46 protein-coding genes and 2 pseudogenes (1 of these 48 running past the window's edge) are annotated in these 57,671 nt (G+C 72.2%); 31 read left to right on the plus strand and 17 right to left on the minus strand.

Features of this window, described 5'->3' with window-relative positions; translation table 11 throughout:
• The 9 genes and pseudogenes from ACZ52C_RS39780 to ACZ52C_RS39820 all read left to right on the plus strand — a co-directional run.
• A pseudogene (locus ACZ52C_RS39780) lies at positions 1-255 on the plus strand (serine hydroxymethyltransferase); the annotation flags it as partial.
• A 110-nt stretch (positions 256-365) separates the two neighbouring features.
• Complete coding sequence (locus ACZ52C_RS39785) at positions 366-1,733, plus strand: L-serine ammonia-lyase (protein ID WP_469079416.1); 1,368 nt, start codon at positions 366-368, stop codon at positions 1,731-1,733.
• Between the two features lie 261 nt (positions 1,734-1,994).
• Positions 1,995-2,174, plus strand: a complete 180-nt coding sequence (locus tag ACZ52C_RS39790) for a type IV toxin-antitoxin system AbiEi family antitoxin domain-containing protein (RefSeq protein ID WP_469079417.1) — start codon at positions 1,995-1,997, stop codon at positions 2,172-2,174.
• Positions 2,175-2,828: 654 nt separating this feature from the next.
• Positions 2,829-3,308, plus strand: a pseudogene (locus ACZ52C_RS39795) (transposase); the annotation flags it as partial.
• 186 nt (positions 3,309-3,494) lie between these two features.
• Complete coding sequence (locus ACZ52C_RS39800) at positions 3,495-4,949, plus strand: polysaccharide deacetylase family protein (protein WP_469079418.1); 1,455 nt, start codon at positions 3,495-3,497, stop codon at positions 4,947-4,949.
• Positions 4,950-5,237: 288 nt separating this feature from the next.
• Positions 5,238-5,393 (plus strand): hypothetical protein, encoded by a 156-nt coding sequence (locus tag ACZ52C_RS39805; RefSeq protein WP_469079419.1) that lies wholly within the window; start codon positions 5,238-5,240, stop codon positions 5,391-5,393.
• Between the two features lie 27 nt (positions 5,394-5,420).
• A complete protein-coding gene (locus ACZ52C_RS39810; RefSeq protein ID WP_469079420.1) occupies positions 5,421-5,903 on the plus strand; it encodes an oxygenase MpaB family protein in 483 nt (160 codons plus the stop codon).
• Between the two features lie 127 nt (positions 5,904-6,030).
• Complete coding sequence (locus ACZ52C_RS39815) at positions 6,031-7,686, plus strand: IclR family transcriptional regulator domain-containing protein (protein WP_469079421.1); 1,656 nt, start codon at positions 6,031-6,033, stop codon at positions 7,684-7,686.
• Positions 7,687-8,387: 701 nt separating this feature from the next.
• On the plus strand, positions 8,388-9,386 hold the full coding sequence (locus ACZ52C_RS39820) for an alpha/beta hydrolase fold domain-containing protein (RefSeq protein WP_469079422.1): 999 nt from the start codon (positions 8,388-8,390) through the stop codon (positions 9,384-9,386).
• Between the two features lie 64 nt (positions 9,387-9,450).
• Here the strand turns inward: ACZ52C_RS39820 and ACZ52C_RS39825 are convergent, their stop codons facing one another.
• Together ACZ52C_RS39825 and ACZ52C_RS39830 are read right to left on the minus strand one after the other, a co-directional pair.
• Complete coding sequence (locus tag ACZ52C_RS39825) at positions 9,451-10,842, minus strand: IclR family transcriptional regulator domain-containing protein (RefSeq protein WP_469079423.1); 1,392 nt, start codon at positions 10,840-10,842, stop codon at positions 9,451-9,453.
• Between the two features lie 73 nt (positions 10,843-10,915).
• Positions 10,916-14,119 carry a helix-turn-helix transcriptional regulator gene (locus ACZ52C_RS39830; protein ID WP_469079424.1) on the minus strand — a complete coding sequence of 1,068 codons (3,204 nt, stop codon included), beginning with the start codon at positions 14,117-14,119 and terminating at the stop codon, positions 10,916-10,918.
• Between the two features lie 322 nt (positions 14,120-14,441).
• On the opposite strand from ACZ52C_RS39830, the gene ACZ52C_RS39835 reads away from it, so the two are divergent.
• From ACZ52C_RS39835 to ACZ52C_RS39845, 3 genes are all read left to right on the plus strand, one after another.
• Entirely contained in the window at positions 14,442-15,104 is a 663-nt protein-coding gene (locus ACZ52C_RS39835) for a helix-turn-helix transcriptional regulator (RefSeq protein ID WP_469079469.1), read from the plus strand.
• A 180-nt stretch (positions 15,105-15,284) separates the two neighbouring features.
• On the plus strand, positions 15,285-15,941 hold the full coding sequence (locus ACZ52C_RS39840) for a Pvc16 family protein (protein ID WP_469079425.1): 657 nt from the start codon (positions 15,285-15,287) through the stop codon (positions 15,939-15,941).
• Complete coding sequence (locus ACZ52C_RS39845) at positions 15,938-18,004, plus strand: ATP-binding protein (RefSeq protein ID WP_469079426.1); 2,067 nt, start codon at positions 15,938-15,940, stop codon at positions 18,002-18,004. The genes ACZ52C_RS39840 and ACZ52C_RS39845 overlap by 4 nt, the downstream gene beginning before the upstream one ends.
• Before the next feature lie 4 nt (positions 18,005-18,008).
• On the opposite strand, the gene ACZ52C_RS39850 is transcribed toward ACZ52C_RS39845, so the two are convergent.
• From ACZ52C_RS39850 to ACZ52C_RS39860, 3 genes are all read right to left on the minus strand, one after another.
• Positions 18,009-19,421 carry a ricin-type beta-trefoil lectin domain protein gene (locus tag ACZ52C_RS39850; RefSeq protein WP_469079427.1) on the minus strand — a complete coding sequence of 471 codons (1,413 nt, stop codon included), beginning with the start codon at positions 19,419-19,421 and terminating at the stop codon, positions 18,009-18,011.
• 96 nt (positions 19,422-19,517) lie between these two features.
• Positions 19,518-20,966, minus strand: a complete 1,449-nt coding sequence (locus ACZ52C_RS39855; protein ID WP_469079428.1) for a hydrolase — start codon at positions 20,964-20,966, stop codon at positions 19,518-19,520.
• 85 nt (positions 20,967-21,051) lie between these two features.
• A complete protein-coding gene (locus tag ACZ52C_RS39860) occupies positions 21,052-22,575 on the minus strand; it encodes an eCIS core domain-containing protein (RefSeq protein ID WP_469079429.1) in 1,524 nt (507 codons plus the stop codon).
• Between the two features lie 233 nt (positions 22,576-22,808).
• On the opposite strand from ACZ52C_RS39860, the gene ACZ52C_RS39865 reads away from it, so the two are divergent.
• The 4 genes from ACZ52C_RS39865 to ACZ52C_RS39880 all read left to right on the plus strand — a co-directional run bounded on the left by ACZ52C_RS39865 (position 22,809) and on the right by ACZ52C_RS39880 (position 25,627).
• Complete coding sequence (locus ACZ52C_RS39865; protein WP_469079430.1) at positions 22,809-24,386, plus strand: phage tail sheath family protein; 1,578 nt, start codon at positions 22,809-22,811, stop codon at positions 24,384-24,386.
• A gap of 76 nt (positions 24,387-24,462) precedes the next feature.
• Positions 24,463-24,906, plus strand: coding sequence for a phage tail protein (locus tag ACZ52C_RS39870; RefSeq protein WP_033526822.1), 444 nt, complete (start codon positions 24,463-24,465; stop codon positions 24,904-24,906).
• Entirely contained in the window at positions 24,906-25,472 is a 567-nt protein-coding gene (locus ACZ52C_RS39875; RefSeq protein ID WP_469079431.1) for a hypothetical protein, read from the plus strand. The genes ACZ52C_RS39870 and ACZ52C_RS39875 overlap by 1 nt, the downstream gene beginning before the upstream one ends.
• Positions 25,469-25,627 (plus strand): DUF6760 family protein, encoded by a 159-nt coding sequence (locus ACZ52C_RS39880; protein WP_086786782.1) that lies wholly within the window; start codon positions 25,469-25,471, stop codon positions 25,625-25,627. Before ACZ52C_RS39875 ends, ACZ52C_RS39880 begins: the two co-directional genes overlap by 4 nt.
• An 876-nt stretch (positions 25,628-26,503) precedes the next feature.
• On the opposite strand, the gene ACZ52C_RS39885 is transcribed toward ACZ52C_RS39880, so the two are convergent.
• The 3 genes from ACZ52C_RS39885 to ACZ52C_RS39895 form a co-directional block, all read right to left on the minus strand.
• Positions 26,504-26,719 carry a hypothetical protein gene (locus ACZ52C_RS39885; RefSeq protein ID WP_469079432.1) on the minus strand — a complete coding sequence of 72 codons (216 nt, stop codon included), beginning with the start codon at positions 26,717-26,719 and terminating at the stop codon, positions 26,504-26,506.
• Between the two features lie 12 nt (positions 26,720-26,731).
• Positions 26,732-27,241, minus strand: a complete 510-nt coding sequence (locus tag ACZ52C_RS39890) for a hypothetical protein (protein WP_469079433.1) — start codon at positions 27,239-27,241, stop codon at positions 26,732-26,734.
• 705 nt (positions 27,242-27,946) lie between these two features.
• Positions 27,947-28,420: a hypothetical protein gene (locus ACZ52C_RS39895; protein WP_469079434.1), complete on the minus strand. Its 474-nt coding sequence runs from the start codon at positions 28,418-28,420 to the stop codon at positions 27,947-27,949.
• 304 nt (positions 28,421-28,724) lie between these two features.
• Here ACZ52C_RS39895 and ACZ52C_RS39900 point away from each other — a divergent pair, with 304 nt between their 5' ends.
• From ACZ52C_RS39900 to ACZ52C_RS39955, 12 genes are all read left to right on the plus strand, one after another.
• Positions 28,725-29,453, plus strand: coding sequence for an extensin (locus ACZ52C_RS39900; RefSeq protein WP_469079435.1), 729 nt, complete (start codon positions 28,725-28,727; stop codon positions 29,451-29,453).
• A 120-nt stretch (positions 29,454-29,573) separates the two neighbouring features.
• The gene (locus ACZ52C_RS39905; protein WP_045563263.1) at positions 29,574-29,999 is read left to right on the plus strand and encodes a phage tail protein; all 426 of its coding nucleotides are present in this window, start codon (positions 29,574-29,576) and stop codon (positions 29,997-29,999) included.
• A gap of 16 nt (positions 30,000-30,015) precedes the next feature.
• Positions 30,016-30,741: a CIS tube protein gene (locus ACZ52C_RS39910; RefSeq protein ID WP_086804080.1), complete on the plus strand. Its 726-nt coding sequence runs from the start codon at positions 30,016-30,018 to the stop codon at positions 30,739-30,741.
• Positions 30,741-32,642, plus strand: coding sequence for a VgrG-related protein (locus tag ACZ52C_RS39915; RefSeq protein WP_469079436.1), 1,902 nt, complete (start codon positions 30,741-30,743; stop codon positions 32,640-32,642). The genes ACZ52C_RS39910 and ACZ52C_RS39915 overlap by 1 nt, the downstream gene beginning before the upstream one ends.
• Positions 32,643-32,727: 85 nt before the next feature.
• A complete protein-coding gene (locus tag ACZ52C_RS39920) occupies positions 32,728-33,198 on the plus strand; it encodes a GPW/gp25 family protein (RefSeq protein WP_469079437.1) in 471 nt (156 codons plus the stop codon).
• Positions 33,198-35,156 carry a putative baseplate assembly protein gene (locus ACZ52C_RS39925; protein WP_469079438.1) on the plus strand — a complete coding sequence of 653 codons (1,959 nt, stop codon included), beginning with the start codon at positions 33,198-33,200 and terminating at the stop codon, positions 35,154-35,156. The genes ACZ52C_RS39920 and ACZ52C_RS39925 overlap by 1 nt, the downstream gene beginning before the upstream one ends.
• Before the next feature lie 163 nt (positions 35,157-35,319).
• Positions 35,320-35,877: a phage tail protein gene (locus ACZ52C_RS39930; protein ID WP_469079439.1), complete on the plus strand. Its 558-nt coding sequence runs from the start codon at positions 35,320-35,322 to the stop codon at positions 35,875-35,877.
• Entirely contained in the window at positions 35,874-37,490 is a 1,617-nt protein-coding gene (locus tag ACZ52C_RS39935; protein ID WP_469079440.1) for an NADase-type glycan-binding domain-containing protein, read from the plus strand. The genes ACZ52C_RS39930 and ACZ52C_RS39935 overlap by 4 nt, the downstream gene beginning before the upstream one ends.
• A 100-nt stretch (positions 37,491-37,590) precedes the next feature.
• Positions 37,591-39,789, plus strand: coding sequence for an McrB family protein (locus ACZ52C_RS39940; protein ID WP_469079441.1), 2,199 nt, complete (start codon positions 37,591-37,593; stop codon positions 39,787-39,789).
• A 143-nt stretch (positions 39,790-39,932) separates the two neighbouring features.
• The gene (locus tag ACZ52C_RS39945) at positions 39,933-41,204 is read left to right on the plus strand and encodes an McrC family protein (protein WP_469079442.1); all 1,272 of its coding nucleotides are present in this window, start codon (positions 39,933-39,935) and stop codon (positions 41,202-41,204) included.
• A gap of 26 nt (positions 41,205-41,230) precedes the next feature.
• Positions 41,231-41,788 carry a glycoside hydrolase family 25 protein gene (locus tag ACZ52C_RS39950; protein ID WP_469079443.1) on the plus strand — a complete coding sequence of 186 codons (558 nt, stop codon included), beginning with the start codon at positions 41,231-41,233 and terminating at the stop codon, positions 41,786-41,788.
• Between the two features lie 1,294 nt (positions 41,789-43,082).
• Positions 43,083-43,817 carry a hypothetical protein gene (locus tag ACZ52C_RS39955; RefSeq protein WP_469079444.1) on the plus strand — a complete coding sequence of 245 codons (735 nt, stop codon included), beginning with the start codon at positions 43,083-43,085 and terminating at the stop codon, positions 43,815-43,817.
• Positions 43,818-43,872: 55 nt separating this feature from the next.
• On the opposite strand, the gene ACZ52C_RS39960 is transcribed toward ACZ52C_RS39955, so the two are convergent.
• From ACZ52C_RS39960 to ACZ52C_RS39970, 3 genes are all read right to left on the minus strand, one after another.
• Complete coding sequence (locus tag ACZ52C_RS39960) at positions 43,873-44,571, minus strand: NADPH-dependent F420 reductase (protein ID WP_469079470.1); 699 nt, start codon at positions 44,569-44,571, stop codon at positions 43,873-43,875.
• 110 nt (positions 44,572-44,681) lie between these two features.
• Entirely contained in the window at positions 44,682-44,894 is a 213-nt protein-coding gene (locus ACZ52C_RS39965) for an EF-hand domain-containing protein (protein WP_469079445.1), read from the minus strand.
• A 71-nt stretch (positions 44,895-44,965) separates the two neighbouring features.
• Positions 44,966-45,880 carry a helix-turn-helix domain-containing protein gene (locus ACZ52C_RS39970; protein ID WP_469079446.1) on the minus strand — a complete coding sequence of 305 codons (915 nt, stop codon included), beginning with the start codon at positions 45,878-45,880 and terminating at the stop codon, positions 44,966-44,968.
• A 52-nt stretch (positions 45,881-45,932) separates the two neighbouring features.
• Here ACZ52C_RS39970 and ACZ52C_RS39975 point away from each other — a divergent pair, with 52 nt between their 5' ends.
• On the plus strand, positions 45,933-46,583 hold the full coding sequence (locus ACZ52C_RS39975) for a GNAT family N-acetyltransferase (protein WP_469079447.1): 651 nt from the start codon (positions 45,933-45,935) through the stop codon (positions 46,581-46,583).
• A gap of 85 nt (positions 46,584-46,668) precedes the next feature.
• On the opposite strand, the gene ACZ52C_RS39980 is transcribed toward ACZ52C_RS39975, so the two are convergent.
• The 6 genes from ACZ52C_RS39980 to ACZ52C_RS40005 all read right to left on the minus strand — a co-directional run bounded on the left by ACZ52C_RS39980 (position 46,669) and on the right by ACZ52C_RS40005 (position 53,080).
• Complete coding sequence (locus ACZ52C_RS39980; RefSeq protein ID WP_469079448.1) at positions 46,669-47,301, minus strand: ADP-ribosyltransferase; 633 nt, start codon at positions 47,299-47,301, stop codon at positions 46,669-46,671.
• An 84-nt stretch (positions 47,302-47,385) separates the two neighbouring features.
• Complete coding sequence (locus ACZ52C_RS39985) at positions 47,386-48,609, minus strand: YncE family protein (protein WP_469079449.1); 1,224 nt, start codon at positions 48,607-48,609, stop codon at positions 47,386-47,388.
• Between the two features lie 107 nt (positions 48,610-48,716).
• Positions 48,717-49,220 (minus strand): ATP-binding protein, encoded by a 504-nt coding sequence (locus ACZ52C_RS39990; protein WP_469079450.1) that lies wholly within the window; start codon positions 49,218-49,220, stop codon positions 48,717-48,719.
• Positions 49,221-49,538: 318 nt separating this feature from the next.
• The gene (locus ACZ52C_RS39995) at positions 49,539-50,306 is read right to left on the minus strand and encodes an enoyl-CoA hydratase/isomerase family protein (protein WP_469079451.1); all 768 of its coding nucleotides are present in this window, start codon (positions 50,304-50,306) and stop codon (positions 49,539-49,541) included.
• Positions 50,307-50,403: 97 nt separating this feature from the next.
• The gene (locus ACZ52C_RS40000; protein WP_469079452.1) at positions 50,404-51,660 is read right to left on the minus strand and encodes a L,D-transpeptidase; all 1,257 of its coding nucleotides are present in this window, start codon (positions 51,658-51,660) and stop codon (positions 50,404-50,406) included.
• Positions 51,661-51,853: 193 nt separating this feature from the next.
• Complete coding sequence (locus ACZ52C_RS40005; protein WP_469079453.1) at positions 51,854-53,080, minus strand: L,D-transpeptidase; 1,227 nt, start codon at positions 53,078-53,080, stop codon at positions 51,854-51,856.
• A 150-nt stretch (positions 53,081-53,230) separates the two neighbouring features.
• On the opposite strand from ACZ52C_RS40005, the gene glgX reads away from it, so the two are divergent.
• Together glgX and ACZ52C_RS40015 are read left to right on the plus strand one after the other, a co-directional pair.
• Positions 53,231-55,486: a glycogen debranching protein GlgX gene (glgX, locus tag ACZ52C_RS40010; protein WP_469079454.1), complete on the plus strand. Its 2,256-nt coding sequence runs from the start codon at positions 53,231-53,233 to the stop codon at positions 55,484-55,486.
• A 191-nt stretch (positions 55,487-55,677) separates the two neighbouring features.
• Positions 55,678-57,671, plus strand: the 5' portion of a protein-coding gene (locus tag ACZ52C_RS40015) for an ABC transporter ATP-binding protein (RefSeq protein WP_469079455.1). The gene runs 94 nt beyond the window's last position; 1,994 of the gene's 2,088 nt are visible here — the first part of the coding sequence; the start codon lies at positions 55,678-55,680; its stop codon lies beyond the right edge, outside the window.

Genomic DNA, 57,671 nt, shown 5'->3' on the forward strand with positions numbered 1-57,671 from the left:
GACCGCCTCCACGAGGTCGGCATCACCGTCAACCGCAACGCCGTCCCCAACGACCCGCGCCCGCCGATGGTCACCTCCGGCCTGCGCATCGGCACACCCGCCCTGGCCACCCGCGGCTTCACCGCCGAGGACTTCACCGAGGTCGCCGACGTCATCGCCGAGACCCTCAAACCGTCCTACGACGCGGAGGCGCTCAAGGCCCGGGTCAAGGTCCTCGCCGACAAGCACCCGCTCTACCCGGGGCTGGGGAAGTAACCCGGGCTTCACCGGCCCGTAGTCCCGCTCTTCCGGGGTACCGCGCACACTGGGGAGTGAGCGCGGTGCCCCACCCCCTGCACAACCCTCCCCCGTTCTGAGGAGTCACCGTGGCCATCTCGGTCTTCGACCTGTTCTCGATCGGCATCGGCCCGTCCAGCTCCCACACGGTCGGCCCGATGCGGGCCGCCCGGTTGTTCGCCCGCCGGCTGCGCAACGAGGAACTGCTCGCGGGCGTCGGCTCGGTGCGCGTCGAGCTGTACGGCTCGCTGGGCGCCACCGGCCACGGCCATGGCACACCCAAGGCCGTGCTGCTGGGTCTGGAGGGCGCCTCGCCGCGCACGGTGGACGTCGAGTCGGCCGACGACCGGGTGGCGGCGATCAGGGAATCGGGGCGCATCCGCCTCCTCGACGACCACGAGATCCCCTTCGCCTTCGACGAGGACCTGGTCCTGCACCGGCGCAAGACGCTGCCGTACCACGCCAACGGCATGACGATCTGGGCCTACGACGCGGACGGCACCGAACTCCTGTCCAAGACCTACTACTCGGTGGGCGGCGGCTTCGTCGTCGACGAGGAGGCGGTCGGCGCGGACCGCATCAAACTCGACGACACGGTCCTGAAGTACCCCTTCCGCACCGGGGACGAGCTGCTGCGGCTCACCCGGGAGACCGGCCTGTCCATCTCCGCGCTGATGCTGGAGAACGAGCGGGCCTGGCGCACGGAGGAGGAGATCCGCTCCGGGCTCCTGGACATCTGGGGGGTGATGCAGGCCTGCGTCTCCCGGGGCATGACCCGGGAGGGGATCCTCCCCGGCGGTCTGAAGGTCCGCCGCCGGGCTGCCGTCTCCGCCCGTCAACTGCGCGCCGAGGGCGACCCGTCGGCCCGCGCCATGGAGTGGATCACGCTCTACGCGATGGCCGTGAACGAGGAGAACGCCGCCGGCGGCCGCGTCGTCACCGCGCCGACCAACGGCGCGGCCGGCATCATCCCCGCCGTCCTGCACTACTACATCAACTTCGTGCCCGGCGCGGACGAGGACGGCGTCGTGCGCTTCCTGCTCGCGGCCGGCGCCATCGGCATGCTCTTCAAGGAGAACGCCTCCATCTCCGGCGCCGAGGTCGGCTGTCAGGGCGAGGTCGGCTCGGCCTGCTCCATGGCGGCGGGCGCGCTGGCGGAGGTGTTGGGCGGCTCCCCCGAACAGGTCGAGAACGCCGCCGAGATCGGCATGGAGCACAACCTCGGCCTCACCTGTGACCCGGTCGGCGGCCTCGTCCAGATCCCCTGCATCGAACGCAACGGCATGGCCGCGGTGAAGGCCGTCACGGCGGCCAGGATGGCGATGCGCGGCGACGGCACCCACAAGGTGTCCCTCGACAAGGTCATCAAGACCATGAAGGAGACCGGCGCCGACATGTCCGTCAAGTACAAGGAGACGGCGCGGGGCGGGCTCGCGGTGAACATCATCGAGTGCTGAGGTAACAGGCCCTGACCAGCGCGTTCCTGTCTTTCAGCGCTGTCGGGGCCTTCCCTGCTTACGCGGCGGAAAGTCCCCGGAATGTCCCTGGGACGGGCGTGAGAGTCCCCGAAAAGTCCCCAGGAAATCCTACGGAACGGGCGCCTGGCCTGGGGGGTCGTGCCATCCGCGATCACTGTTCCGATCCGCTCTGACCGCCGACCGTCGGCAGCATGTATCAAATCGATCCCTCGTTCATGCTGGAGGGGCACTATTCGATACATGAGTGCTGCGGAGAACTTGCGCCTGGAGCAGCGGCTGGCCAGCCTCCCCCCCACGTTCACGACAGCGCAGGCACGTCAGGCCCAGCTCTCCCCCCGCGATCTGGCGACCCTGATCGCGGAAGGAGAGATAGACGAACTGTCCCGTGGGGTCTACCGACGCGTCGTCGACTGCCGTTGAAGCGGTGCTCGCCGACCTCGGCGAGCGTCGCCAGACCTCGTACACTGCCTGGCGCCGTCGGCAAGGCCCCGCTGCAACCGGCTACCCTGAACGCTTCGTTGACGTCGTCCGGCAGGTCACCGAGTTCGCAGACAGTCTCCTCAACGACGATGCCACCACCCGCACATGGAGCGCAGCGACCCTCACATGGTCATGAACCACTCCTGACTCGCTGAGTAGCCGTCAGAGTTCGAACCCGAGACCTACGCATGACGAGGTCATGAGTGATCGTGTTGCCTCGTGCCTCGTCGTGCTGTCCGGTGACGTTTTTGCTGATCAGAGCATGTGTGACAGGTCGACCCGTGCCACCCCGTGATGCACCGTCCAAAAGGCGTCTGTCCACCGGCCGTCCACCGGTGGAGTCCTCGCGGCCCGCCGGTGAGACTGCCGCCCGGCGATCAGCGCTGCTGTCGAGCGGTCGGAGGGCCGAGCGGAAATCACTGTGTGACCCCCACAAGCGCCCTCTCTGGTGGGTTCGGGCAGCGCGGATGACGTGCACGTACGGTTCCGAGGGGGCCGGGGCCCAGCAATGGACTCCGGCTACCGGACAGGAGCAGCAGGTCCTGTCCTGCGTCCGTGTTGAGGGCAGAGGCCGCGAGTGGTCGACCAGGCCGGTCTGTCCTGCTGATCGAGACAGTCCGCAAGTCCGACTTGGACACCGCGGTATCAGCGTCGCCGGCACCGTGGCGCAAACCCCACTCGATCCGGGCAAGACCCTGCTGAATGTGGCCCTGGCCGTCGCGCTCGGCGGCGACTGTCCGGCCGACGTCGGCATGCTGCGGGCCGAGCCAGGCTGTTCGGCCCGGTGGCCTTCGATCCGACGGTGTCCCGGCTGATCGACATGCCGGCATCGGACGGGAATCGGGCGCTGACCGTACTGCGCAACGCAAGGCCTGTGCTCACGTGAGTGAACATGTCTGGGAGTTGGCCGGCGGGCGGCTCCGGACGCGGGCGGGCGGGTCCGTGGACCTGGGCGGGGTGCTGGTGATCGCGCACTCGGAGAAGCAGGATGCGGTCGCGACCTGGAAGAAGACCTTCGGGCACCATCCGCTGACGGGGTTCGTCGACCCCGCCCAGGACGGGTCCGGGGAGCCGGCGCGGCCCGTCGAAGAGAGAGTGGTCACATGTGGCCTGCGGGGATTGTGAGGCCAGTGGTCAGGACATAGTTTCGGCCGCTGAAGCGCTTTCCCCACTGGCGATACCCCAGCGGGACGCCATAGCGCAGCGGCAGCCGGCACGCCGCATACCGCACCCCCGGCACCTCACGCCCAAGGTTCCCGCATGCCCCGACGCATCCTCCCCCCTGCGCTCCTCCTGCTCGGCTGCCTCACGCTGACGACCGCCTGCGCCGGCGGCTCGTCTCCGGCCGACCCCGCGCCCTCGCACGACAGCTCGTCCAACAGCCCGTCGGGGTCCGGAGGGACCGAGACCACCACCCAGGCCGGTCTGTCCGGACTCAAGGGCGTCAACATCGTCAGTGCCAGCAGCACCGACCGGTCCTGCCCCTGGGCCACCGCCTACCCGGCCGTGCCCGGCGCCGACGCGATGGCGGCCGCGATGAAGAAGGACGTGGACGGACGCCTGGAGACCTTCCGCACGGGGTCGTGCCAGGAGGGCCAGGACCACGGCGAAGGGACCGAGCTGAACGTCAGCTTCTCGTTCCTCGTGGCCTCTGGCGATGTGCTGGGTGTCCGGCTGGTGACGGTCGACCGCACATCGATCGCGGACGGCCTTGCCACCAAGGCGTACTGGTACGACGGCGCCGCCAAGCAGTACCGGACTTCTCCCGGGCTCATCGCGGACGGCTCCCGGGCCGCGTTCATCACGGCCCTGGAGAACGTCCTGAAGAAGCGGGAGGGAGTCACCCCCGACACCCTCGCCTCGTCGCTCGGCGACCGGGAGTACCGCGACACCTACCTGGACGACATGAGCTTCACCTCCGACGGAGGCCTGAAGGTGAGCTTCGACCGGGGAACCGTGGCCGTTCCCCCGGCCGGCCGCGTCTCCGTCACGCTCCCCAAGGCGACCGTCACCCCGTTCCTGTCCGACTTCGGCAGCCGCGCCCAGCACCAGACCACCCACCCGGGCGGCAAGCTGGACCTCGGCGCCACCGAGACGCCCGCCGAGACCGTCACCGCACAGCCGGACCCGGGCAAGGACACCACGAACTGCTCCAAGGTCAAGTGCATCGCCCTGACCTTCGACGACGGTCCTGCCGTCCCCTACACGGGAACGCTGCTGAAACACCTCGCCCAGTACAAGGCTCGCGCCACCTTCTTCGTCGTCGGCCAGAACGTCGCCGCGCACCCGGAGGTCGTCCGCGCCGAGATGAAGTCCGGCCACGAGGTCGGCAACCATTCCTGGAACCACCCGGTTCTCACCAACCTGTCCTCCGCCCAGATCCGTTCCCAGCTGGAGCGCACCACAGCGGCCATCAAGGCCGCCACGGGCCAGGAGCCGACGCTGTTCCGCCCGCCGTACGGCGCGATCGACGGCAAGGTGCGGGCGGTCACCAGCCTCTCCCCCGTGCTGTGGACCGTGGACACCGAGGACTGGAAGGACTCGAACGCCGCGAAGGTCGCCCAGAGCGTCATCTCCCAGGCCAAGGCCGATGGCGTCGTCCTGATCCACGACATCCACCCCACCTCGGTCGCTGCCGTCCCCGAGATCCTGCGCACCCTCACCGCCCAGGGCTACCACTTCGTCACGGTCGGCCACCTGCGCGCGACCCTCTGACAGGGAACGGGCGCCCGGGGGGTGTGCCAAGTCAACGGCTGATCTTGGTCGTTGACTGGTCAGTTGTTGCTCGGGGTCAGGCGGCCCTCGAAGGCGATCTGGAACGCGAAATCCTCGGACGGATCGCGGCCCGCAACGCCCTCGGCCTCGAGTCGGGCGCTCTGGTCCTCCGCCCGGCCGGATCGTGGCCCGCGCGGCGGCGTGATCGCCGCAGGCTCGGCTGCCGAACTCCGGCGCCGGGCCTCCTGACGCTGCTGGACGGCCCCGGCAGGAGCGGATGCCTTCCCGGTGACGGAGCCCCGGCACCGCGCCCGTGCCCGGTCCTGGCCGTCGGCCCTGAACTACCGCGCCCACACCGGCGAGAAACGACTGGAAGCCTGGCTGCGCAACCGGCTGTGTCCGAGCCCCGGACGCAAGGACGCGACGTTCGCACCGTACAGCTGAGAGGGGTGGCGCAGCCGACGTCAACGGTTGCGCCACCCCTTCCATGATCGTCAGATTCGCCGTTTCCGCGTGCTTCACAAGAGGGTGGCCGGCGACGTCATCGACACCGCCCGGCCCGAGCTCGGCGGCTACGCCGCGAGCGAGCCACGGGACGCCATGTGGGCGGCGCTGACGGAGATGCACCCCATGCTGCGTGTGTACGAGGCGTTCGCCTTCCGCGACGGAAGGTTCCCGCACCGCCTCTCCCCCGAGCAGCGCGACCAGTTCGTCGCCGAGACCGGGGAGTACCCGAGGCTCGTCGGGGCGGCCGAGGAGGACATCCCCGCGAACGTGCCCGAGCTGGGGGCCATGTACGAGAAGTACGCCGACCTCTTCGAGCCCACCACGACGGTGAACAACCTGCCGGACACCGGCGAGGCCTGGACCGAGCTGGCCCAGGAGGCGGTGAAGAAGAACTCCACATCTCGCAGGTACGCGCCCTCGTCCCGTACCTGTTGCAGACCACGCTGATCGAGCTGCCCGTCATGGGCGCGCTCCCGGCCTAGGGGATGTCAGCCCTCCGACTGCTGACCTGGTCCTTGAGGGTGGCCGCGTCAACGCCGGTGTACCGTGGCCTGCACGGAAGCAAGGAGAGAGCATGGCGGCCGAGGGCGTGGCCCGCGGGGTGGACGAGCTCGTAACGGAGCATGCGCCTGCCGAGGTGGTCGGCCCGCTGATGCGTGGGATCGCCGTCCTCAGGGAGCTGACAGAAGCCGGCGGGCGAGAGGACTTGCAGCAACTCGCCCATCGCACGAGCCTGCCCCGGGCCACTCTCGACCGCATCGCGAGCACCTTGGACTGTCTGGGCTACCTCCGCATCGAGGGACGCGAGGTAATGCTGGCACCCCCGTTGATGGAAGTGGGCAATGCCTACCTGTCCGCCGTGAGAATTCCCGAGCTCCTTGGGCCCCACGCCGACGCTCTGGCCGAGGAACTGGACGAAGGCGTCACGTTGACCGTCCCGGACCAGCACGGCGCCCACTTCGTCCACTCGTCCAAGCGGGACCGCCGGATGAGCATCGTCTGCAGCATCGGCGACCGGCTGCCGCTCGACGCCTCGGCGCCCGGCGCTCTGCTGGCCGCTACCTGGAGCTCTGACGAGTGGGAACGGCATCAGGCAGAGCACCACTGCGTGCGAGGGCCGGGGCACGCTCAGGCCTGTACGAATGACCTTCGCGAACGTGCCGCCGCCGCCAGATCCGATGGCTGGTCCCTCGACGACCAGTGGTTGGAACCGGGCCTGATCGCCTTGGGCGTCCCCGTCCATGGTCCCGACGGAGACCTCCTCTGCGTGGTGAACGTCGTCAGCCTCATCGGGCGCTATCCGAGCGCCGAAGCCCTGGCGCGGGCCGCACTGCCGGCCGTCCGCCGTGCCGCAGCGGACATGGAGCGCGAACTGGGCTCACAGCAACCGGTGTCACGGTCCGGCCCCATGGGCAGGCGGGTGGAGGACACCAGGACTCTCACGACCGGCCGCGATTTCGTCGAATCCCTCGCCCGCGGCCTGAGCGTGCTGACAGCCTTCGGCGAGGGCCGCCACGCCCTCAAGAGCTCCGACGTCGCTCGTATCACCGGTCTGCCGCGTGCCACCGCGCGGCGTGCTCTCATCACCCTGGACCACCTCGGCTACATCACGAACCGGGGAGGGCTGTACCGTCCGGGCGCCGCGATCCTCTCCCTCGGCTACGCCCCGCTGTCGCGTCTGACATTGCCGCAGCTGGCCCAGCCCCATCTGACGGAACTGTCCCGTCGGCTCTCGGACTCTGTGTCGATGTCAGTGCTTTCCGGCTCGGAGATCGTCTACGTCGCCCGCGCCGCCAGCATCCGCCTGGTGACGGTCGACGCCTCCGTGGGCACCCGCCTCCCCGCTTACGCCACCTCCATGGGCCGGGTCCTGCTCGCCGACGTTCCCAGAGACGAATGTGCCGCACTGCTCGCCGCCTCGCCCCTCGCACGGCTCACCCCGAACACGGTGACGGAAGCCGACGAACTTCTCAGGCTTCTTGAGAGGACGGCCGACTGCGGCTACGCCCTGGTCGACGAGGAACTCGAAGTCGGCCTGCGCTCGATGGCCGTACCCGTGCGCGGCAAGGACGGCGAGGTGCTGGCCGCGATCAACGTGGCCATGCACCCCAGTCGGCGCACCATCGCCGAGTGCTTCGAGCAGGTCCTGCCCGCGCTCCTTGCAACGGCCGAAGCGGTCGAGGGTGATCTCTCCGCCGTCCCCCACTCCGGCCGGCTCCAGCTGACCTGACGGACCACCGCCTCCAGGCTGTGTCCTCGGCCCTAGCGGGTGTTTCGAAAGTCCTGTGCGGTGCCCGCGGTGCCCGCGGTGTCCGGTGCGTGCTCTCGGCGTGCCGGACGAAAGCCCTCGTACTGGACTTACTTGGGCTTTTGGCCGGTGCGGCGGTGGGGGCGCCTCCCGCTCGAGCGAAGCCGAGAGTGGGGGAGCGTGCCGGGCGCCGTGGGTGCTGTGCGGGACTTTCGAAACACCCCCTGGCGCCGCGGTGCGCCCCGCTGCACTCCGGCGTGCGTGCTGCGGTCTCATCGCCTTGCCGTTCGGCTTTTTTTCGGTCTGCGAGGTCCTGGCTCTGAGAAGAGCCAGCGTGGACCCGTGGGGTCACGAGGCTCCCTTCTTCACCCCCATTGACACCGACGCGCGTCGGTCCCACACTCATGCCGACACCGCACAGCGAAATCAATTTCGCCAGGCGAACACGTGAAGAGGTAGGAGGGTCCACGCGGTCGGCCCCTTCAGCCCGCATTTCGTATGCGTACCGCTCGCCAGGCGAAACATCCGTACGTCACGCCCGCCGTCAACCCGGCCGCTCCGCAGGCTCCGACGACGGCATCTGCCGACTGCGCCCCACTCGAAGAGGAGTGAACATGATGTTCCGGCGTCTACTACCAGCCGTGCCGAGGAGCCGCCTTCTGCTGGCACTTGCAGGGGGGGTCATGACGGTGGCGATGACCGCCGCGTCCGGATTCGCGACCCCGTCCACGCAAACCGGGGAGGTGAATGTCACCAAGGACGTCGCCTACGCGCCTGCCCAGCCGGCCGACAGCCAGGGTCACCTGTTGGACCTCTATGTCCCGCGGTCATCGCGGCCGGTACCGCTGGTGATCTTCTCTGCCGGCTCGGCGTGGATGGCCGACAACGGTCGCCAAGGGGCCGACAAGGTCGCTGCCGAGCTCAACCCGTACGGGTTCGCGGTCGCGGGTGTGTCGATCCGTTCCAGCTCGCAGGCCAAGTTCCCGGCCCAGCTCTACGACATCAAGGGCGCCATCCGCTGGCTGCGCGCGCACGCGAAGACCTACAACCTCGACCCCCAGCGCTTCGCGATCATGGGTGACTCCTCTGGCGGCTGGGCCACGGCGATGGCCGGGGTCACCGGGGACATCCCGGCGCTTGAGGGTGATGTCGGTGTACGCGGTCCCTCGAGTGCGGTTCAGGCGGCCCTGCCGTTCTATCCGCCGACCGACTTCTCGCAGATGGACGCGCACATGCTGGACAACTGCACGTTCTTCAACACCGTCTTGGGAATCACCGGTTGCCATGAAGACGCGCGTTCGCCCGAGTCACTGTTGCTCGGCTGCCCCATCAATGACTGCCCGGACAAGGTCGCGGCCGCGAACCCGCTGACGTACGTCGGCGGTCGGCGCACACCGCCGTTCCTGATCTTCCACGGCGAGCAGGATCCTTTGGTGCCCTATCACCAGGGCCGGCTGCTCCGCGACGCACTGGCCTCCGCGGGCGACGAGGTGCGTTTCGTTTCCTTCCCGCACGCCGGCCACGGCCCGCTCCTCGACATGTTGAGCGACCCCGACACCCGCAAGGACGCCTACGAGGAGACCACATGGGACGGTCACACCACACCGCCTCGTCCGGTGACCCCGTCCTGGCAGACCATCATCACCTTCCTTGAGGCCCAACTGCGCCCCAGCGCACGCTAGACGGCCGACGGCCGCCACCGATCACGTGGTCGGTGGCGGCCGCCGTGGTGACGCCCGTGCTCGTTCAGACGATCGGAACCCGAACGAATCGTCGGGCCGTGTGCAAGTCGGCTTCGATGAGCGCAGCTGTGGCACGCAGTTCCGGAAGAGTGGTCGTGACGCACTCGTCAGCCGAGCCCCGGCTGCTGTGCGTGATGACGTTGATCGCCGCGAGACAGCTGCCGTCGCGGTCGCGTACCGGTACGGCGACGGAGCGAAGACCTTCTTCCAGTTCCCCGTCGACCAGGGCGTGCCCCTCCTCACGCACAAGGTCGAGGACGGCTGTGAGGTCGTGGGCAGTGGTGATGGTGAACGGGGTGAGCGCCCTCATCCGCGTATGTGCCAGCAGGGCCGAAAGTTCCTCGTCCGGCAGGTTCGCGAGCAGGACGCGGCCCGTGGAGGTCGCGTGGGCGGGCAGGCGTGCGCCCACGGCGATGTCGGCGTCCATGATGCGTCCCGCTGCCACCGAGGCCGCGCACTGGACGTCGTGGCCGGTGAGCACCGCCAGAGATGTCGAGTCCTGAACCCTCCCGGTGAGAGCGACGAGGTGCGAGTGTGCGATGCGGGCGAGTGACGTCCTGGACAACGGAGGGAAACCGAGGGAGAGCACCCGTGGAGCGAGTCGGAACCCCCGTTGGTGCCGTGTGACATAGCCGAGGTGCTCCAGAGTGATCAGGGCGCGTCGCGCCGTGGCACGGGGCAGGCCGGTCGTTCCGGCGACTTCGGAGAGCGTCAGCTCGGCACGTCCCTCACCGAACGCGGTGACAACAGTCAGACCCCGGGCCAGGGAGGTGATGAACTCCCCGCCCAGTTCCTGTTTCGCGGTGCTCGCCCATACGGCGAGGTCGGAGGGCGCGCTGAGAGGTTCGCAGGGCGGGGAGTCCGCCAACTCCTGTTCCATGGCCGTCACTGTGCTGCGAAGGCTGGGCAACAGAGATTCACTCAGTGATGCCGCGCTGTGCCGGCTGGTGTGGCTCACGAGGCTCGCCACACACACCATCCGACCGTCCGGGGCGCGAACCGGGACGGATACCGCGACAAGGCCCGGCTCGCTCAGTTGGTCGTCCAGCGCCCAACCGCGCGCACGCGCCTGTTCCACCCGCTGTCTGAAGTCCGTGGCCGCGCCTTGCGGCCGAGGGGGAACGGTCGGGAAGCCGCGGTTCTCGGGATCGTCGATCTGTCGCTGCTCCCAGAGCGCCCAGCCTTGCGTGTCCCATTCGGTTGCCAACAGCGGTCCTGGTGCCGTGCGTTCGGCCGACAACAGGTCGCCGATGCGGAAGCTCAGCGACAAGGTGCGGCGCCGGATCGCCTGGTGGATGAAGCGAATGCCGTCCCCGTCCGCCACCGCGAGGGAGACCGACTCGTCGAGCGCGTCGGCAAGGCTGTCCGCGTGGATGCTCCCGGTTCTCCTACGCACCCGCCGTGCCTCCGGTTCACGTAACTCGCTGCGGACTTCGGCACGGAGGGCGGACGAACCGTCTCGGGGCGGGTCAGGGGGTCTCCCCGGAGTTCGCCAGCGCCGCGCCGAGTTCGGATCTGCGGCGGATGCCGAGCTTGCGGTAGGTGCTGGTCAGATGGGTCTCGACGGTGCGGCGGGCCAGGTGGAGGAGCTGTCCTATCTCCGTGTTCGTGCGGTTCTGGGCGGCGAGTTCGGCGATACGGCGCTCGCCGGCGGTCAGCGCGGCCGGGCCGGTGAGTGCGGTCGCCGTGCGGCGGGCACCGCCCTCGCGCAGCGCCGACTCCGCGACCGCGCGCAGGCGGTGCGCGCCCAGGCGTTCGGCGCGTTCGGCCGCCTCCCGGAAGGCGTCCCGGGCCCGCGCCCGTTCCCCGGCGGCCGCGAGCCCCCGCCCCTGTGCCAGGAGCGCCGGTATCAGCTCGACCTCGACCGGCACACCACCGCCCGCCCCCGTCGTCCCCCGACGCGTGCCCGCTGCCGCCCCGCCGTCGATCGACCGGAGCGTGGGCGCTCCGCCCGCCGGCCAGGTGCCCACCGCTCGCGCCGGGCCCCCGCCCAGGGCCCAGCCCCGCATCGCCGTCACCCTCGCGGGCGCGCCGGCCGACGCCGCGGCGCTCCAGAGGGAGAGTGCTCCGTTCGTTGCTGCCGCGCCCGCCGCCGTCGGCGCCGTGGTCGAGGTGGCTCGTATCGCCGCCGCTGCCGCGGGCCCGGCCTCCCCGAGGGCCCCGGACACATCGCGGGGGTCGGCGTCGACACCGTGGCACAGGAGGTGGACCGCGCGGTCGGCCAGGTGGAGGCCTCGGCGGCCTCGGGTGGCCGTGGCCAGCGTGGTGAGGGCACGGCCGACGACCCGGGGGGTGTTCCAGACGGTGGCCAGGGAGAGTTCCTGTTCGGCCAGGGCGAGGGCCTCGTGCGGGCGGCCGAGGGCGAGGTGACACTCGGCGGCGGCGGTGCGCCACGGAGTGACGACCGGGCTCGCCACGTCCCGCGCCGACTGACGCCGGCCGCACTCCAGGAAGTCGTCGAGGGCCGCCGCCGGGTCGCCGGTGGCGGCGCGCAGGACGCCGCGCGCGTAGAGGAAGCGGTTCAACTCCCAGGAGTCGTGGGCGTTCTGGAGGTCGAACGCGGCGGCGAGACGCGCGGCCTCTTCGGTGCGGTCGGTCTCCACCAGGGCGATGACCGCGTGGGCCAGCGCGTTGGCGGACTCGGGGCGGCCGGCGACCGCGCGCGCGACCTCGGGGTCGGCGAGGACGTCCTCGTGGGCGCCGCGCGCCGCGATGATGTCGACGCGGACGTTGCGCAGGGCGAGGTGCATCGGGTGCAGCAGGGAGATCCGCCGGCCGCCGAGCCCGCGGTGGACCAGCCGTTCGGCCTCGTCGAGCTGGTCGGCCCACTGGGCGACCGCGGCGGCCGTGCCCAGCAGGAACACCTCGTCCGTCGGGTCGACGGGCTGGGCGAGCAGGGCCCGGACGCGGTCCATCGCGGTGGCCGCCGAGGTCAGACCGGCGGTGGCCTCGTAGCGCACCAGGAGGGCCTGCCCGGCGGTGCCGACCAGGTGGGGGGTCTCCTCGGCGGCCTCGCGCAGCCGGCGGTAGACCTCCTGCCGTACACCCTGGTCGTGGTCGGAGAGCAGCGCCGAGGCGGTGCGGACCGTGCGGATCAGGTCCGGATGGTCCGTCAGGTGCTCGTCGTGCAGCCCGCGCAGCACGTCGACGGCGGCGCGGGCCTCGCCGCGCCGCGCCAGGGCCGTGCCGAGGGCGACCGCCGCCTGGACGCGCTCGCGGGGCGGGCCCGGCCGGCGCATCGCCTCGACGAGTCGGGGGATGCCCGCGCCGGACCGTACGGTGGCGTACTCCAGGGAGCCCAGTTCGGTGAGGACCGCGGTGCGGCGGGCGGCCGGCATCGGTTCGTCGAGGGCGCGGCGCAGCAGGGCGAGGGCGTCGTCGTCGCGGTCGTCGCGGACGGCGAGCTCGGCGGCGTCGAGCAGGGCGCCGGTCGCCCAGGGCTCGCCCACGGGGCCGCAGCGCAGCAGTTGGCCGGCGACGGCGGTGGCGCTGTCGCCGCGGTGCAGCATCGCCTCGGCGGCCCTGCGGTGGGCGGTCTGCCGGTCGGCGCCGGCCCAGCCGCCGAGCACGGCGTCCCGCAGCAACGGGTGGGCGTAGCGCGGCCGGCCCTCGGCGTCGGGGCGCAGCAGACCGAGGCCGGTCATCGCGGTGAGCCAGCCGGGGACGCGGGCGGGGTCGACACCGGCCGTGCGGGCGAGCAGGTCGGCGTCGATCGGTACGGAGGCGTGCGCGTCACCCCGTACGGAGGCCTGCCCGTCACCCCGTACGGGGGCGTGCGCGTCGGCCGGCACGGAGGTGGGCGCGTCACCCCGCGCGGGAGAGTTCGCGTCGTCCAGGGCGGCGAGGGCGCGGGCGACCTCGACGGTCGCGGGGCCGGCGCTGTCCAGCCACCAGGACACCGCGGCGGCGTAGGTGCCCGGGTAGAGCGCCGCGCAGGTGTCCGGAAGGGCAGCCGGGAGGGCCGTGGGGTGCGTGGTGCGGAGGTCGGACAGCAGGGCGCGCAGCAACAGCGGGTTGCCCGCGCCCGCGCGTAAGCAGGCGTCGACCCCTTCCGGCGGGGCACCGGCGTGGACGGTACGGACCAGGCGCGCGGCCGCGTCCGCGCTCAGCGGGGCAAGGGTGCGGGTGTGCACGAGGGCAGGCGAGAGGGCGTGCGCGAGACCGTCCGCCGGGGGGTCGATGTCGTACTGGCCGCGCTCGGTGACCACCAGGAGGACCGGCAGACGGTCGATGCGACGGACGGCCTCGACGAGCCAGCGACGGGAGGCGGGGTCGGCGACGTGCGCGTCGTCCACGGCGACGAGGAGGGGGGACTCGGCCGCGTAGGAACGCAGCAGGTGCCACAGCCGGGCGGGCCTGCCCCGGTGCGGCGGGGTGCCCGGCGGGTCCGGCGCCTCCCCTGCGGCCTGGTCGAACTCCGGTCCGTGGGAAAGGAGTTGGCAGACCGTGTCGAACGGTACGGAGGTGTGCTCGGGCGAGCAGCGGGCCCGCAGGACCCGCATGCCGTTCGCCGCCGCGTGGTCGGCCGCCCACTCCAGGAGCGCGGTGCGGCCGGTGCCGGTGGCACCCCGGAGCAGCACCAGGCGGCCCGAGCCGGTGCGGGCACGGGCTGCCTCCGCGGTCAGCAGCTCCATGGCCTCACGGCGTTCGAGAAGCGGTTCCGGCGGGCACATCGCTGTCTCCTTCGTGGAAGGTCGTTTTCCGCTTCCGTAGACGGGGCAGGGCCCGTCGGGGTGCACCGTTCGCGGCCGGTCGGCGTGAAAACGCCGTGGCCGATCCCGTGGGGAGGGGCACGGTCGTCCCGTGGTGGTCCCGTGGTCGGGCCCCCGGTGATCTCGTGGTGTGTCTCGTGGTCCTCCACGATTGCGCAGCACACGCGTCACACAGAAGTGTGAATCGAGCCCATCGGCCACTCCGCTCACAGGAGCGGCGTTTTCGTGCATACGGGAGAAACGGTTGCGCAGCACATTCCGGACCACGGACACGGCGACGGCCATGGCCGCGGCGACCGCCACGTCGGAGCCCCAGGAGACCCGGCGCCGCATCCCGGTCGTGGTCCACACCCCCGACCCGCTCTCCCGCGCCGGCGTGCTCAGCCAGCTGCGGGGGCACCCGGTGATCGACCTCGTGGACGACGCCGAGGTACGCCCGGGCACCGTGGCGGTGCTCGTCGGTGACACCCCGGACGAGTCGCTGCTCTCCGTGCTGCGCCGGCTGGTGCGCAGCGAGGGGGCGCGGGCCGTGCTGGTGGTGAGCATGATCCGCGAGACGGAGCTGCTCGACGTCATCGAGTGCGGGGTCGGGGCCATCGTGTGGCGCCACGAGGCGACCGCGCACCGGCTGGCGCAGGCGGTGCTCGCGGCCTCGCGCGGGGACGGCGACCTGCCCGCGGACCTGCTCGGCCGGCTGATCAACCAGGTGGGGACGTTGCAGCGTTCGGTCGCCGGGCGCACCGGGGCGCCGCTGTCCGGCCTGGTGCCGAGGGAGATCGATGTCCTGCGGCTGGTGGCCGAGGGGATGGACACCGGTGAGATCGCGAGCAAGCTCTCCTACTCCGAACGCACCGTCAAGAACGTGATGCACGGGCTCACCACCCGGCTGCATCTCCGCAACCGGGCGCACGCGGTGGCCTATGCCCTCCGTGAAGGCTACATCTGATCGAACGGGCAGCCGAATCCGCCCACTTGGGCAGCGCACTGTGCCCGGAGGTCGTCCCCGGCGCGTCTACGGGCGCGGCGCCCGCGCGGGGCAGGATCGGCTCAGAGACGTCCGGGACGACGGCGGGCAGACGTCCGGCGCGGCGGCGGACAGACATCCGACACCAGCAGGAGCACGACCGTGATCCACGAGGTGGACGAGGTCCTCAAGGGACTGATCGGCGGTGGTGCCCTGGCCGGCTCCGGCATCGACGTCTCCTTCGAGGCCCCGACCCGCGACTGGGCGGCCCGGCGCAACGCGCCCGCCGTCAACACCTACCTGTACGACATCCGTGAGGACGTCTCGCGCCGCCAGCGCGGCCACATGCCGGTCCGCGACGAGCGTGACATCGTCGTACGCCGTCGGCAGCCGCCCCGCTGGTTCCGGCTGTCGTACCTGGTGACGGCCTGGACCAAGCAGCCCCAGGACGAACACCGGCTGCTCTCCGCGGTGCTCGCCAACCTGCTGACGCGCGAGCTGCTGCCCCCGAGCGAACTCCCGGCCGCGCTCGGCGCGCTGGGGTTGTCCGTGCCGCTCTCGGTGGCGGGGCTGCACACCGAGTCGCGGTCCCTCGCCGAGATCTGGTCCGCGCTGGGCGGCGAGCTGAAGCCGTCCCTCGACCTCGTGGTCACCGCGCCGTTCCCGGCCTTCCCCGAGTACGACGCCGGTCCCCCGGTCACCGAGGGTGCGGCGATCCGGGTGCGCGGCATCGACGGCTCGCCGGAGGGCTCGGAGGAACGCGCCCACCGGCCAGGGCAGTTGGCGTCGGCACCGGTCGCCGAGGAGCGGCGACGGTGACCGTGCACGTCGGCGCGGACACCGACGGGCTCCTGATCCGGCTCGCCCGACTGCGGGAACGTGTGGCCGAGTTGGTGGCCGGGCGTGGTGCCGGTGATCCGACGGCGGGCGATCCGCTGCGGGGTCTGTACCTGTCCGAGGAGGGCGTACGGCATCTGCTGGAGCCGTCGGCCCGGCCGCACCCGTCCGTCTTCGCCGACCCGGAATCCGACCTGGAATCCGACCTGGGGGCCGCCGCGGACGATCCGTTGGAGGCGCTCGCGGGGCGGCTGGGGCTGACCGAGCTGGACACACGGATCCTGCTCATCGCCCTGGCACCCGATCTGGACCGCTCCTACGAGCAGTTGTACGGGTATCTCAACGACGACGTGAGCAGGCGTCGGGCCACGGTCGGACTCGCTCTCGATCTGTGCGGGCTGCCCGTGCATCTGGCGCGGGCGCGGGCCCGGTTCCGTCCCTCGGCACCGCTGAGCGCGCTCGGACTGCTGACCGTCGAGGACCCCGAACGCCCCTTCCTCGGACGCGGGTTGCGGGTGCCGGACCGGCTGGTCGCGCATCTCCTCGGCGACGACACGCTGGACCCGGCGCTCGTCGGCCACGCCCGTCCCCTCGGGTCGCCGTCGCCTTCGCCGTCCGCGTCGGCGACGGCGGTGGCTACTGGCGCGCCCTCGTCCGGGGAGGACGGCGGGTTCACGGCCCGGCTGGCCGCCCGGCTCGCCGCCGCTCCGGTCACCGTGCATCTGCGGGAGCACCGCGAGGGCGACGGCCTGCTGCGCGCCGGAGCCGCCCTGCGCACGGCCGGGATGGACGCGCTGCTCTTCACGCCCCCGGCGGCCGAGGACGAGCTGTCCGCGCTGCTGCCCCGGCTGCTGCGTGAGGCCCGGCTGCGCGGGTGCGCGGTCGTGGTGACGCCGTTGCCGGAGAAACCGGGGCCGTTGTTCCGGGCGTTGACGGCGGCCGACGTCACCGTGCTGTTCGCGGGGCCACAGCCGTACGACCCGCAGTGGTGCGACCGTGATCCGCTGGTCCTCGACGTGCCCCGGCCGCCCGCGGGCGCGGTGGACGCCTGGGCGGCGGCGCTCGGCGCCGGGACCGACGGGCCCGGGTTCGACCTGGCGGCCACGGTCGCCCCGTACCGGCTCGGCGGTGACCGGATCGAGCGGGCGGCCCGGGCGGCCGTGGACCTCGCGGCGTTCGACGGCACCGAGGTGACCGCGGCCCATCTGCGGCTCGCGGCGCGTCTGCAGTCCGCCTCCGGGCTGGAGCGGCACGCCCGCCGGATCCGCCCCGACGTCGGCTGGGACGACCTCGTGCTGCCCGACAAGCCCCTCGCCCAGCTGCGCGAACTCGCCCTGCGCGCCCGGCACCGCGACCGGGTGCTCGGTGACTGGCGGCTGAGCGCCGGGGGCGGCCGGGGCCGGGGGGTGCTCGGGCTCTTCGCGGGCGAGTCGGGCACCGGCAAGACGCTGTCGGCGGAGGTCGTGGCGGCCGAACTCGGCCTGGACCTCTATGTCGTGCAGCTCTCCTCGGTGGTGGACAAGTACGTGGGCGAGACCGAGAAGAACCTGGAGCGGATCTTCACCGAGGCCGACCGCACCGACGCCGTGCTGCTCTTCGACGAGGCGGACGCGGTGTTCGGCAAGCGCTCGGAGGTCAAGGACGCGCACGACAAGTACGCCAACATGGAGAGCGCCTATCTGCTCCAGCGGCTGGAGTCCTTCGACGGGATCGCCCTGCTGACCACGAATCTGCGGGCCAACATCGACGAGGCGTTCACCCGGCGGCTGGATCTCGTGGTCGACTTCCCGTTCCCGGACACCGCGCAGCGGCTGGCCCTGTGGCGGCACAGCCTGGGGGCCGTGCCCCGCGCCGACGACACGGATCCGACGGCGGTCGCCCATGACTTCGAGCTGGCCGGCGGTTCCATCCGCAGCGCGGTCGTCACCGCCGCCTACGCGGCCGCCGGACGCGGCGGGCCCGTCACCACCGCCGACCTGCGGGAGGGCGCGGAGCGCGAGTACCGCAAGGCCGGACGGCTGGTGCCGGGCGAGGGCAACTGGTAGGCGGCTACTTCACGCGCCACTTCTGGTTCGGGGTGCCCGCGCAGGTCCACAGCTGGAGGTCGGCGCCGTTGCGAGTGGCGTTGTCCTTCACGTCGACGCACTTGTCGGCCTGCGGGTTGACCAGGTCGCCCTCGGTGCTGAGCACGAACTGCTGGGCGGGGTTGCCGCTGCACCGGGCGAGCTGGATGACCGCGCCGTCGTCCCGGGAGCCCCAGGCCACGTCCATGCACAGCCCGAGGGAGCGCACGGTGCCGTCGCCCCGGAAGTCCCACTTCTGGTTGGCCGAGCCGGCGCAGTCCCAGATCTGGAGCGGGGTGCCGTCCTTGCCCTTGCCGTTCTGCGCGTCCGTGACGTCGACGCAGCGGTTCGAGCCCTGGCCGATGATCGCGAACCCCTTGACGGCCGACGGCTTCTTCTTCGGCGTCTCCTTGGTGTCCGGTTCCCGGTCCGCCCCGGAGCCCGATCCGCCGGAGCCGGAGCCGGAACCGGAGCCGGAACCCCCGCCCGAACCGGAGCCGGAGCCCGGGTCCTCCTCGGGCTGCTCCTCCCGCGGGGGAGCCTCGGGCGTCTCGGAGGGCAGCGGCGCCGCGGAGATCGTGGGTGCCGGGGCCATCGCGGACGGGCTGGCGCTCGGCAGTGCCGTCGTACCGGCCTGCTGGAGGTCGCTCGCGGCGCTGACGACCTTGGGCTGGTAGGCGAACCACAGCGTCACGAAGGTGATCGCCAGCGCCACGGCCACCCCGAGGCAGGTGGCGAGCCAGCCCGGCAGGAATCCCCGCTGGACATAGGTGCCGTCGACGGACTGCGGTGCCACGCCGGCCCGTTGGACGGCGAGCGCGTACGGTCTCTCCTCCTTGGACCCGAACCAGATGATCTGCCGGGGCTTCAGCGTGGCCTTCACGAACGCGGCACGGCCGGGTTCGATCTGCACATTGCTCGGACGGATGTCGTACGACAGCTGGTCGCCGTTGTCGTTGCCGCTGACGGCGGCGGTGACCTTGGTGTTGCCGAGGTTGTCGATGGCGAGCTGCGGCCGGCCCCGCAGGCGGCCCTTCACGGTCGGCGGGACGAGTTCCGCCCGCACCTCCGTGAACGGGGTGATCGTCAGGTTCCCCTCGGGGACGGTCGTCGCCTCCGGGTGCTGCGTCGGGGTGATGCGCACGGCGTACGGGTGGGGCCCGGCCGTCGCGTCCGGGGTGCGGGGCGGCGCGAAGGTCAGCTCCACCGTGCCCGTCGTGCCCGGGTAGAGCCGCAGGGTCTGTGGCTCCACGGTCGTCCACGGCGCGACATCGCCGACGGGCTCGAACCGGTACTCATCGACCACGTCACCGGTGTTGCGCAGGCGCAGCCGTACGGTCGTACTGCTCCCCGGGTCCACGGTCGCGGAGGCGGGTTCGAGCGAAGTCCAAAGGCTCACGGAGGGACGCTACGCGACCCCCCGCGTACGGTCAGGAGTCGCCGGGGCAGGACCGGCTGCCCCGACGGCCACCCGGTCCCTTCCCCAACGGCCTTGTCACACCGTGAACTTGACGGCTTCCAGCCAGATGCCGTTGTCGAGGGTGCCGCCGAAGATGTAGTGCTCTCCCTCGCCGGGTTTGTCGCAGGCCAGGTTCTGCCAGCCCCGGTCCTTCTGGTGGACCGACTGGCAGACCCCGCGGGCGCCCTCGTCGACGTTGATGGTGAAGCCCAGCATGGCGGGGGCGTCCTTCTTGGAGTCACCGATGTAGTTGTCCAGGCCGTCGGGCGCGCCCGACCAGGGTTCCACGTAATGCCCATGACCGTTCGTCGAGTCGGGGTTGTGGACGAAGGCGGCGCTGGCGGTGCCGCCCACGCCGGCCACCGCGATGTTGAGGGCCGTGAGCGGCGTGGCCTGGCCGACCGTGCCGGCCGTGTCGCCGTCGCACTCCGGGGACGTCCAGCCCTTGCCCTTCACGAAGGCGCGGTAGCAGATGTGCCGGCCGCCCGGGTCCGAGGCTGCCAGCTGCCGTACGGCGGTCGCGGCCGTCGGCGCCTTCTTCGGCTTCTCCTCGCCCCCGCCGCCGGATCCGCCGCCCCCGTCGCCGCCGCCGCTCCCGCCGTCGCTCTTCGGCTCCTCCGTCTGCGGGGGCGCCGAGGAGACGGCCGGAGGCGAGGGCGTGGGCGGTGCGGGGGCGGACAGGCTCGGCGAGGGCGAGGGCGGCAGCGTGCTGACGCCGGCCTCCCGCAGCTCCGTGGTGGCGCTGACCACCCTGGGCTGGTAGGCGAGCCACAGCGTCAGGAAGGTGATGGCGAGCGCCAGGAAGATGCCGAGGCAGGTGGCGAGCCAGCCGGGCAGGAAGCTCCGCTGCACATAGGTGCCCTCGACGTCGAGCGGTGTCACCCCCGAGCGCTTCACCGCGAAGGTGTAGGGCCGCTCCTCCTTGGACCCGAACCAGATGATCTGGCGGGGCTTCAGCGTGGCCTTCACGAACGCGGCACGGCCGGGCTCGATCTGCACATTGCTCGGATGGATGTCGTACGACAGCTGGTCGCCGTTGTCGCTGCCGCTGACCGACGCGGTGACCTTGGTGTTGCCCAGGTTGTCCACGGCGAGCTTCGGCCGCCCGCGGAAGCGGCCCTTGACCGTCGGTGGGACGAGCTCCGCCCGCACCTCCGTGAACGGGGTGATCGTCAGGTTCCCCTCGGGGACGGTCGTCGCCTCCGGGTGCTCGGTCGGCAGGATGCGCACCGCGTACGCGTTCGGGCCGGCCGTCGCATCCGGGGTGCGGGGCGGCGCGAACGTCAGCTCCACCGATCCCGTCGTCCCCGGGTACAAGCGGAGCGACTGCGGCTCCACGGTCGTCCACGGCGCGATGTCACCGACCGGCTCGAAGCGGTACTCGTCGACCACGTCACCGGTGTTGCGCAGGCGCAGCCGTACGGTCGTACTGCTCCCCGGGTCCACGGTCGCGGAGGCGGGTTCGAGGGAAGTCCACAGGCTCACACGGCCACGCTAGGCGGGCGGCCGACAGGAGTCAGGAGTCGCAGGGGCACCACCGGGTGCCCTCGCGGCCATCGTTCCTCCCCGCCTACGCGTGCTCGCTCTCCCACTCGGACTCCGAGCCGTCCGGGGCGTGGTCCAGGGTCCTTGCCGTCATCGCCCCTTGCAGGACCCAGTCCTCCAGCGTCACACCGCTCCCGGCGGCCTTTTGCCTGACCGCCTCCACCACCGCGGGATGTGCGCGCATCCACTGCGGCATCAGCCAGCCGGGGAAGAACTGCTCGTGCGTGCCGGAGGCCACGACCTCGTACCCGTTGGGCCGGCCGAGGTGCTCGTTGACCGCGTCGAAGGCCCACTGGCAACTGCGGCACGCCTTCTTGACGCCGCCCATCATGACCTTCTCCGGGTTCGTGGCGTCCTTCGGGTTGGCCAGCCAGTGTGCCACGTGCTCGCCCAGCACGGTCATCTCACCGTGCTGGGAGACCTTTCCGGTCTCGGCGGAGTCGACCGCGTACCACTTGATCTCCTTGCCCAGCGCGGCCTCGATGGCGCGCAGTCCGGGGGCGTCGCCATGGACCTCGGCGTAGTCGCCCGACGCCTGGGCCTTGAGCTTGTTCTGGTCCTTCGGCGTGCCGAACTCCTGGCCGAACGCGGCGACCGCGTCCTTCTTCAGCGCCGTCTCGACGACCTCCTTGTCGTTTTCCGTGACCCGCTTGTCGCCCGTGTTCCCCGCGATGGCGAGCGAGCCGTCGGGGAGGAGCGACACAGCGAGGTGAGGAGTGATCTTCTTGGCGCCGCGACGGGGGTTCTTGTTCTTCTTGTCCTTGAACATCGAGTTGGTCCCCTCGATGGTCTCCAGGGCGACACGGGACATCCGGTCCAGCATGCGCAGGGTGACGTCCCGGTCGTTGTCGCCGGTCGGCTTCGTCTGCCTGTACGTGCCCTTGGCGGCCGCAGCGGTGGGGGCCCGCTGGACGTCGACTGTGCCCGGCGCCGCGGTCGCACCACCCGTGGACTGCTCGGCCCGCCGCATGGGGACCGCCGCGCCCATCACCCGGTGGGCGTTCGCCTCGGCCTCCCGCTCGAACCGGTCGCCGGGATCGCTGACGCGCAGTCCGCCGCCGTTGTCGGTACCGGCGACCGGCCCCTGCCGCTGCTGGATGACATGGGTCAGCTCGTGCGCGAGGGTGTGCTTGTCGGCACCGCCCTGCCCCACCACCACATGGTTGCCGGAGGTGTACGCCCTGGCCCCGACCTCCGCCGCGGAACGCTGGGCGGCGGCGTCCGAGTGGATGCGTACGTCCCCGAAGTCGGCGCCGAGCCGGGTCTCCATCTCGGCGCGCAGCGGCTCGTCGAGTGGCCGGCCCGGGGTGCGGAGCGTCTGGTGCACGGCCGAGCGCTGCACCGCAGCCGAGCGCTGTGCCTCCGCACCGTGGCCGCAGTTCGCACTGTGCTCGTGCCGCTCCTCCTCGACCGCTCGGGCCACGGCCGCGTTGCCCGCCAGACGCTGGAGCGCGAGCACCCGCTGCGCCTGGGGCGTCATCGCCGGCCCGCGGCGGGTGTTCTGCCGATGGGCGGCGGCCTGTTCGTCCCGCCGTTCCTGTGCGCGCACGATGCTCCTCCACGGTTGGCACCCCAGAGGTACCGGGCCGCGCCGGCCGCCGGGAGAGCCGGAGGGGCAGCGCCGGGGGCAGACCCTGCGGGCGAGGGGGCATCGTGGCCCGGCGGACTGCCCCTGGGGGCAACAGAGCTGCCCCCGTCCAGGCCCGCAAGGACGTTTCGGGGGACGCGCTTCGCGCGTGAGGGTGAGAGGCGACCTGTCTCGTACCCCAAGGAGAGCAGAGCATGCCGTCCTACCTGTCGCCGGGCGTCTACGTCGAGGAGGTGGCCAGCGGCTCGCGTCCCATCGAGGGTGTGGGCACCTCGGTGGCCGCCTTCGTCGGCCTGGCCCCGACCGGTCCGCTGAACGAGCCGACCCTGGTGACCAACTGGTCCCAGTTCGTCGCGGCGTTCGGCGAGTTCACCGACGGCTACTACCTCGCGCACTCGGTGTACGGGTTCTTCAACAACGGCGGCAGCGCCGCGTACGTCGTCCGCGTGGGCGGCACGGCCCAGGACGGCGCGTCCGCCGGCTCCCCGGCCGCCGTGACGGGGTCCGCCGCGCCGGCCGCGCTCCCGTCGGGCGAGCCGAAGCAGCTGGGCACCTTCAGTGTGACCGCCATCGCGGGCGGTTCGCTGAGCGTCGAGGTCGCCGACCCCGAGGGCGAGGGTCCCGCCGAGCGCTTCAGGCTGATCGTCAAGGACGGCGACAAGCCGGTCGAGACCTTCGACGTGACCGCCAAGAAGGGCGGCCGCAACTACGTCGTGACCCAGGTCAAGGAGCGCTCCAAGCTGATCACGGTCCAGGAGACCGTGCCGGCCGCGCAGCTCGTGCGCCCCGACAACCAGACCGTCGCGCTGGCGGCCCCCGCCGCCCCGGCCGCCGTCGCGCCCGCCGGCGCCGACGACGCCCACCCCGGCCCGGCCGAGTACCTCGGTGACTCCGCCGACCGCACCGGCTTCGGCGGTCTGGAGGCCGTGGACGAGATCTCCATGGTCGCGGTGCCCGACCTGATGGCCGCCTACCAGCGCGGCGCGATCGACCTGGAGGCCGTCAAGGCGGTCCAGCTCGGTCTGATCGCGCACTGCGAGCTGATGGGCGACCGGGTCGCCGTCATCGACCCGCCGCCCGGCCTCAACGCCCGCCAGATCCGCGTCTGGCGCCAGGAGACCGCCGGCTACGACTCCAAGTACGCGGCCCTCTACTACCCCTGGATCAAGGTCTTCGACCCGGCCAGCGGCCAGTCCCGCGTCATCCCGCCGAGCGGCCACGTCGCCGGTGTCTGGGCCCGCAACGACTTCGAGCGCGGTGTGCACAAGGCGCCCGCCAACGAGGTCGTCCGCGGCGCGGTGGACCTCGAACTCCAGATCACCCGCGGCGAGCAGGACCTGCTCAACCCCATCGGCGTCAACTGCATCCGCGCCTTCCCGGGCCGCGGCATCCGCGTCTGGGGCGCCCGCACCATGTCCTCCGACCCGGCCTGGCGCTACCTCAACATCCGCCGGTACTTCAACTACCTGGAGGAGTCGATCCTGATCGGCACCCAGTGGGTGGTGTTCGAGCCGAACGACCACGCGCTGTGGGCCCGGATCCGGCGCAACGTCTCCGCGTTCCTGGTCAACGAGTGGCGCCAGGGCGCCCTGTTCGGCCAGCGGCCCGAGGACGCGTACTACGTCAAGTGCGACGAGGAGACCAACCCGCCGGAGTCGGTGGACCTCGGCCGGGTCATCTGCGAGATCGGTATCGCCCCGGTGAAGCCCGCCGAGTTCGTGATCTTCCGGCTGGCCCAGTTCTCCAGCGGCAGCGGCGAACTGGAGGAGTAGGCCGTCACCGGCCCGCCCCCCGTTCTCTCGCTGAAGCCCCTTGCCCCTCCCTGCCCCTTAGAAGGACACAGAACAGATGAGTCTCGCGCCGGGTGACGCCCTTACTTCACACAATTTCGGCCTGCAGATCGACGGGGTGATGGTCGAGTACCTCGCGGAGGTCAGCGGCCTCACCCTCGAACAGGACGTCATCACGTACCAGCAGAACTCCGCCCAGGGCCGGCCCGAGGTCAACCTGCTGCCCGGTGTGCAGAAGAACGGGCAGTGCACCGTGGTCCGCGGCATGACCCAGTCGGCCGCGTTCAACACGTGGATCAACGACTCGATCAACGGTCAGATGGGCTCGGCGCGGAAGAACGCGTCGATCATCATGATGGATTATCAGAACAACCCGGTGAAGCGGTACAACATGCGCAACGCCTGGTGCAGCAAGATCGACGCGAGCACCCTCAAGGCGGGCGAGGCCTCCGCGCTCACCGAGACCGTGACCATCGTCTTCGAAGAACTGGTCATCGAGTAATGCGGCGCACGGCTGGCAGGTCGGGCGCGGGCTCGATCGTGGACGTACCGGGCGCGGGTCCGGTGACGGGACCGGAGGGGGCGGGGGCTCCGGCGGCGGGCTTCGCTCCCGCCGCGCAGGGCCCGGTGCCGGGAGCGGCGCCCGCCCCCGTGCCGGGTCCCGCCCCCGCTCCGGCTGTCGCGCCGGTGGCGCAGCGGCTGCGGACGGAGTTCCCGTTCGAGCTGCCGCGCGGCTACGTCGACGAGGCGGGGAACGTCCACCGGGAGGGCGTGATGCGTCTCGCCACCGCCCGGGACGAGCTGATCCCGCTCCGCGACGTCCGGGTCCAGGAGAACCCGGCGTACCTGTCGGTCGTGCTGCTCGGCCGGGTCATCACCCGGCTGGGCAATCTGCCGATGGTCCACGACGGGATCGTGGAGAACATGTTCGCGTCCGACCTCGCGTTCCTCCAGGACTTCTACCGGCAGGTCAACGCGGAGGGCCACACCCGCGCGGCCGTGGAGTGCCCCCACTGCTCCGAGCCCTTCGAGGTCGAACTCGGCGGGAGCCGCCTGGGGGAATCGTGACGTACGCGACCGACCGGCTGCACGAGGAGATCGCGTACGTCGCCTTCCACTTCCACTGGAGCTTCGAGGAGATCCTCGACCTCGAACACCACGACCGCCGCCGCTACACCGAACAGATCGCGTCCCTCGTGACACGGGGCGGGTCGGAGGGCTGATCACGTGGGGTTCATGGATCGCCTGCGGGGCGCCGCCGGGTCGGCTGCGCGCCGGGGCGGGGTTGACGGGCGTGCGCCGGGCGACGGGGCCGGGGGTGCCTCGGGCGGAGAGGCCGGGGGTGCTTCGGGTGCGGGGCGCGACACGGGTGTCGGGAGCGGTGCGGGTGCCGGTGCTTCGGGTGCCGGTGCTTCGGGTGCCGGTGCTTCGGGTGCCGGGAGCGGTGCGGGTGCCGCGGGTGCTTCGGCCGTTGCCGGCGGTGGGGGTGCTCTCGGCGGTGGCTGGGAAGGGCTCGGGCCGATTCAGCGGGCCCTCGGGGGGCCGGCCGCTGTCGCGGACGCCGGGTTCAGCGGGCGGTTGAGCACCTGGCAGAACCCGTCCTTCACCGGGACCCTGTCCCACGCCGTGCTCCCCGGCGCGCCGGGCGGTCTGGTCAAGAACGTCCTCACCACGTCGGCGGCGCCCGTCGCCGGCCTGGAACTGCCGTCGCGCACGCTGCCGGTGGCGTACGAGGAGCCGGAGGCCCCGGCCGCCCCCTCCATGCCCCCGTCCGCGTCCGCCGACCCTGGGCCTGCGCCTGCGCAGCGAGCGCCGTACCAGGTCACGCCGACTCGTCCGACCGGCCCCCGGGTCACTCCGGCACGGCCCCACGCCACCCGTCCGGCCCCGTTGACCAAGGCCGCCGCCCCACCGGCCGTCCAGCGCCGGACCCTGCCCGCGTCACGGCCACAGCCCTCCGGGCCCGCCGGGGCGCCGGGGGGTACGGCTTCGGGTCCGACGCCTTCGAGCGGTGCCGCGCGCGGGCGTACGGTGCCTGCGGCGACGGCAGCCGGGGGTACGCCGCCCGGACCTACGGCAGCGGACGGCTCCTCGTCCGGTCACCCGGCTTCCGGCGGCTCCTCGTCGCCGGGTGCGGTCTCGGGCCGTACGGCGTCCACGGGGAGCGGGGCGGGCTCGGCGAACTCAGGTACGCGCCCGGTCGGCGCGTCCGGCGGCACCCCTCGGGCAACGGCGCCTGCCGCGACTCCGGCCCGGGCCGAGGCCCCTGCGGCCAGCTCCACGAGCGCGGTCGAGGTCCCCTCCGGCACCACCAACGCCGCCCCCGCTCACCCGGGGCCGGCCATCCAGCGGGCGACGCCCGACACCGCCGCCGGGACGACACCGAACTCCGGCGGCACGTCGGCGACCGGCGACCGCGGGGGGCCGAACCCCGTCGGCGACGCGACGACGAGGCCCGGCGGGACGACACCGAACTCCGCCGGCGCACCGACGAGTCCCACCAGCACGCCGACGGGTCCCGCCAGCACGCCGGTGAGTCCCCACCGCGTGACGGCGGGTCCCGACCGCGCGCCGTCGAACCCGGTCGGCGCGCCGCCAACTCCCGGCCGTACGACGCCGCCGCCCAGCCGTACGACCAAGAACTCCGCCGGCGCGACCACGAGTCCCGGCCGTACGACGTCGAACCCGGTCGGTCCCGCCACCACGAGCCCCGGCCGTACGACCTCGAACCCGGTCGGTCCCGCCACCACGAGCCCCGGCCGTACGACCTCGAACCCGGTCGGTCCCGCCACCACGAGCCCCGCCGGTACGACGTCGAACCCGGTCGGTCCCGCCACGACAAAAACCGGCGCTCCGGCCACGAACTCCGGCCGTGTGGCGGCGAATCCCGCCGGTGCCGTGCAGCGCTCCGCCAGTACGTCAGGGGAACCCCGGCGCGCAGCGGGCGACCCGGTCGGAATCACGCCCCCGTCCGACATCACGGGCAACCAGCCTGCGGGCAGCCACGCCACCCCCGGACGGGGTGAGGTCAGCGTCCAGCGGGCCATGACCGCGTCCAACGCCGCGTCAGGCGAACCCGCAGGCACAGGCTCCGCCCCCGCCGCCTCCGTACACGGCGAGGTCAGTGTCCGGCGGGCAGCGCCCGGTCCGGGCTCCCCGTCAGGCCGTTCCCTCGGCGCCGGCACCCACTCCGGCGTGTCCGGAGGCTTCCAGGGCGACGTCCAGCGGTCCGCGCCCCAGGCCGGCACCGCGGCACCCCACCCCGCCGATACGGCGACCGGTCCCACCGCCCCGCGCACCGCTCCGGTCCGCACCCCGGCCACCCCCAGCCCTGCCGAGCGCGACGTCCAACGGACAGCGACCGGTCCCAGCCGTACCGCCGCGACCACCACCCCCACCGCGGCATCGGTCGGCGCTCGCGCAGCATCGGCCCGCCCCGGTGGCACGTCGCCCGAAACCAGCGCCCCGGCGGCCGTCAGCCGACCGTCGAGGGCAGGTCTCGGCACCCCGGTGGGCGACGCCGCTCCCCGGACGGCGACACCTCACGGCACGACCCCCACCGGCCCCGCCACGCCCCCCACGGCCCCCACGGCCCCCGGGCCAACGCCGCACGCCTCCGGTCCTACCGACGTGCAGCGAGCGACGACCGCCCCCAGCCGTACGGCAGCCACACCGCCCGGGACCGGCGCCTCGGCCACACCCGGTCGCAGCGCGACGACACCGGGCTCCGGCGCCACGGCAGTCGGCCCGAGCGTCCCTGCCTCCGCGCCCGCTGCCGCCCCGCCCACCCGCAGCGCGGCCGACGCGATCCAACGGGCAACGGCCAACCCCCGTGACACGGCCCCCACCCCCGGCCCGACGTCCACCCCCGGCCCGACGTCCACACCCGCCACCACCAGCTCCTCCCCCACCACCCGGCGCATGGGCCTCGGCACCCCCACCTCCGGCCCCGTGCCTCCCGCCGCACCCTCCCCCGCACCCCCGGCGCCGACGACCCAGCCCACCGTCGCCCCCACCCCGACTCCCACGCCCCGCCAGCGCCCCCTTCTCGGCGCTCCCCTCACCACCCCGCCCCACGACACCCAGCCCTTGTCCGGGCGCCCGACCCCCGGGGCCCCGAGCCCCCTCGCCCACCCCTCCCCCGTGCAGCGGGCAACGGCTCCCACGGGCCCAGCCCAACGCCGCCCCGAAGGGGCGCGGGGAACTGCGCGCCCAGCCACGCACGGCCCGCAGCCGCTCCACAGCCCGACCCGGCACACCCCCGAACGCACCACCACCCCGACGGCCCCCACAAAGCCGCAGGCCCCGTCAACCCTGCCGATGTCCGCCGCCCTGCCGATGTCCGCCGCCCTGCCGATGTCCGCCGCCCTGCCGATGTCCTCCTCCGCCCCACCCGCACTCGCCACGACCACCCCCGTGCGCCCCCTCACCCCCACTCGCGCCCTCACCACGGCCCTGCCGGCCCCCACCCCACCCCCTGCGCTCCAGCGTCAGACCCCCCGGTCCGCCGTCCCCCTGCGCCGCCCCGCGGCCCCCGGCACCGGCCCCGCCGTACAGCGCCTCACCACGAACAAGCCCGCCTCCCCCGCTGCCGTCGCCCCCACGACACCCCCGCACTTCCAGCACGCACCGCAGAAGCCGACCCCCCTCCCCGCCCTCCCGGTGGTCCAACGCCGAGCCCCCACACCACCCGCACCGCCCGTCACCCCCCAGGCACCCACCACACCCCTCGCCGCACCGCCCCCCGCACCCGCACCCGCACCCGCACCAATCCAGCGAGCCCCAGAAGTCCCCCTCCGCCCCACCCCCGCCACCACAACCACCGCCGCCACCACAACCACCGCCACAGCTCACCGCACCGCGTCCGCCAACCCCTCACCCCCCTCCACCCCGGCGGACACCGCGACCCAGTTCGACCCCCGCTCCCTCACCGACTTCCAACTGGACGAGCTGACCCACAAGCTCATCGGCCGCATCACCCGCCTCGTCCGCACCGAACTCCGCCTGGACCGCGAACGCATCGGCAAACTCCGCGACCCCCGCCACTGACCCACGCCACTCCCCTCGCCCCCACCCACCACCGGACCCCGACCCCGCCACCGAACGCCCACCCGCCCCACACCCCCACCGCACGACCCGGCGGCAGCCACCCGCAGAAAGGCCCACCCGATGCCCCGCGATCTCGACCCGGGCTCCACCATCTACTTCACCCTGACGATCGACGGCGAGAGCCTCGGTTACTTCAACGGGTGCGAGGGGCTGTCCTCGACGGTGGAGATCGAGCACCGCCAGGAGGGCGGGAACAACGGGTTCGTCTGGCAGTTCCCGTCGCGCGTGACGTTCTCCAACATCCGGCTGACGAGGCCGCTCACCCCGGACACGGCGAAGGTCGCGGCGTGGATCTCGTCCGTGGCGACGGGCGTGAAGCGCCCGACCGCCCAGATCGCGGCGCTGCGCGCGGACGGCTCGGAGGTGGCCCACTGGGGGCTGATCGACGTCCTGCCGGTGAGCTGGCAGGGGCCGTCCCTGGACCCGTCGAACCCGAGCGTGGCGACCGAGGTCCTGGAGATCACGCACCACGGATTCACGGACTGAGGGCGGGGGACGGATCATGGCGAAAGGCAGCAAGGGCGGCGCGGGCAAGAGCCTCGTGCGGGCCACCCTGGCCATCCACGAGCCGCCGGTCGGGACGAGCACGACCCCCGGCGGACTGATCAGGACGTTCAGCTTCGAGTTCAACCCGGCGGAGCTGACGCTGCGTCAGGGCGCCCAGTGGAAGACCACGATCAGCGCGGCCGTGCGCGACGGCGCCCTGCCCGAGTTCATGGGGCCCGAGGCCCGGCAGATGAACGTCGAGATCTTCCTCGACTCCTCCGCCAGGCCGAGCGGCACCACAGTGCTGAAGAAGGTGGAGTCGCTGCTGTCGTGCTGCGAGGTCACCTCCAAGAGCCTCGCCGCGAAACAGCCGTCACCGCCCTGGGTGGTGTTCCAGTGGGGGTCGTTCTCGACGGCCCGCTTCACGGCGTACGTCAGTTCCGTGGACGTCACGTACTCCCTGTTCGGGACGACCGGCGTGCCGATCCGGGCCACCTGCCGGCTGTCGCTGCACGAGATCCCCAGCAACACCAAGGGGCAGAACCCGACGTCCGGCGCGCTGACCGCGCGGAGTGTGCACCGGGTCGTCGCGGGCGACTCGTTGCAGTCGCTGGCGTGGCGGGAGTACGGCAACGCGTCCGCGTGGCGGGCGATCGCGGAGGCCAACGGCATCGACGACCCCACCCGGCTGCCCACCGGCATCGAACTCGTCCTGCCGGCCGCCGAGGAGGTCGGATTCTGATGGTGAAACCGTCCTACTCCAACGTCATCCACGTCACCCTCGACGGCGCGAAACTGCCGACGGAGTACGCCGATCTGCTGGTCGGCGGCTGGGTCGACCTCGGGGCCGGGGTACCGGGCGCGTTCCGGCTCACCTTCCGGGACCCGCACGGGCTGCTGCTCGGCAAACTGAACGTCAGGTTCGGCACCAAGGTCGTCATCGCGCCCGTCGCCGACGGCCAGGGCGCGGGCACCCCGCTGCTCACCGGCGAGGTCACCGGTATGGAGACCGACTACGACGGCACCGGTACCTTCACCGTCGTGCGCGGCTACGACCCGGGGCACCGGCTGATGCGGGTGCGCAGGGTGGCGGCGTACCGCAATCAGACGGCCTCCGACATCGCCCGCAAGCTGGCCGGGATGAACGGCATCCCCGTCGGACAGGTGCAGGGCACCAAGACGGTCTACGACTTCATCTCGCAGTCCAACGTGACGGACTGGGACTTCCTCGCGCGGCTCGCCGACGAGAACGAGATGGTGATGTCGCTGGACTCGAAGGGGAAGTTCCAGTTCGTCAAGCCGAAGCCTGCGTCCGGCGCGCCCCCGACGAGCACCCCCGGCGAGAAGAGCCCGTTCGTGCTCCAGGCCGGTGTGGACATCCTGCGCTGTCGGGCCGCCGTCACGGCCGCGGACCAGGTCGGCCGGGTCGAGGCACGCGGCTGGAACGTCACGACCAAGAAGAAGCTCACGGCGACCACCCCGGCGAACGACAACCCCGGGATCGCCATCGGCACCACCCCGCAGAAGGCGGCGGGCGCCTTCAAGGCCGCCAAACTGGTGGAGACCGACACGCCGTACGACCTCCAGACCGAGGTCACGCACGCGGCCGGCTCCCTCGCGGACGACATCACCTCGTCCTTCGCCGAGCTGGAGGTCACCGTGCGGGGCAACCCGCAGCTGCGGCCCGGGGTGCCGGTGACGCTCACCGAGGTGGGCGCCCCGTTCGAGGGCAAGTACACCTGCACCTCCGTACGGCACTCCTTCGGCGACGGCAGCCACTACGAGACCTGGGTGACCGTCAGCGGACGGCAGTGGCGCTCCCTGTTCGGCCTGACGTCGGGCGGCACCTCCGCCGCGCCCCGGCTGCCCAGTGTGGCCAACGCGCTGGTCACCGACGTACAGGATCCGCTGAAGCAGGGGCGGGTGAAGCTCCAGTTCCCGTGGCTGGACGACACGTACGTCAGCGACTGGACGCGGACCGTGCAGATGGGGGGCAAGGGCGGTGGCGGGATCTTCCCGCTGGACGTCGGCGACGAGGTGCTGGTCGCCTTCGACCGGGGCGCGCTCGACCACCCGTTCGTGATCGGCGGCCTCTACAACGGCGTCGACAAGCCGACACCGGTGAAGGACGTGTGGCTGCACGACCCGGTGAAGAAGAAGGCGATCCGGCACACCCTGTCGGACCGCGAGGGCAACCGGGTCGACCTGCTCAGCCAGCAGACGGGCCTGCGCAAGCAGGGCGTACGGATCGCCAGCGGCAACGACAGGCTGATCATCAACCTGGACCGGACGAAGACCGAGATCACCGTGGACAGCAAGGGCGCCGTCAGCATCACGGGCGGCACCTCGGTGTCCGTGAAGGCGGGCACCGATCTGACGCTGAGCGCGCTGCGGTCGGTGACCATCCGCAGCGGCGGCCCCCTCAACCTCCAGGGCCAGGGCATGGTCGGCCTGCGGTCGCTCGGCGGCGCGGTCAACATCAACGCGGTCGGCGCGCTCGCCATGAACGCGGCCGGCGCCGCGACGATCAGCGCGGCCGGGACCGTGCAGATCAACGCCGTCGGGCAGGCGGCGCTGCGCGCGGCCAACGTCGACATCACGGGCATCGTGCTGGTCAACAAGAAGCCGTATCCGATCCCGTGACGGCCGTCGTCCGCATCTCCCTACGTCCACACGTCCACGCGTCCGCCGAGAAGTCGTACGTTCCAGAAAGAGGGGTGGCCCGCTGATGGCCGAGCAGTTCGTCGGATCCGGCTGGGCGTTCCCGCTGCGCATCGGGCCCACCGGGGGCATCGCCCTGGTCAGCGGGGAGCGCGAGGTCGAGGAGGCCATCCGGCTCGTCCTGGCCACCGCGCCGGGCGAGCGGCCGATGCGCCCGGAGTTCGGCTGCGCCATCCACGACCTGGTGTTCGCGCCGGTCAACGAGGCCACCGCCGGCCGGATCCAGCACGAGGTGTACGCGAGCCTCGACCGCTGGGAGCCGCGGATCGAGGTGACCGACGTCGAGGTGACGGCGGGCGCCGACCAGGGCGTCCTCTTCATCGACGTCCGCTACTCGATCCGCGGCACCAACAACCCGCGCAGCCTGGTCTTCCCGTTCTACGTCATCCCCTCCCACGACGAGCCGGACCTGGCCCCCGGGGGTTCCGAGGGCTCCGACCGTCCCGACTCTCCCGACCGTCCTGAAAGCGACCGCTGATGGCCCTGCCCTCCCCGAACCTCGACGACCGCCGCTTCCAGCAGTTCGTCGACGACGCCAAGCGCTACATCCAGCAGCGGGCCCCGGAGTGGACCGACCACAATGTCTCCGACCCCGGCGTCACCCTGGTGGAGACGGTCGCCCACATGGCGGACCAGATCGTCTACCGGCTCAACCGGGTGCCGGAGAAGAACCATCTGGCGTTCCTGGACCTGGTGGGCATCACCCTGTTCCCGCCCTCGGCCGCCCGCACGGACGTGACGTTCTGGCTGTCGGCGCCGCAGGAGGAGCCGGTGCCGCTGCCGGTGGGCACCGAGGTCGCGACGGTGCGCACCGAGAGCGAGGAGGCGGTGGTCTTCACCACCGAGCGCGCCCTGGACGTCGTCCCGTGCGCGTTGCGGCATCTGGTGACCCAGCGCCCCGGTGAGCCGGTGGCCGACCGGACCTCCGACCTCGCCGAGGGCAAGGACCTGATGTGCTTCGCCGAGTCCCCGCGGCCCGGCGACTGCATGCTGTTCGGGCTGACGGCCGCCGTGCCGCACTGCGCCGTCGTGCTGGAACTGGACAGCGTGGTCGACGGTGTCGGCGTGGACCCCCGCCAGCCGCCGCTGGTCTGGGAGGCGTGGACCGAGGACGGCTGGACCGCGTGCGAGGTCGACCGCGACGGCACGGGCGGCCTGAACCGTCCGGGCGAGGTCGTCCTGCACATGCCCGGCGGGCACACCCTGTCCCGCACCGGCGGCCAGGAGGCCGGCTGGCTACGCTGCCGGGTCACCGACCCCCTGCCCGGCCAGCCCTTCTACACCACCTCGCCGACCGTCCGCGCCGCCGAGGCCTTCACCATCGGCGGCACCACCACCGTCGTCCACGCGGAGACCGTGTACGACGAGGCGCTCGGCGAGTCCACCGGCCTGCCCGGACAGCGGCTGCGCCTCGCGCACTTCCCCGTGGTCGGCGACACCCCGCCCGTGCTGCTCCAGACCGCCGAGCACGACGGCTGGACCGACTGGGACGTCGTCCCGTCCTTCGCCGCGTCCACCTCCTACGACCGCCACATCACCCTGGACTCGGCCACCGGCGAGATCGCCTTCGGCCCGGCGGTGCGGGAGCCCGACGGGAGCCTGCGCCAGTACGGGGCCGTCGCGCCCAAGGGCGCCGTCATCCGGGCCGTGCGCTACCGCACCGGCGGGGGCCGGGCCGGCAACGTCGCCCGGGGCGCCATCCGGGTGCTGCGCACCTCCGTGCCGTACGTCTCCGAGGTCGTCAACCGGGAGGCCGCGCGCGGCGGTGTCGACGCGGAGACCGTGGAGGAGGCGAAGGTCCGGGCGCCGATCACGCTGCGCGCCCAGGAACGCGCGGTGACCCTGCGCGACTACGAGGAACTCGCCCGCCGCGCGGCCCCCGAGACCGCCCGCATCACCTGCCTGGAGGGCGAGGAGGGCGATCACGGGGCGTACGCGGTACGGGTGCTGGTGGTCCCCCAGGCGGTCCCGGACCCGGGCGGCCGGCTCCGCTTCGAGCAACTCGTCCCCGGTGACGCCCTGTTGCGCCGCATCACCCGGCACCTGGACGAGCGCCGCCTGATCGGCACGCGGCTGGCCGTCGGCCCGCCCTTCTACCAGGGCATCACGGTCGTCGCCACGGTGCACGCCTTCCGGGGCGTGGACACCGACCGGGTGCGCCGTCAGGCCCACGACGCGCTCTACCGCCACCTCGACCCGCTGACCGGCGGCGCCGACGGCCGGGGCTGGCCCTTCGGCCGCCCCGTCCAGTCCGGCGAGGTCTTCGCCGTCCTCCAGCGCGTCCCCGGCGTCGAACTCGTCGACGACGTCCAGCTCCACCCCGCCGACCCCCTCACCGGCAAACGCGGCGACCCCACCAACCGCATCGACCTCTCACCCCCCTCCCTGGTCTTCTCCTTCGACCACCGGGTCCGCGTGATCGGGGACAAGCAGTGAGAGACCTCGACGCCGCCCGGCCCCGCAACGGGGCGCAGCCCCGTCAGGGGCGCGGGGCTGTGACATATGCGGCTCCGCCGCGTGGGCGCGAGCAACCACGACGGACCCGCAGCCGCCGACGCACCGCACCCCCCGAGCTCCTGGGCGAGAAAGGCACCCACACATGAGGGGCTCCATAGACGGCCTCGGCTCGTCGCACCCCATCGGCACCATGCTCCCCGCCGTGTTCGCCGACGACGACCTCGCCCAACGCTTCATCGGCGGCCTCGACGACGTCCTCGCCCCGATCCTCTCCGTCCTCGACTGCCTGGACTCCTACTTCACGCCGTCCCTCGCCCCCGTGGACTTCACCCAGTGGCTCGCCGGCTGGGTCGGCGCCGAGACGGACGGCACGGAACCGGAGGACCGCCTGCGCGCCGCGGTCGCCGCCGCCGCGTACCTGCACCGGGTACGCGGCACCCGGCGCGGCCTGTCCGAGGCCGTGCGGCTGGTCTTCGGCGTGACCCCGGAGATCACCGAGAGCGGCGCCGCCGCCTGGGACGCCCGCCCCCTCGGACCGGTCCCGGGCGAACCCCGCCCGCGCCTGCACGTGGCCCTGCGCCTGCCCGACCCCACCCCGGCGGACGAACACCGGCTGGACAGCCTCGTCGCCGCCGCCCGCCCCGCCCACATGCCGTACACGGTCCAGGTGACCGCCGCCGAAAGGATCCCCGAGAGATGACCAGCCCGACCCCCGGCACCGGCCAGGCCCAGAGCTGCGCCGAATGCGGAACCCGCGGGGAGCCCGGCCAGTCCTTCTGCGACGCCTGCGGCGCGGTACTCGGCTGGTCCGGCTCCGGCGCCGCCAGGAGCGAGGCGGCGCCCGCGACGGGCGACGCCCCGGCCGACGGCACCCGCACGCCGGACGCGCCCCCGAACCGCCCCGCCCCCGCGGTCGCGCCCGCGGTCGCGCCCGGCCCCGGCCACCCGAGCCCCGAAGCTCCCGCGCCCGCCCCGGCCCCCGCGCCGGCTGCCGCGGCGGCCACCACGCCGGCCCCGACGGGCGCCGACCGCCCCGCCACCGGGGGCGAACCCGGCTGGGACGCCTTCGCCCACCCGGGCGCCGGAACGGGTACGGCCCGCACCGCGCACGACACGGCCCAGGCGGGCACTTCCCAGGCGGGCACGGCCCCGGCGGGTACAGCCCCGGCCGCCGCCACCGGCGTACGCGACCCGGACCCCGGCACGGCGGCCCGCCCGGACGCACCCGCCACCGCCCACCACATGACCGCCCCGGTGGCCCCCGCCGCGCCCGAGGCCCGGACCCAGCCCCAACCCCAGATCCCGCCCCCGGCCCAGGCCCACCCGGTGGCGGCCCCCCACCACCACCCCGGCGACGAGGACCCCACCACCCCCCTGCCCACACACACCTCCCCGGCGCCCACGGCCCCCGCCCCCTCCGCCGCCGACCGGGCCAGGTCCCTCCTGGTCCCGGTGGCCGACCCCGAGCCCCGCGCGCCCGCGGAGCCGGCCGTCGCCCCCGTGCTGCCGGGCCGCCCCGATGTGCAGCGCCCCCAGGTCCGCGCCCCGCAGCCGGAGTTCGGCACCGAGGGCGGTGTGCCCTGCCCGTGGTGCGGGACCCCCACCCGGCCGGACCGGCACTTCTGCGCACGCTGCGCGATGCCGATGGCCGGCCGCACGGAGGCACCGGCCCGGCTGCCGTGGTGGCGCCGGGTGCTGACCGGCCGCAACACCGAGACCCCGTGGGCGGGCGACCGCCCCCGGCTGCGCCGCGGCTTCGGCCAGATCCTCAGCTGGCTGGTCGGCGCCCTCGTCCTGACCCTGATCGTCACCCTCGCCTTCCAGGCCGACGACGCCTACCAGGCGACCCGTGACCACTTCGCCAAGCGCGCGTCGGTCGTCCCGGACAGCTTCAAGGCGTCCCGTTCGTTCCCCGGTCACAAGCCGCAGCTGGCCTTCGACACCTACAGCAACACGTGGTGGGGCCCGGGTGTCACCCAGTCCGGCGAGGGCGAGTGGATCGAGGCCCGCTTCGAGGAACCGACGCGGCTGCTCGACGTGGTCATCACCCCGGGCGTCTCCAAGAACGCGGACCAGCGTGCGGAGTCGGCGCGCCCGCACCGTATCGAGGCGAAGATCACCGCCGCCGACGGTTCGGTCTCCACCAAGACCCTCGTCCTCGACCAGAGCGCCGGCGGCCAGCGCCGCAAGTTCCGGGTCGGCGAGGCGGAGACCGTCCGCTTCACCGTGCTCTCCGCCTACGGCGCCGACGCCAAGAAGCAGGTCGCGATAGCCGAGATCGAGTTCTTCGGCCGCTCGGGCGGCACCAGCTGAGACCCGGCGCGGCCCCCTCGCCGCCCGCCCCGTCACGTGACGACCGCCAAGGCCCCTCCTAGGGTGGGCACTTCGGACGTGAGAGGGGCGGGCGGTGGGCATGGGAGCGGACCAGCCGGTGGGTGCCGAGGTCGTGGCGGAGGTGCGGCGCGTCTTCCATGACGGGCTGCTGAGCGGGAAGTCGACGTTCACTCCGGAGACGGACGCCTGGACCGAGGCGACGGCGTCGGATCTGCGCGCCCGTTTCGTGGACCGGCCGGACGAGTCGTCGGACACGTTCCTGGTCAAGCTGAGCCGCCAGCTCGACGGCGCACCGGCCGCCACCGTCGTCCTGGCGGCCGAACTGCTCTTCGTGAACATGGCCCCGCTGAAGCCCGAGCAGATCGGCCTCAGGAAGAAGCTCCAGATCCTCGGCGAGGTCCTCTCCTGGGCCGGGCTCGCCCATCTGGCGACCGCCGAACGCATGGAGCGGGGCCTGACGGGGTTCCTCAACGGCGGCCAGGGCTTCCTCAACTACCGCTGGGCGCAGTTCCAGATCCTGGTCCTGCTGGTGGAGCGGCTCGCGGGCCTGCCCCACGCCGAGCGCGAGGCCGTGCTGCGCGACCCGTGGCGGTTCCGCGAGGAGTGCCTGGACGTCCAGCGCTCCGTGGGCCACAAGAAGGGCCGCGCGCAGATCCATGTCCTGCTTCACTGCCTCTTCCCCGACGTCTTCCAGCCGATCGCCAGTGCCCACCACAAGCAGGAGATCGTCAAGGCGTTCGCCGACGAACTGCCGGAGGTCACCGGCGACGACGACCGTGACCTGCTGGAGCTGCGGAGGATCCTGGACGCGCGCAGCGGGGAGCGGGTGTGGTTCTACGCCGACCCCTGGGTGGCCCGGTGGCGGCACACCGCCGTCGAGCACGAGCAGCGGGGCTGGCTGGTCCGCGGCTTCAACGTCGACGGACGCAACGTCGTACCGGACTGGCTGGAGCGGGGCTACTGCTCGGTGTCCTGGAAGGAGCTGCCGGACATCCCGGCGGGCACGGCCAAGCAGGAGATCCAGCGGACGGTGCGGGAAGGGCTCCCCGACGACAGCTCCCAGTCGCGCGGACAGTCCGTGTACCAACTGCACGCGTTCCTCACCCTGATACAGCCCGGCGACCTGGTGGCCACCGTGACCGCGGACGAGGTCCACGTCGGTACGGTCGAGGGCCCGGCGGTGTACGACACCTCGGAGGGCCTCGACAACGCGCGGCGGCTGCCGGTGCGCTGGGCCACCGCCGAGCGGCCGCTGAGGCGCGCGGAGCTGCCCCAGGCCGTGCAGAGCCGTCTGACCCGGCCCCCCACGGTGTACGACATCAGCAGCGTGGCCGCGGAACTCGCGGAACGGGCCGGTCTGGAGGGCAGCGTGGCCGAGCCGCTGATCACGGCCGACGTCACCAAGCCCCTCGAACTGCCGCCCGTGACACAGGAGTTGGCCGACCGCCTGCTCATGCCCCTGCCCTGGCTGGCGGAGACCGCCCAGCAGCTCCAGGAGCAGCGCCAGCTCGTGTTCCACGGGCCGCCCGGTACCGGCAAGACCTATCTGGCCCGGGCCCTGGCCAGGCATCTGGCGGGACCGGACCGGGTGGAACTCGTCCAGTTCCACCCCTCCTACACCTACGAGGACTTCTTCGAGGGCTTCCGCCCGGTACCCGGCGAGGGCGCGACGGGCGGCGCGGGCTCGGTGGTGTTCGACGTCGTCCCGGGCCCGTTGAAACTGCTGGCCGAGCGGGCGCGGAAGGACCCGGCCAACCCGTACGTCCTGATCGTCGACGAGATCAACCGGGCCAACCTGGCGAAGGTCTTCGGCGAGCTGTACTTCCTGCTGGAGTACCGCGACGAGCCGGTCACCACGCAGTACAGCCCGCACGAGCCGTTCCATCTGCCGGGCAATCTGTTCCTCGTCGGCACGATGAACACGGCGGACCGGTCGATCGCCCTCGTCGACGCGGCGATGCGCCGCCGCTTCGCCTTCCGCCGGCTCTCCCCCGAGCGGCCTCCGGTGCACGGCCTCCTGGACCGCTGGCTGCGCCATCACGGTCTGTCGGAGCTGCCCGCCCGCCTGCTGGACGAGCTCAACCGCCGCCTCGGCGACGCGGACCGCGCCATCGGCCCGTCGTATCTGATGAAGCCCGGCGCGGCCCGCTCCGAGGGGCTCGACCTGATCTGGCGCACCCAGATCCTGCCCCTGCTGGAGGACCAGGAGTACGGCACGGGGATGAACGTCGAGGAGGAGTACGGTCTGGCCTCCCTGCGCGCGGCGCTGGGCTCATGACGACCGCGCTCCCCGGAGCGGGAGCCGGGGCGGGGGCCGGAGCCGGGTCGGGAGCCGGAGCGGGAGCGGGAGCCGGGGCGGGGGCCGGAGCGGGAGCGGGAGCCGGGGCGGGGGCCGGAGCCGGGTCGGGAGCCGGAAAGCCCGTGGCTCCCCCGCTTCGGCTCACCGTCGACGAGACCGGGCCCGGCACCGTGCGGGAGCTGACGGCCGACCAGGTCGCGGGGCTGCTGTCGGCCCCCGGTGCCGTACGGCTGACCCCAGCCCCCGGCGGTCGCTGGCGGGTGGCGGGGAAGCAGAAGGTGGGCCTGGTCCGGCTGCGCACCCCCGCGGGCGAGGCGATCGAACTGCTGCTGCGGCCCAAACTCCCCGTCCGTGACCTGCTGTTCCTGCTCTCCCACTCACCCACCGACCCCTGGCACGCCGAACGGGAGCAGGTCACCGCGGCCACGGCGGACGAGCTGCTGCCCGCCCTCGCGGACCTCCTCGCCCGGGTCGCGCGCCGCACCCTGGAGTCCGGCGTCCTGCACGGCTATCGCACGGTCGAGGAGGACCTCCCGCTGATCCGGGGCCGGGTCCGCACGGCGGACCAGCTCCGCCGCGTGGGCCTGCCCCTCCCGGTGGCCGTCCGCTACGACGACCACACCCCGGACATCGCGGAGAACCGTCTCCTCCTGGCCGCCCTCCACCTGGCCGCCCGGCTGCCGGGCGTGCCCGCCCGCACCCGCTTCGCCCTGCGCCACCTCGGCGACCACCTGCGCGGGGTCCGCCTCCTCCACCCGGGCGCACCGCTCCCCTGCTGGACCCCGACCCGGCTCAACGCCCGTTACGCCCCGGCACTCCGCCTCGCGGAACTGCTCCTCACCCACCGCTCGGTCCAGCCGGAGGGCGGGGCCCCGCTCCCCACCGACGGCTTCCTGCTGGACATGCCGGCGGTCTTCGAACGATTCCTGACCGTGACCCTCACCGCGGCCCTCGCCCGCCACGGTGTGCGCTGCGCCGCGCAGGAGACGCACCACCGGCTGGACGAGGCCTCCCGTGTCCCGTTCCGCCCGGACCTCGTCCTCTACCGCGGCGGCCGGCCCGTCTCGGTGGCGGACGCGAAGTACGCGTACGTCACCCCCACCGCCCCGCCCACGTCCCACCTCTACCAGCTGCTCGCCTACTGCACGGCACTCGGCCTCCCCCACGGCCACCTGATCTACGCGGCCGCCACCCCCGCCGCCGGCGCCGACCCCGCGCCCCACGTCGTCCGCCGGTCCGGCATCACCGTCACCGCCCACACCCTCGACCTCGCCGTGCCGCCCGCCACGCTCCTCGCGGACGTCACGAACCTGGCCCAACGCATCGCCGGTGAACGGACAGCCGGTGAACGCATCGCCCCCGGGCGGCCCGCCACCGCCCCCACACCCGACTGACTCCCCCCACCCCTCCCGGAGACCCCATGCTGCGCGGCATCGACGTCAGCTCCTACCAGTCCTCCTCGTACGACACCACCGGCCTCTCCTTCGTCTTCGTCAAGGCCACCGAGGGGCGCACGTACACCAACCCCAAGCTCGCCGCCCAGACCAGGACCGCCCGCGAGGCGGGCCTGGTCGTCGGCTTCTACCACTTCCTCTGGCCGGGCGACCTGACCGCCCAGGCCGAGTACTTCGTCAGCAAGGCCCCGGAGCGGGCGGGCGACATCCTGGCCGTCGACTGGGAGACGACGGGCGAGGGCACCCACGCCACGAACGCCGAGAAGGACCGCTTCCTGCGCACCCTGAAGAAGCTCCGCCCGAACCACCGGGTGATCCTCTACTGCAACCGCCACTACTGGCTGACCGTCGACGCCACGTCCTACGCCGCCGACGGCCTCTGGATCGCCGACTACGTCACAGCGGGCAAACCCCGCATCAAGGCCGAGTGGCGCTTCCACCAGTACACCGACAACCCCCTGGACAAGAACGTGGCGAACTTCCCGACCAGGACCGCCCTGCGGGAGTGGGCCGCAGGGAACTGAACGACCACCACACGCGAGAATGCCCGTATGAGCGTGTGGGACGAAGAGCCGGACTGCGTACGGGAGTTCTATCGCAGGGCGGTCCGGCGCGCGCTCCGGGACGAGGACATCCGGGCCTATCTGTCCCTGAACCGACCGGAGATCAGCGCTGAGGCGTTGTTCGCCGCCATGCACGAGGACGCCGTCGCCGACGTCGTTCTGGACGAGGACGAGAAGTACGAGAGACTGTGGCGACTCGGACAGCGTCTCGATCGCAGCCGTGTCGAGTTCCGTACGGCGGCCGCTCGTTGCGCCCCTCAGGGTTTCGCCTTCCTGGGCATGGTTCTGTTCGTCGCGCTGCTGCGCTTTCTGCTGTCCCACACCGTGGGGATGGCCTGGTGGGGTGACGCGCTTCTGCTGGGCTTCGTGGCACTCGGGGCGCTCGCGGAGTTCTACGAGGAAGCGGGCAGGGACAACTTCACGCGTCAGATGTGGGCCGTGTACCGGTACGTCCGATGGTGCCGTTGGGCGGTGCGGACGTATCCGTCTCTCGCACTGTGGAGTCGTTCCCCACTGAGCCATCGCATGGTGCCGCATCTGAGGCGTGAGATCACCAACCTCCTGGGGCCGGAGCACGACAGCCTTCTGGTCACCCGGCACCACAGGGGGCTGCTGCACGCCCACGATCCCGGTTTCTGGGTGTCCGACCGGGCCGAGAGGTCGCTGCGCCACAAGCTGGATCAGATGGACGGCGGGGCCATCGCACTCTGCGGCCCTCGGGGTGTGGGCAAGACGACGCTGCTGCGGAAGGCCTGCGAGGGCCAACTCGAAGGCGCCCACACGGCGGGCCACTTCCATGTGATCGTGCAGACTCCGGCGAACTATCGTCCGGAGGAGTTCTTGCTGAGTCTGTTCCAGCAGGTCTGCCGCGACTTCCTCTTCCGTTTGGGCCACAGTGCGCACGAGCCCTACCTGCTGCGTGTACGTCCCCCCGGCCTGGGCCGGCGTCTCCTGCGGTGGGGGTCGCGACTCCTCAGGGTTGCCGCGGGACTGTCCCTGATCCTTATAGGCCTCGAAAGCTGGGTCAGAGGCACCTATCGCTGGGCTGAGTCCGAGGGGCGGGCCACGACCCTCCACTGGCTGGGGCGGCTCCAGGACGACTACCACTCCACCTGGCAGGACCATCCGGGAGCGACCCGCGCGGCCTTCGTCGTGCTGGGCGTTCTGATCATCGCCCGGGCCCTGCCGCGGCCCCTGTTCGCACGCTCGGGGCGGACATACATGGTCCGCGCCTGCCAGCAGTGTCGAAGGGACCGTGGGCCTCTTCGGCAGGATCAGGGACGCGGATCGCACGGTCGTCGCCGCCCACCCCGACGTCACGGGTCACCCTCTCCCCGAGACCGAGGAGCGAGCGCTCCTCTCGGCGGGCTGGAAGGCGGTCGGCGACAGCTACGAGCCCGACGCGGCCGCCGCTCTGCAAGTGGCCCGTGCCTACGATCCGGAGCTGCTGCCGTACGGCGCCGTCACCGAGGTCGAACACCCCGATCCGACGGTCGAACGGTGGATCGAGCGCCTTGTCGAGTGCGACCCGACCGCTGCACACGTCACGCTCGCTCGTGCCCGGAGCGCGGAAGCGGAGGCCTTCTTCATCGACCCGTTGACCGGCATGCCCGCCCTTCGGACCGGCGGCGACGCTTCCGAGCGTGGCAGGTGGCGGTTCTACGCCCCGCTGTCGCTGCCCACGAGCGGACAACTGGCCTCCGTCGTGCTGCGGGACACCGCCTGGATCACAACCGACGAAGGACTCGTCTCTCCGGCGCCCTGCACAGCGACCCAACACTTCTGGTGGGGCGACGGTTGGGGCGACCGCCCCACCGAGCTCGCCTATGTGGTGTCCCTGCTCCTCGACGATCTGCGAGCCGTCCCGGACTTCGACGAACAGTGGTCGTCGGCACCACGCGGCCTCGTCACCCTGTTCAACGAGGAGCACGCTCCGGGCAGCGAGGTCAGCCGGGCGGCCTTGCTGCACGCCCGACTGACCTCGGAGTGACCACGCCGCACCCGTCCCTGGTGGTGGGTGCTGTGCGGGACTTTCACAACACCCCCTAGCCGCGGAAGTCCGGTGTCCGTTCCCGGGATGCCTCGGCGAGGGCCTTGGTCACTGCCTCGGTTCCGGCCCGGAGGCCGTAGACGGGGGTGTCGGGCTGCTGGCGCCAGGAGTCGTCGAGGCCGCCGGCGTCGACGGTGTCGAAGCCGAGTTCGTCGATGAGGGAGCGGATCTTCTTCTTGGCCGCCTCGTCGTCGGCGGCGACGGGGAGGGCGATGCGGTCGGGGGCTCCGGCGGGGCGGTGGCGGTCGAGGATGTCCTGGGCGTAGGTGCCGTTGAAGGCCTTGACGACGGTGTGGCCCAGCTGCTGTTCGATCCAGCGGCTCTCGGTGAGGCCGTCGTCCTCGATGGCGGCGATCCTGCCGTCGCGCTGCTGGGGGTAGTAGTTGTTGGTGTCGATGACGGCGACACCGTCGGCCGCCTCGGCGAGGAGACCGGACGGCAGGTCCGGGACCGCCTTCAGCGGGACCGTGACCACCACGACCTCGGCGCCGCGCGCCGCCTCCTCCACCGGGACCGGGGTCGCGCCCGTCTCCTCGGCCAGTGCGGTGAGGGTCTGCGGGCCCCGGGAGTTGGCGACGGAGACGTCGTGGCCGAGGGCGGTGAGCCGTCGGGTGAGGTTGCCGCCGATGTTGCCCGCGCCGATGATGCCGATCTTCATGTCAGGCCACCTTAGTTTTGATGCATACGCATGTATTGCTGGGCTCAACCCCCGTCCGTTCTTCGCTATTCCCCGTTCCCGCGCCCCGGCACGACGGAGGGGCGCCCCCGTCGCACATGACGGAGAACGCCCCTCGGCCGCTCGGCTCACTTGTTCAGGTGGGCCCAGAACTCGTCGAACGACAGGAGCTTGTCGCCGTTGAGGTCGCGGGTGCGGATGATGACCTCCGCCACGGACTCCGTGACGTTCCAGTCGCCTTCCTGGGCCAGGGCGGTCTTGAACTCCGCGGCGGTGATGTACCCGTCACCGTCCGCGTCGATCCGCTGGAACTCCTTGCGCGCTGCCTCGATGTCCGCCACCGATCCGCCCCTTCTTGGTGCTCTGCCTCTACCGGGCAGTCCTGCCGACAGTCCTACTGACGCAGGTCAGATTAACCGTCCCCACGAGCGCGCAGTGCGGCGACCACCCACGCGAACTCCTCGGTGTGCGCCGACAGCGGTTCCAGGCCCCGCACCAGCGCGGCCAGCTCCCGGAACCGGGCCAGGTCCGCGTGGGCCGCCGAGGTGACGCGTTCCAGCAGGACGGCCCGGTCGGTGTCGCCCAGCAGCCCGGCGAGCACCTCGTCGGCACGCGGCGAGACGGGGTCCACGCCGTCCCGCAGCGCCTCCCCCGCGACCTGCACCAGGCGGCTCATGAACCACAGGGAGGTGCCGGCCGCCACCTCCGGCCCCCGGTCCGCCGCGTTGAACTCGACGGTCTGGCGCATCCGCGTCCGGAACACCGGGTCCTGGAGCATCTCGGCCAGCTCCACCCACGCGTCCACCTGCTCGGGCGTGGGGTCCTCCGGCAGGTCCGCGAGGCTGAACCGCAGCCGGGTGCGGATGTCGGGGTCGGCGGTGTCGAGTCCGCCGAAGGTCTCCTCCATGAAATCGTCGATGATCCGCCCCCGTTCGGCGGCGGACAGCCGGGCCAGTCTGTTCATCAGCGTCGTCTCCTCCACGGTCGAGCCACGTCGCGCCACGGTCGACAGCACCGCCCGGGTCACCTTCAGGGCGCGGATCTGCGCGTCCAGCGCGGTCACATGGGCGGCCGCGACCTCCGCGAGGGTCGTCTCACCCATGAGCACCTGCCGCACGTGGTCCAGGCCGAGGCCCAGTTCCCGCAGGGTGCGGATGAGTTCGAGCCGGGCGGCGGACTCGGCGTCGTACAGGCGGTAGCCGCCCGCGCTGCGGGTGACCGGGTGCAGGACACCCTCGTCCGACCAGTAGCGGATCGTGCGGACGGACAGACCGGAGCCGCGGGCGAGCTGCCCGATGGTGAAAAGGCCGGTGCCGTGATCGATCATGTCTGGGAGTGTGGGCCTTCCAGTGGGTGGAGACTCAAGGAGTACGGCGGCGATGGAGAGTTTGCGGGACATTCTGGACGCGGCGGCCGCGGGAGTCTTCCCGCCGGCGGACGGCGGTACGACGGTCGTCGCCCAGCACTCCCCCCGGGACGCGGGGGTCCTGTGTTTCACGGCGCACTCCGTCGTGTTCACGGACGAGGACCCGCGGTGGGTGCGCGAGAGCCTCGCGGCGACGGAGTGCGACGCGCTGTCCGCCAGCATGAACCCGCGCTTCCTCGCGGCCCTCATGGAGCGGACGGGCCGTACGTCCGAGACCATCGACGCGATGCTGGTCGCCTCGCCCCTGCCGGGCGAACCGCCGCTCCCGCTGCGGGAGATCGAGGACCCCGGTCACCCCCGGGTCGCGTACGCGCGGCTGCGCCGTGACGACGTACGGGTCTGGACCGTGGACGGCGGCGTCCTGACGACGGGCCGGGGGATCGCCGGCCGGCTGGAGGTCTCGGTCGAGGTGGACGAGGACGCACGGCAGCGGGGGCTGGGCCGGGCTCTGGTGCGCGCCGCACGCCACGTCGTCGCCGAGCCCTTGTGGGCGCAGATCGCGCCGGGGAACGCCCGCAGCGTGCGGGCGTTCCAGTCGGCGGGCTACCGGCCGGTGGGCTCGGAGATCCTGCTCATCCCCCGACAGCCGATCGGGGACCGGTGACCGGTGACCGATCGGGGACCGGTGACCGGTCGGGGCCGGGGAGCCGCTGAGGGCCCGGCGGCGCGGGGCCGGCGGGGCGGCGGTGTCAGTGCCAGGGCTCGTAGTGCGGGTTGCTCACGCACTCGCTCATCTTCTCGGTCTTGGTCTTCTTGTCGACCGGGCAGACGCCGATGATGAACTCCGTCCTGATGCCGCCGGGGAAGGCGACCTCGACCTGGTCGGCCCATTTGTGCTGGTCACCGATGGTCCTGTTGACGTCGACGCCGCCGGGGGCGTCGATGTAGTAGTTGTAGCCGGACTTGTACCAGGTCTTGTACAGGTCGTGGTCGTAGGTCGTGGAGACGTACGGCGAGGGCTGGTTGACCAGGACGTACTGTTCGATGTCGTACTGCCCGTCGATGACGTCCTTGGGGTGGAAGCCCTGCTCGAAGACGACGGCCGGGCCCCGGCTGTCGCTGCGGTAGAGCGTGCCGCAGCTCGTCCGCCAGACCGGCTCGGGCGTGATGCGCTCGACGTCCACACGGCGGTCGACGGCGGCGTGCACCGGGTCCTCGAACCGGGGGCAGGTGGGGGCGGCGGCCCGCGCGGACGCGGCGGCGGCCTCGGCAGGCGTCGAGGCGGACGACTGTGCCGGGGCGGTCGCGGCGGAGGTCGCGAGGACGGCGGAGAGGGACAGGACGACGGCGGCGGCCCGGCGCCGCACACGAGAAGTGATCATGCGGAGCACGATCTCGGCTGTGCGGCGCCGGGCCGGGGACCCTCACTCGTACGGAGGCGTGTCAGCCCGCCCGGTTGTCCTGTGTCACCGGAAGATGCCCGTGTGCCCGAGGGAGTAGCGGCCCGGCTGCGGGTACACCGCGAGGCCGTGCGGGCCGCTGCCGACGGGGACGCGGGCGAGCTGCTTCCCGGTGCGGGTGTCGAGGGCGTACACCTCGGAGTCGTAGCGGCCGGAGAGCCACAGGACCTTGCCGTCGGCGGAGACACCGCCCATGTCGGGGCTGCCGCCGTCGGGCAGGTGCCACTTCTCGGTCAGCTTGTCCTGGGTGAAGTCGAAGACCGAGACGGTGCCCTCGCCGCGGTTGGAGACGTACATCTCCCGGGAGTCGCGGCCTACGTAGAGGCCGTGGGTGCCCTTGCCGGTGGGCAGCAGCTTCGGCTCGTCGAACGTGTCGCCGTCGAGGACCCACATGCCGTCGGCCATCATGTCGGCGATGTAGAACCGCTTGCCGTCCGGTGAGATCTTCACGTCCTGCGGCATGGCCCCCTCGAACGGCAGTTTCCGCTGCGCGACGACCTTCATCCTCGCGGTGTCGACCTTGAGCAGTTCGCCGCTGAACTCGCAGGACACGATGAAGTACGTGCCGTCGAGCGAGAAGTCGGCGTGGTTGACGCCGTAGCAGGTGACGGGCTCGGTCTTGATCCGCTTCATGGTGTGCGGGTCGCGGAAGACGAGTTCGCGGTCGAGGGAGGCCATGACGACGGCGTACTTGCCGTCGGGGGTGAAGTACAGGTTGTACGGGTCGTGCACCTCGACCGGCTTGCCCGCCTTGCCGGTCCTCGGGTCGATGGGGGTGAGGGTGTGGCCCCGGTTGTTGTTGACCCACAGGGTCTTCAGGTCCCACGAGGGCACGACGTGCTGGGGCTGGCGGCCCACCGGGATCGTCTCGATGATCTCGTACGTCTTCGGGTCGATGACGGAGACCGTGTCGGACTCGCTGTTGGGCACGTACACCCGGGACGGGAAGTCCTTGACCACCGGGGAGAGCCGGTTCGGGCGGTCGGCGGCGTAGACGTCCTCGGGGTCGAGCACGGGCGGCATGCCGCGCAGCCCCCGGACCGCCGGCCGCTGCTTCTTCTTCCGCTCGGCGGCTTCGGCCTCGGCGGCCCGGTCGGCTCGGGCGCGCTGCTCCTGCTCGGTGGTCCCGGCATCGGAGCCGCACGCGGCCACGGCGGCGAGGACGGCGGCCGCGAGAAGCGCGCGCTGCACGAGGGTGCACTGCTTGAGGGAGGTGCGGGGCGTGGTCACGCGACCTTTATAGGGAGGCTCACCCCGAATATCGGCGATTCGCCCGATCGTCGGAGGTGCGCGCCGAGGTCCGGCGGAGGTGCGCGCGGAGGTCCGGCGGGAGGGCCCTAGCGGTCCGCGACCCGCATCTCGAACCAGGTCGTCTTGCCTCGCGGCAGCAGGTCCACGCCCCATCGGTCGGAGAGTTTGTCCACCAGGAACAGGCCGCGTCCGCTGATGTCCATCTCCTGGACCGGGATCAGACAGGGCAGCCCGCGCGAGGGGTCGCGGACCTCGACGCGGATCCAGCCCGGCCGGCGGCGCATACGGAGTCCGAAGACGCGGGCGCCGGTGTGCCGTACGGCGTTGCCCACGAGTTCGGAGACGAGTAAGACCGCATCCTCGGTCATCTTCGGCGACAGGCGCCACTGGCGCAGGACGACGACCTGGGCGAGCCGCCGCGCGGTGGCCGCGGACTCGGGACGGGACGGGAGCGGAACCTCTGCCTCGGTGGGGTTGCCGAACAACTCCAGTGCCTTCTGCGCCCGTTCGTCCTCGATCGCAGGTGACCAACGCGCCGCGGTCGCACTCCCGTGCCGCCGCGGCTGTTCGATACCCTCCAGCCCCGCCATGCCCCCCATCATGGCCGCCCAGAGCCCCCTGCGGGGCCGTTCCGCAGGAATACAACCCCCGGAACCAACCATTCCGGGGGTTTCTTCTGGCATATGCCAGCGGCAGCAACCTTCCTGCCGCAGCCTGCCTGACCTGCGCGAACCGGCTGAACTTCGGTCAGGGTGAGGTCTCTTGGGCACACCGCCCTTAAGGCTGCCTTAAGGCTTCGACAAACCGCTCCTTCGGGGGACGCGGGTAAGACACGGCGTCAACTGCAAGTGGATCAGCAGAACTTGTCCACCGGATTCCGGGGCGCGCCGGCCGCGGCGCCGCGGCCGTCAGACGAACTTCGCCTTGCCCGGCCCCTCCTCCACGAAGCTCCGCATCCCGCGCTCCCGGTCCTCCGTGGCGAACAGCCCCGCGAACCAGTTGCGCTCGATCGCGAGCCCGGTCTCCAGGTCGGTCTCCAGGCCCGCGTCGATCGACTCCTTGGCGGCCCGCAGCGCGATCGCCGGACCCCGCGCCAGCCGGGCGGCCCACTCGTGCGCGGCGGAGTACACCTCGTCGGCCGGGACGACCCGGTCGACCAGGCCGAGCGTGAGGGCCTCGTCCGCCTTGACCATCCGGCCGGTGAAGATCAGGTCCTTGGCCCTGGAGGGGCCGACGAGACGGGACAGGCGCTGGGTGCCGCCGGCGCCCGGGATCACCCCGAGCAGGATCTCCGGCTGGCCGAGCTTGGCGTTCTCCCCGGCGATCCGGTAGTCCGCGCACAGCGCCAGCTCGCAGCCGCCGCCCAGGGCGTAGCCGGTGACGGCCGCGACGACCGGCTTGGGGATCCGGGCCACGGCACTGAAGGAGTCCTGGAGGGCGCGGGACCGGGCGACCATCGCCGCGTGGTCCATGGCCTGCATCTCCTTGATGTCCGCGCCGGCCGCGAACACCTTCTCTCCTCCGTAGAGGACGACGGCACGTACGTCGTCCCGGTCCGTCGCCTCCTCGGCGAGTTCCTTGAGGCGGTCCTGGGTCGCGCTGTCCAGGGCGTTCATCGGGGGGCGGTCGAGGCGGATGGTGCCCACGCCTTCGGCGACTTCGAGATGCACGGTCATGCCCCGCAGGTTAACCGCCACTAACGGCGACGGCCCCGGTGCCGTACATCACACCGGGGCCGTGCGTCAGTGCCGCGGGGTTCTCAGGCGGTGGCGGTCACGCCTTCCACTTGTCCCAGGACATGTTCCAGCCGTTGTAGCCGTTGTCCGGGTCGACGATCCGGTCGTTGGAGTTCTTGACGACCACGACGTCACCGACCATCGAGTGGTCGAAGAACCAGGCGCCCGGCGCCTTCCGGTCCCAGCCGCCGCGGCTGTCGCGCAGGCCGATGCAACCGTGGCTGGCGTTGTAGTTGCCGAAGGCGTCGCCGCCCCAGTAGTTGCCGTGGATGAAGGTGCCGGAGTTGGTCAGCCGCATGGCGTCCGGCACGTCCTTGATGTCGTACTCGCCGCCGTAGCCGACGGTCTCGCCGTTCATCCGGGTCACGCTCAGGCGCTCGCTGATGACCATCTGGCCGTTCCAGGTCTCCATGCCGGGCTTGCCGGTGGTGACCGGGATGGTCTTGATGACCTTGCCGTCCCGCTCGACCTTCATGGTGAGCTTCTTGACGTCGACCGTGGAGACCTGGCTGCGGCCGATGGTGAAGGAGATCTTCTTGCTCTGCTCGCCGTAGACGCCGTCGCGGCCCTCGACGCCGTCGAGGTTGAGGTCGACGGTGACCTTCGTACCGGCCTTCCAGTACTTCTCCGGACGGAAGTCGATGCGGTCGTTGCCGAACCAGTGGCCCTCGACCTCGACGGCCGGCTCGGTCTTGATGGTGATGGCCTTCTCGACGTCCTTCGGCGCGGTGATGCCCCGGGTGAAGCGGACCGAGAACGGCATGCCGACGCCGACCTTCGAGCCGTCCTCGGGGGTGAAGATGCCGACGAACGTGTTCTTCGGGGTCAGTGTGGTGAAGGACGAGTCCTCGGCCGCCTCACGCCCCTCGGAGTCCTTCGCGACGGCGTGCACCTTGTACTCGGTGGCCGAGTTGAGGTGGATGGACGGCTTCCAGCTGGAGCCGTCCTCGGCTATCTCGCCGGCGATCTTCTCGCCCTTGTCGTTCTCGACCGTGACCTCGGACAGCTTGCCCTTGGCGGCGGTCACCTCGAGCGCCCCGCTGGTCGCCACGGAATCGGCGCCGTTCTTCGGGGCGATGGAGACCACCGCCTCCGAGGCGCCGGTGGCCGCCTTGTCGGAGGCGCTCTTGTCGGAGCCCTTCCCCTTGTCGCCCCCGGAGCCGGAGTCCGAGCCCCCGCCCCCGCCGCACGCGGTGACGGCGAGCAGCATCAGGACCGGCAGCACGGCCAGGGCCCCCTTGCGCCGCCGTGTCCGCGCGCCAACCGACGCCCCCGATATCGGTCGCCCGTTCAACTCTGTGTTCTCCCCTCGCACGGCCTGAGCAGGCCCGCACCCCTACGCGCAGCGTGCGCGTACGCACGTACATTAACCAGATGATCGGGATGATTTGGCCTCGGTGAATGTCACCGTTCAGTCCCAACTTGCATCATCACGCGCGCTCCCCCTGCCGGTGCCGGGCGAGGTGTCATGTCGCCGCTATGTCGGCCTACTTCACCGCGGCACCCGCTTTCCATTCCTTCCACCCCATGTTCCACCCTCCGAGGCCATTGTCGGGAGCGACCTTTTTGTCGTCGCTGTTCACGACCTCGACGACGTCCCCGACGAGGCTGCGGTCGAAGAACCAGCCCGCGGGGGTGCCGGAGTCGCCGCCCTTCACATCGCGCAGGCCCACACAGCCGTGGCTGACGTTGGCCCGGCCGAAGGCGTCCGGGGCCCAGTAGTTGCCGTGCAGGAAGGTGCCGGAGGTGGTCAGGCGCATGGCGTGCGGGACGTCCGGGATGTCGTACTCGCTCTTGCCGTTCGCCTTCCGGAAGCCCACGGTGGCCCCGTTCATCCGGGTCACCTCCAGCATCTCGGTGACGACCATCTTCCCGTTGTACGTCGTGGTCCTGGGCGCCCCGGCGGTGACGGGCAGCGTGGCGAGCACACCGTCGCCGCGTTCCACGCGCATGGTGTGCCGGGCCGCGTCGACCACGCTGACCTGGTGGCGGCCGACGGTGAACGAGAACGTCCGGTCCTGCTGGCCGTAGACGCCGGGCGCGCCCTCCACGTCCCGCAGCCGCAGGGCGACGGTGACCCGGGTGCCCGGCCTCCAGTACCGCTCGGGGCGGAAGTCGAGGCGGCCCCCGCCGAACCAGTGCGGGCGGACCTCGACGGCGGGCTCGGCGGTCACCTCGACGGCGCGTTCCACCGCCGCGCGGTCCTCGATCACCCGGTTGAACTCCAGGGAGACGATCATCCCGGTGCCGACGGTGGCCCGGTTCTCGGGCTTGGCGTACGCGATGAAGCGCTCGTCGGGGACGTGCGTGGTGAAGGTGACGTGCCGTGCCGAGCGCCGGCCGTGGCCGTCGAGGGCGACGGCGTCGACGGTGTACCGGGCGGCCAGCGCGAGCTTCGGTGAGCCGGTGGGGCGCCAGGTCAGCCCGTCGGCGGACATCCGGCCCGGCACGGGCGACTCCTGCGCGTCCTGGGACTTCACCACCTTGACGGACTCCAGGCGCCCACTGGGCACCCGTACTTCGAAGCGCTGCTCCGGGCGCACGCCCTTGCTGCCGTCCTCCGGAGTGACCCGGATCGTGTCGCCGGGAGCCTTTCCGCTGGTGAGCGGCGGTCCGGCGGAGCATCCTGCGACCCCGGCGAGCAGGCCGGCCCAGGTGAGCGCGGCGGCCAGGGCGGCCCCGGCGCGGCGCGCGTGCTTCTGTGCGTGGTTCACGTGCGGCCCAACGACGGCGCACGCCCCCGGGAAACGTGAGTGCGAGGCGTGCTCTGGGCAGAACCCTTGGGAGGACGACGCGATGGGGAGCGGTGACGGGACATCTCGCTCCCCTTCTCCGTCGCCCCACCGAGCCGCGGGAGGCCTGAGGTGTCGAGCGCAGCCGAGCAGGAGGAAGTACAGGGGACGCGGGGGGTGCCGGCCGCGCGGCCGGCCACCGTGCTGAACGGCGGCCGGCGTGCGGAGGCCGCGCCGGACCTCCGGCCCGTGTGGCCGGGGGCGTCGACACCGCTCGGGGCCCGGTTCCGGGTGGGCCCCGACGGGGTCGCCGGCACCAACTTCGCGCTGTGGGCGGGCGGGGCCGAGTCGGTCGAGCTGTGTCTGTTCTCGGAGGCGGGCGAGGAGACCCGGCTGAGGCTGACCGAGCTGACCCATGAGATCTGGCACGGTTTCGTGCCGGGCGTCCTGCCGGGGCAGCGCTACGGCTACCGCGTGCACGGCCGCTGGGACCCGTGGACCGGCGCCCGCTGGAACCCGGCCAAGCTGCTCCTCGACCCGTACGCGCGTGCCGTGGACGGCGAGTTCGGGCTGCCGCCGGAGGTGTACGCGCACGTCCGGGACTGGCCCGAGCAGCATGTCGCGGACACCGTGCGTGACGAACGGGACTCGGCGCCGCACGTCCCGAAGGGCGTCGTCGTCCACGACGACGACGACTGGGCCGACGACCGCCGCCCGAAGACGCCGTGGGCGGACTCGGTCATCTACGAACTGCACGTGCGCGGCTTCACCATGACCCACCCCGGCATCCCGGAGGAGCTGCGCGGCACCTACGCCGGCCTCGCGCACCCCGCCGCGATCGAGCACCTGGTGCGGCTCGGGGTGACGGCGGTGGAGCTGCTGCCCGTGCACCAGTTCGCCCACGAGGACCATCTGCTGCGCCGGGGCATGCGCAACTACTGGGGCTACAACTCGATCGGCTACTTCGCCCCGCACGCCGCGTACGCCTCGTCGGGCACGACCGGGCAGCAGGTCGGGGAGTTCAAGCGGATGGTGCGGGCGCTGCACGCGGCCGGCATCGAGGTCGTCCTCGACGTGGTCTACAACCACACCGCCGAGGCCGACGAGCGCGGGCCGAGCCTGTCGCTGCGCGGCATCGACAACCGGGGCTACTACCGCCTGCAGAACGACGCGCGGCGCTACGCCGACTACACGGGCTGCGGGAACACCCTGCACGTGGTCCAGCCGCACGTCCTGCGTCTGATCACGGACTCGCTGCGCTACTGGGTGACGGAGATGGGCGTCGACGGCTTCCGCTTCGACCTGGCGGCGGCGCTCGCCCGCTCGATGCACGACGTCGACATGCTCTCCCCGTTCCTCGCGGTCATCGCCCAGGACCCGGTGCTGCGGCGGGTGAAGCTGATCGCCGAGCCGTGGGACGTGGGCTCCGGCGGCTACCAGGTCGGGGCGTTCCCGCCGCTGTGGACGGAGTGGAACGACCGCTACCGGGGCGCGGTCCGGGACTTCTGGCGGGGCGCGCTGCCGGACGTGCGGGACCTCGGCTACCGCCTGTCGGGGTCGAGCGACCTGTACGCCTGGGGCGGCCGCAGGCCCTACGCCTCGGTCAACTTCATCACCGCGCACGACGGTTTCACCCTGCGCGACCTGGTGTCGTACGAGCGCAAGCACAACGAGGCGAACGGGGAGGGCAACCGGGACGGCTCGGACGACAACCGGTCCTGGAACTGCGGCACCGAGGGCGAGACGGACGACGAGCGCGTACGGGCGCTGCGGCGACGCCAGTTGCGGAACCTGCTGACGACGCTGCTGCTGTCCACGGGCGTGCCGATGCTGGTCGCCGGTGACGAACTGGGGCGCACGCAGGGGGGCAACAACAACGCGTACTGCCAGGACAACGAGATCAGCTGGATCGACTGGGGCCTGCTGGAGGACCCCGCCTGGAAGGCCCTCTTCGATCTCACGTCCCGGCTGATCGCGCTCCGTCACGCGCACCCGGTCCTGCGCCGCCGGGCCTTCTTCTCCGGCCGCCCCCACTCGGCCGACGGACTGCGGGACCTGGCCTGGTTCACCGCCCGCGGCACCGAGATGACCGAACGGGACTGGTACGCGCCGGCCGCCACGCTCGGCATGTATCTGTCGGGGCGGGACATCCCCGGCCGGGACGCCCGGGGCGCGCCCGTCCTGGACGACAGCTTCCTCACCGTCCTGCACGCTGGCGACCGCCCGGTGAGCTTCGTCCTGCCGGGCACGCCGTGGGCCGGGCGCTACGAGGTGGTCGTCGACACGTCCCGGGAGGAACAGCGGGAGGGGCCGGGGGTGGTGCACCGGGCGGGGGAGGCGGTGACGGTGCCGGCGCGGTGTGTGCTGTTGCTGCGGGTGCGGGACTGAGGGGACCGCGGGTGAGGGATCGAGAGCGAGAGACCGAGGGGGCTGTGGGTGGGTCTCGCGGAGGTCGGTGACCGCACGGGAGGCGGGAGGCCGGGAGCGGGGTCGCGGGGCGGTCGTAGGTCTCACGACCGAGCGCGGTCCGGCCAAAACTCGGTGGGCGATGTCAGTGGCGATCCGTAGGCTCGCTGCTGATGCCCACGACACGTGCAACCGCAGAGGAACCCGACCGGACCGAGGAACCGGGGGCGGCCTCCGGGCCCGCCGAACCCGAGCGGGCCGAGGCGCCCGGGAAGCCCGCGGGGCGGTCCGCCGTACGGACGCTGCTGAGGCTGTGGCCGTATGTGCGGCCCGTGCGGGTACGGCTGTCCGTCGCCGCGGTGGTCGCGATCGTCGCCTCCCTCGTGGGCCTGTTCATCCCGCTCGTCCTGAAGTGGCTGGTGGACGGCCCGGTCGCCGACCGGGACCCGGCCGGTGTGTGGCTCGGCGCGCTGTACCTGCTGCTGCTCGGGCTCGCCGAGGCCCTGCTGTTCGGCTTGCGGCGCTGGCTCGTGGCGCGGCCCCTCGCGGGCGTCGAGGCGTCGATGCGCGCGGATCTCTACCGCCATCTGCAGCGCCTCCCGGTCGCCTTCCACGACCGCTGGGCCTCCGGCCAGCTCCTGTCGCGCGGGACGACCGATCTGATGCTGCTGCGGATGTTCCTCGCCTTCCCGCTGACGTTCCTGCTGGTCAACGCGGTGACCATCGTCGTCGGTGTGATCATCATGCTCGCCCAGGACTGGACGCTGGGGCTCGTCATCCTCGGGCCCGTGGTCCCGGTGATCGTGACCTGTGTCGTCTTCGAGCGGAAGTACAACGCCGTCGCCCGCCTCGCGCAGGACCAGGTCGGGGACCTGACGACGGTCGTCGAGGAGAGCGTGCTCGGCATCCGCATCGTCAAGGGCTTCGGACGGCACCGCAGCCAGGCGCGCGCGTTCCGTGAGCTGTCCCGGACGCTGCGCGGCACGGAGCTGCGCAAGGCCCGTCTCCTGTCGGCGATCTGGGGCGTCATCATCACCCTCCCCGAGATCGCGATCGGCGCGGCGCTCGTCCTCGGCGTGGTCCAGGTCGCCGACGGCGTGCTGTCGGCGGGCACCCTGGTCGCCTTCCTGTCCACCGCGCTGGCGCTGCGCTGGCCCGTCGACTCGATCGGCTTCCTGCTGGCGATGAGCCAGGAGGCGGCGACGGCGACGGAACGCTATTTCGAGGTGATGGACGAGGCCCCGGAGTCACCGACGGATGCCGCCACAGCCGCGAGCCCTGCCGCCGGGACGGCCGCCACAACCGCGGGCAGCCCTGCCGCCGGGACGGCCGCCACAGCTGCGGGCAGTCGTGCCGCTGGGGCGGCCGCCATAGCTGCGGGCAGTCGTGCCGCTGGGGCGGCACGGGTGGGCGCAGCGGCACCTCCCAGCGAGCAGCGCCCCCTCCACGACAGCGCCACCGGCACCGGCACAGGCACCGGCACAGGCACCGGCACCGGCACCGGCACCACGCAAGGGGGCGGCCTCCGCTTCCACGACGTCACCTTCCGCTACCCCGACGCCGGTCCCGACACGCCCCCCACCCTCGACCACATCGACCTGCACATCCGGCCGGGCGAGTCGATGGCCCTGGTCGGCGCGACCGGCTCCGGCAAGACCACCCTCACCGCCCTCGTCCCCCGGCTGCACGAGGTGACGTCCGGCCGCATCACGCTGGACGGCCACGACATCACCGAGATGGACCGGGACACACTGCGCTCCCTGGTCGCCGTGGCCTTCGAGGAACCCACCCTGTTCTCGGCCACCGTCGGCGAGAACGTCCTGATGGGCGCCACACCGGACGCGGGCGAGCCCGAGCTGGACCGCGCCCTGGCCATCGCCCAGGCGGAGTTCGCGCACGCGCTCCCGCAGGGCACGGCCACCCAGGTCGGCGAGCAGGGCCTCAGCCTCTCCGGCGGCCAGCGGCAGCGGCTGGCGCTCGCGCGGGCGGTGGTCGGCAGACCCCGCTTCCTCGTCCTCGACGACCCGCTCTCCGCGCTGGACGTGCACACGGAGGCCGCGGTGGAGGCCGCGCTGCGCCGTGTGCTCTCGGAGACGACCGCGCTGATCGTGGCCCACCGCCCGTCGACCGTGCTGCTCGCCGACCGGGTCGCCCTGCTCTCCGGCGG

The organism is Streptomyces sp. NPDC034049 (assembly GCF_055575575.1).

Excerpts from the sequence above, each read along its gene's own strand:
- ACZ52C_RS39790 (WP_469079417.1), top strand. The coding sequence starts at position 1,995 with ATGAGTGCTGCGGAGAACTTGCGCCTGGAGCAGCGGCTGGCCAGCCTC.
- ACZ52C_RS39800 (WP_469079418.1), top strand. The coding sequence starts at position 3,495 with ATGCCCCGACGCATCCTCCCCCCTGCGCTCCTCCTGCTCGGCTGCCTC.
- ACZ52C_RS39815 (WP_469079421.1), top strand. The coding sequence starts at position 6,031 with ATGGCGGCCGAGGGCGTGGCCCGCGGGGTGGACGAGCTCGTAACGGAG.
- ACZ52C_RS39820 (WP_469079422.1), top strand. The coding sequence starts at position 8,388 with ATGACGGTGGCGATGACCGCCGCGTCCGGATTCGCGACCCCGTCCACG.
- ACZ52C_RS39830 (WP_469079424.1), bottom strand. The coding sequence starts at position 14,119 with ATGTGCCCGCCGGAACCGCTTCTCGAACGCCGTGAGGCCATGGAGCTG.
- ACZ52C_RS39835 (WP_469079469.1), top strand. The coding sequence starts at position 14,442 with ATGGCCGCGGCGACCGCCACGTCGGAGCCCCAGGAGACCCGGCGCCGC.
- ACZ52C_RS39865 (WP_469079430.1), top strand. The coding sequence starts at position 22,809 with ATGCCGTCCTACCTGTCGCCGGGCGTCTACGTCGAGGAGGTGGCCAGC.
- ACZ52C_RS39870 (WP_033526822.1), top strand. The coding sequence starts at position 24,463 with ATGAGTCTCGCGCCGGGTGACGCCCTTACTTCACACAATTTCGGCCTG.
- ACZ52C_RS39875 (WP_469079431.1), top strand. The coding sequence starts at position 24,906 with ATGCGGCGCACGGCTGGCAGGTCGGGCGCGGGCTCGATCGTGGACGTA.
- ACZ52C_RS39900 (WP_469079435.1), top strand. The coding sequence starts at position 28,725 with ATGTCCGCCGCCCTGCCGATGTCCGCCGCCCTGCCGATGTCCGCCGCC.
- ACZ52C_RS39905 (WP_045563263.1), top strand. The coding sequence starts at position 29,574 with ATGCCCCGCGATCTCGACCCGGGCTCCACCATCTACTTCACCCTGACG.
- ACZ52C_RS39910 (WP_086804080.1), top strand. The coding sequence starts at position 30,016 with ATGGCGAAAGGCAGCAAGGGCGGCGCGGGCAAGAGCCTCGTGCGGGCC.
- ACZ52C_RS39915 (WP_469079436.1), top strand. The coding sequence starts at position 30,741 with ATGGTGAAACCGTCCTACTCCAACGTCATCCACGTCACCCTCGACGGC.
- ACZ52C_RS39920 (WP_469079437.1), top strand. The coding sequence starts at position 32,728 with ATGGCCGAGCAGTTCGTCGGATCCGGCTGGGCGTTCCCGCTGCGCATC.
- ACZ52C_RS39925 (WP_469079438.1), top strand. The coding sequence starts at position 33,198 with ATGGCCCTGCCCTCCCCGAACCTCGACGACCGCCGCTTCCAGCAGTTC.
- ACZ52C_RS39930 (WP_469079439.1), top strand. The coding sequence starts at position 35,320 with ATGAGGGGCTCCATAGACGGCCTCGGCTCGTCGCACCCCATCGGCACC.
- ACZ52C_RS39935 (WP_469079440.1), top strand. The coding sequence starts at position 35,874 with ATGACCAGCCCGACCCCCGGCACCGGCCAGGCCCAGAGCTGCGCCGAA.
- ACZ52C_RS39940 (WP_469079441.1), top strand. The coding sequence starts at position 37,591 with ATGGGAGCGGACCAGCCGGTGGGTGCCGAGGTCGTGGCGGAGGTGCGG.
- ACZ52C_RS39950 (WP_469079443.1), top strand. The coding sequence starts at position 41,231 with ATGCTGCGCGGCATCGACGTCAGCTCCTACCAGTCCTCCTCGTACGAC.
- ACZ52C_RS39970 (WP_469079446.1), bottom strand. The coding sequence starts at position 45,880 with ATGATCGATCACGGCACCGGCCTTTTCACCATCGGGCAGCTCGCCCGC.
- ACZ52C_RS39975 (WP_469079447.1), top strand. The coding sequence starts at position 45,933 with ATGGAGAGTTTGCGGGACATTCTGGACGCGGCGGCCGCGGGAGTCTTC.
- ACZ52C_RS39980 (WP_469079448.1), bottom strand. The coding sequence starts at position 47,301 with ATGATCACTTCTCGTGTGCGGCGCCGGGCCGCCGCCGTCGTCCTGTCC.
- ACZ52C_RS39990 (WP_469079450.1), bottom strand. The coding sequence starts at position 49,220 with ATGGCGGGGCTGGAGGGTATCGAACAGCCGCGGCGGCACGGGAGTGCG.
- ACZ52C_RS39995 (WP_469079451.1), bottom strand. The coding sequence starts at position 50,306 with ATGACCGTGCATCTCGAAGTCGCCGAAGGCGTGGGCACCATCCGCCTC.